At 63.6% G+C, this 56154-nt stretch carries 47 protein-coding genes, 1 other RNA gene, 1 pseudogene and 1 CRISPR repeat array; of the genes and pseudogenes, 8 read left to right on the top strand and 41 right to left on the bottom strand.

Translation table 11 applies throughout. The features are described 5' to 3' along the window. Positions 1–166 precede the first annotated feature (166 nt). Positions 167–1147, top strand: coding sequence for a Fic family protein (locus KIH78_RS09200; RefSeq protein ID WP_236034551.1), 981 nt, complete (start codon positions 167–169; stop codon positions 1145–1147). Positions 1148–1539: 392 nt separating this feature from the next. On the opposite strand, the gene ssrA is transcribed toward KIH78_RS09200, so the two are convergent. The 13 genes from ssrA to mraZ form a co-directional block, all read right to left on the bottom strand. Next, positions 1540–1936, bottom strand: a transfer-messenger RNA (tmRNA) gene (ssrA, locus tag KIH78_RS09195). A gap of 129 nt (positions 1937–2065) precedes the next feature. Then, complete coding sequence (locus KIH78_RS09190) at positions 2066–3094, bottom strand: cell division protein FtsQ/DivIB (RefSeq protein WP_219132111.1); 1029 nt, start codon at positions 3092–3094, stop codon at positions 2066–2068. Continuing rightward, positions 3094–4665 (bottom strand): UDP-N-acetylmuramate--L-alanine ligase, encoded by a 1572-nt coding sequence (gene murC, locus KIH78_RS09185; protein WP_236034550.1) that lies wholly within the window; start codon positions 4663–4665, stop codon positions 3094–3096. The genes KIH78_RS09190 and murC overlap by 1 nt, the downstream gene beginning before the upstream one ends. 114 nt (positions 4666–4779) lie before the next feature. Then, a complete protein-coding gene (locus KIH78_RS09180) occupies positions 4780–5937 on the bottom strand; it encodes a UDP-N-acetylglucosamine--N-acetylmuramyl-(pentapeptide) pyrophosphoryl-undecaprenol N-acetylglucosamine transferase (RefSeq protein WP_219132109.1) in 1158 nt (385 codons plus the stop codon). Positions 5938–5969: 32 nt separating this feature from the next. Beyond that, positions 5970–7235, bottom strand: coding sequence for a peptidoglycan glycosyltransferase FtsW (locus tag KIH78_RS09175; RefSeq protein ID WP_219132108.1), 1266 nt, complete (start codon positions 7233–7235; stop codon positions 5970–5972). Beyond that, a complete protein-coding gene (murD, locus tag KIH78_RS09170; protein WP_219132107.1) occupies positions 7222–8673 on the bottom strand; it encodes a UDP-N-acetylmuramoyl-L-alanine--D-glutamate ligase in 1452 nt (483 codons plus the stop codon). The genes KIH78_RS09175 and murD overlap by 14 nt, the downstream gene beginning before the upstream one ends. A gap of 95 nt (positions 8674–8768) precedes the next feature. Beyond that, a complete protein-coding gene (gene mraY, locus KIH78_RS09165) occupies positions 8769–9875 on the bottom strand; it encodes a phospho-N-acetylmuramoyl-pentapeptide-transferase (protein WP_214315312.1) in 1107 nt (368 codons plus the stop codon). Between the two features lie 82 nt (positions 9876–9957). Continuing rightward, a complete protein-coding gene (locus KIH78_RS09160; RefSeq protein ID WP_219132116.1) occupies positions 9958–11448 on the bottom strand; it encodes a UDP-N-acetylmuramoyl-tripeptide--D-alanyl-D-alanine ligase in 1491 nt (496 codons plus the stop codon). A 123-nt stretch (positions 11449–11571) separates the two neighbouring features. Next, positions 11572–12462, bottom strand: a complete 891-nt coding sequence (locus KIH78_RS09155; protein ID WP_219132106.1) for a UDP-N-acetylmuramyl peptide synthase — start codon at positions 12460–12462, stop codon at positions 11572–11574. Positions 12463–12483: 21 nt separating this feature from the next. Further along, the gene (locus tag KIH78_RS09150) at positions 12484–14292 is read right to left on the bottom strand and encodes a peptidoglycan D,D-transpeptidase FtsI family protein (RefSeq protein WP_219132105.1); all 1809 of its coding nucleotides are present in this window, start codon (positions 14290–14292) and stop codon (positions 12484–12486) included. Beyond that, positions 14289–14750 carry a cell division protein FtsL gene (gene ftsL, locus KIH78_RS09145; protein WP_219132104.1) on the bottom strand — a complete coding sequence of 154 codons (462 nt, stop codon included), beginning with the start codon at positions 14748–14750 and terminating at the stop codon, positions 14289–14291. Before ftsL ends, KIH78_RS09150 begins: the two co-directional genes overlap by 4 nt. Position 14751: 1 nt before the next feature. Further along, positions 14752–15789: a 16S rRNA (cytosine(1402)-N(4))-methyltransferase RsmH gene (rsmH, locus tag KIH78_RS09140; RefSeq protein ID WP_219132103.1), complete on the bottom strand. Its 1038-nt coding sequence runs from the start codon at positions 15787–15789 to the stop codon at positions 14752–14754. Then, positions 15789–16274 carry a division/cell wall cluster transcriptional repressor MraZ gene (mraZ, locus tag KIH78_RS09135; protein WP_214315404.1) on the bottom strand — a complete coding sequence of 162 codons (486 nt, stop codon included), beginning with the start codon at positions 16272–16274 and terminating at the stop codon, positions 15789–15791. Before mraZ ends, rsmH begins: the two co-directional genes overlap by 1 nt. Before the next feature lie 447 nt (positions 16275–16721). Between mraZ and KIH78_RS09130 the strand changes: the two genes are divergently transcribed. Then, complete coding sequence (locus KIH78_RS09130) at positions 16722–19001, top strand: HelD family protein (RefSeq protein WP_219132102.1); 2280 nt, start codon at positions 16722–16724, stop codon at positions 18999–19001. Positions 19002–19011: 10 nt separating this feature from the next. Then, positions 19012–20211, top strand: a complete 1200-nt coding sequence (gene serA / locus KIH78_RS09125) for a phosphoglycerate dehydrogenase (protein ID WP_214315331.1) — start codon at positions 19012–19014, stop codon at positions 20209–20211. 129 nt (positions 20212–20340) lie between these two features. Here serA and nrdR read toward each other — a convergent pair whose 3' ends face one another. Further along, on the bottom strand, positions 20341–20784 hold the full coding sequence (gene nrdR, locus KIH78_RS09120) for a transcriptional regulator NrdR (RefSeq protein WP_236034548.1): 444 nt from the start codon (positions 20782–20784) through the stop codon (positions 20341–20343). Between the two features lie 95 nt (positions 20785–20879). After that, positions 20880–21197: a LysM peptidoglycan-binding domain-containing protein gene (locus tag KIH78_RS09115; protein WP_420830150.1), complete on the bottom strand. Its 318-nt coding sequence runs from the start codon at positions 21195–21197 to the stop codon at positions 20880–20882. 152 nt (positions 21198–21349) lie between these two features. On the opposite strand from KIH78_RS09115, the gene lexA reads away from it, so the two are divergent. Further along, complete coding sequence (gene lexA, locus KIH78_RS09110; protein WP_219132101.1) at positions 21350–22123, top strand: transcriptional repressor LexA; 774 nt, start codon at positions 21350–21352, stop codon at positions 22121–22123. Positions 22124–22293: 170 nt separating this feature from the next. Here lexA and KIH78_RS09105 read toward each other — a convergent pair whose 3' ends face one another. Together KIH78_RS09105 and KIH78_RS09100 are read right to left on the bottom strand one after the other, a co-directional pair. Beyond that, entirely contained in the window at positions 22294–22539 is a 246-nt protein-coding gene (locus KIH78_RS09105) for a hypothetical protein (protein WP_338024136.1), read from the bottom strand. Continuing rightward, entirely contained in the window at positions 22536–23282 is a 747-nt protein-coding gene (locus tag KIH78_RS09100; RefSeq protein ID WP_219132100.1) for a putative ABC transporter permease, read from the bottom strand. Before KIH78_RS09100 ends, KIH78_RS09105 begins: the two co-directional genes overlap by 4 nt. Positions 23283–23476: 194 nt before the next feature. On the opposite strand from KIH78_RS09100, the gene KIH78_RS09095 reads away from it, so the two are divergent. Both KIH78_RS09095 and KIH78_RS09090 read left to right on the top strand, forming a co-directional pair. After that, positions 23477–24328, top strand: a complete 852-nt coding sequence (locus KIH78_RS09095; RefSeq protein WP_236034547.1) for an SDR family oxidoreductase — start codon at positions 23477–23479, stop codon at positions 24326–24328. 190 nt (positions 24329–24518) lie between these two features. Beyond that, positions 24519–25685, top strand: a complete 1167-nt coding sequence (locus KIH78_RS09090; RefSeq protein ID WP_219132098.1) for a zinc ribbon domain-containing protein — start codon at positions 24519–24521, stop codon at positions 25683–25685. A gap of 953 nt (positions 25686–26638) precedes the next feature. On the opposite strand, the gene KIH78_RS09085 is transcribed toward KIH78_RS09090, so the two are convergent. The 8 genes from KIH78_RS09085 to pssD all read right to left on the bottom strand — a co-directional run bounded on the left by KIH78_RS09085 (position 26639) and on the right by pssD (position 34603). Continuing rightward, positions 26639–27490 (bottom strand): ABC transporter ATP-binding protein, encoded by an 852-nt coding sequence (locus tag KIH78_RS09085; RefSeq protein WP_219132097.1) that lies wholly within the window; start codon positions 27488–27490, stop codon positions 26639–26641. A 106-nt stretch (positions 27491–27596) separates the two neighbouring features. Next, positions 27597–28847 (bottom strand): glycogen synthase, encoded by a 1251-nt coding sequence (gene glgA / locus KIH78_RS09080; RefSeq protein WP_214315350.1) that lies wholly within the window; start codon positions 28845–28847, stop codon positions 27597–27599. 178 nt (positions 28848–29025) lie between these two features. Then, positions 29026–29496 carry a tripartite tricarboxylate transporter TctB family protein gene (locus KIH78_RS09075; RefSeq protein WP_214315352.1) on the bottom strand — a complete coding sequence of 157 codons (471 nt, stop codon included), beginning with the start codon at positions 29494–29496 and terminating at the stop codon, positions 29026–29028. Between the two features lie 149 nt (positions 29497–29645). Next, a complete protein-coding gene (locus tag KIH78_RS09070; RefSeq protein WP_219132096.1) occupies positions 29646–31175 on the bottom strand; it encodes an MATE family efflux transporter in 1530 nt (509 codons plus the stop codon). A gap of 69 nt (positions 31176–31244) precedes the next feature. Further along, a complete protein-coding gene (locus KIH78_RS09065) occupies positions 31245–32411 on the bottom strand; it encodes a glycosyltransferase (protein ID WP_219132095.1) in 1167 nt (388 codons plus the stop codon). Then, positions 32411–33559 carry a glycosyltransferase gene (locus KIH78_RS09060; protein ID WP_219132094.1) on the bottom strand — a complete coding sequence of 383 codons (1149 nt, stop codon included), beginning with the start codon at positions 33557–33559 and terminating at the stop codon, positions 32411–32413. The genes KIH78_RS09065 and KIH78_RS09060 overlap by 1 nt, the downstream gene beginning before the upstream one ends. Positions 33560–33617: 58 nt before the next feature. Next, complete coding sequence (locus KIH78_RS09055; protein ID WP_219132093.1) at positions 33618–34127, bottom strand: glycosyltransferase; 510 nt, start codon at positions 34125–34127, stop codon at positions 33618–33620. Positions 34128–34138: 11 nt separating this feature from the next. After that, positions 34139–34603 (bottom strand): PssD/Cps14F family polysaccharide biosynthesis glycosyltransferase, encoded by a 465-nt coding sequence (pssD, locus tag KIH78_RS09050; RefSeq protein WP_219132092.1) that lies wholly within the window; start codon positions 34601–34603, stop codon positions 34139–34141. Between the two features lie 363 nt (positions 34604–34966). Between pssD and KIH78_RS09045 the strand changes: the two genes are divergently transcribed. Both KIH78_RS09045 and KIH78_RS09040 read left to right on the top strand, forming a co-directional pair. Further along, positions 34967–36391: a sugar transferase gene (locus tag KIH78_RS09045; RefSeq protein WP_219132091.1), complete on the top strand. Its 1425-nt coding sequence runs from the start codon at positions 34967–34969 to the stop codon at positions 36389–36391. 12 nt (positions 36392–36403) lie between these two features. Beyond that, positions 36404–37519, top strand: a complete 1116-nt coding sequence (locus KIH78_RS09040) for an LCP family protein (protein WP_236034545.1) — start codon at positions 36404–36406, stop codon at positions 37517–37519. A gap of 18 nt (positions 37520–37537) precedes the next feature. On the opposite strand, the gene KIH78_RS09035 is transcribed toward KIH78_RS09040, so the two are convergent. From KIH78_RS09035 to KIH78_RS08960, 16 genes and pseudogenes are all read right to left on the bottom strand, one after another. Continuing rightward, on the bottom strand, positions 37538–38686 hold the full coding sequence (locus tag KIH78_RS09035; protein ID WP_219132090.1) for a glycosyltransferase family 2 protein: 1149 nt from the start codon (positions 38684–38686) through the stop codon (positions 37538–37540). 68 nt (positions 38687–38754) lie between these two features. Next, complete coding sequence (locus tag KIH78_RS09030) at positions 38755–39579, bottom strand: glycosyltransferase family 32 protein (RefSeq protein WP_219132089.1); 825 nt, start codon at positions 39577–39579, stop codon at positions 38755–38757. A 3-nt stretch (positions 39580–39582) separates the two neighbouring features. Next, complete coding sequence (locus tag KIH78_RS09025; RefSeq protein ID WP_214315368.1) at positions 39583–41004, bottom strand: tyrosine-protein kinase domain-containing protein; 1422 nt, start codon at positions 41002–41004, stop codon at positions 39583–39585. Then, complete coding sequence (locus tag KIH78_RS09020) at positions 41001–42188, bottom strand: hypothetical protein (RefSeq protein ID WP_219132088.1); 1188 nt, start codon at positions 42186–42188, stop codon at positions 41001–41003. The genes KIH78_RS09025 and KIH78_RS09020 overlap by 4 nt, the downstream gene beginning before the upstream one ends. Positions 42189–42268: 80 nt before the next feature. Continuing rightward, entirely contained in the window at positions 42269–42622 is a 354-nt protein-coding gene (gene cas2e / locus KIH78_RS09015) for a type I-E CRISPR-associated endoribonuclease Cas2e (RefSeq protein WP_214315372.1), read from the bottom strand. Positions 42623–42643: 21 nt separating this feature from the next. Beyond that, positions 42644–43615, bottom strand: a complete 972-nt coding sequence (gene cas1e, locus KIH78_RS09010; RefSeq protein ID WP_214315374.1) for a type I-E CRISPR-associated endonuclease Cas1e — start codon at positions 43613–43615, stop codon at positions 42644–42646. Further along, positions 43612–44316, bottom strand: coding sequence for a type I-E CRISPR-associated protein Cas6/Cse3/CasE (gene cas6e, locus KIH78_RS09005; protein WP_214315376.1), 705 nt, complete (start codon positions 44314–44316; stop codon positions 43612–43614). The genes cas1e and cas6e overlap by 4 nt, the downstream gene beginning before the upstream one ends. A gap of 12 nt (positions 44317–44328) precedes the next feature. Next, positions 44329–45090, bottom strand: a complete 762-nt coding sequence (cas5e, locus tag KIH78_RS09000; RefSeq protein ID WP_214315378.1) for a type I-E CRISPR-associated protein Cas5/CasD — start codon at positions 45088–45090, stop codon at positions 44329–44331. A 2-nt stretch (positions 45091–45092) separates the two neighbouring features. Next, positions 45093–46229 (bottom strand): type I-E CRISPR-associated protein Cas7/Cse4/CasC, encoded by a 1137-nt coding sequence (gene cas7e, locus KIH78_RS08995; protein ID WP_214315383.1) that lies wholly within the window; start codon positions 46227–46229, stop codon positions 45093–45095. A 54-nt stretch (positions 46230–46283) separates the two neighbouring features. Continuing rightward, positions 46284–46922 carry a type I-E CRISPR-associated protein Cse2/CasB gene (gene casB / locus KIH78_RS08990; RefSeq protein WP_236034544.1) on the bottom strand — a complete coding sequence of 213 codons (639 nt, stop codon included), beginning with the start codon at positions 46920–46922 and terminating at the stop codon, positions 46284–46286. A 2-nt stretch (positions 46923–46924) separates the two neighbouring features. Further along, a complete protein-coding gene (gene casA, locus KIH78_RS08985) occupies positions 46925–48625 on the bottom strand; it encodes a type I-E CRISPR-associated protein Cse1/CasA (protein ID WP_219132087.1) in 1701 nt (566 codons plus the stop codon). 221 nt (positions 48626–48846) lie between these two features. Further along, on the bottom strand, positions 48847–52008 hold the full coding sequence (locus KIH78_RS08980) for a CRISPR-associated endonuclease Cas3'' (RefSeq protein ID WP_236034543.1): 3162 nt from the start codon (positions 52006–52008) through the stop codon (positions 48847–48849). Continuing rightward, a complete protein-coding gene (locus tag KIH78_RS08975) occupies positions 52005–53264 on the bottom strand; it encodes an SWIM zinc finger family protein (protein WP_219132086.1) in 1260 nt (419 codons plus the stop codon). The genes KIH78_RS08980 and KIH78_RS08975 overlap by 4 nt, the downstream gene beginning before the upstream one ends. A 173-nt stretch (positions 53265–53437) precedes the next feature. Next, a complete protein-coding gene (locus KIH78_RS08970) occupies positions 53438–53842 on the bottom strand; it encodes a helix-turn-helix domain-containing protein (protein WP_219132085.1) in 405 nt (134 codons plus the stop codon). A 92-nt stretch (positions 53843–53934) separates the two neighbouring features. Next, positions 53935–55137 (bottom strand): annotated as a pseudogene (locus tag KIH78_RS08965) (IS256 family transposase). A gap of 231 nt (positions 55138–55368) precedes the next feature. Beyond that, a CRISPR array of direct repeats spans positions 55369–55886; the repeat unit is 29 nt; unit sequence GGGATCATCCCCGCGTATGCGGGGAACAC. Between the two features lie 74 nt (positions 55887–55960). Continuing rightward, on the bottom strand, positions 55961–56154 hold a 194-nt coding region (locus tag KIH78_RS08960; protein ID WP_219132084.1), incomplete at its 5' end, for a hypothetical protein.

The raw sequence follows: 56154 nt of genomic DNA, 5'->3' as shown, positions 1-56154 counted from the left end.
GGAAACTAGTCCGGGCAGGACGGGCCGGTGTTCATTTCTCACCACACGCCGAAGTGGACTAAATCCTGCCGCTCACATGGAGACTTTCCACACGCTCACACGGCCCACTTTCTATTGAACAGACACAGCGCGCCGCGCCTATCTGTTCGACCTCATCGGTGCGGAGATGCAGAGCACCAACGGCATCGAGGGCGTACGCTCCACACGCAAGGAGATCAGCGAGGCGTTGGAGGCCGCCGTCGGCGACGGCCCGCACAAACGGTTCAGCGAGTTCGCCAAACTGTTCCTCGCGCTTGGGAGCGACGACCCGGCGCGCTACGCCATGCCCGGAACACTCGAGGACATCAGGGACATCTACGACCGTGTCATGGCCGGCGAGCTTGCCTCCGGGGACGAACCGGATGGCGACCTGTTCCGTAAAGGCCCCGTCTACATCGACGACCGGGCCACAGGACGCCGCATCCATACCGGCATCACGCCGGAATCGGAAATCAAGGTCGCGCTCACCCAATGGCTCGCGCTTTCCCGCAACAGGGACGTTCCACCGCTGATTCGTGCCGCCTTATGCCATTTCGCATTCGAGTACGTCCACCCGTTCTACGACGGCAACGGCAGGACCGGACGTTTCCTGTTCGCCCTGCAGCTGCGCCAGCATCTGAGCATTCCCACCGCAATCAGTCTCAGCCCGGTCATCTCCGACGGCAAGGACCGCTACTACAGGGCGTTCGAGGACGCGCAGCACCCGTTGAACCGACTGGATGCCAGCCTGTTCGTCTACCGGATGATGAAATTCGTCGCCGAAGCGCAGAAACACATCATCGACGACCTGTCCGAAAAACGACATAGGCTTGCACGCGCCCTCGACCGTCTCAACGACATCCAGGCCAAGAACGCCTGGACGAACGAAGAAGGCGACATCGTGGCCGTACTGATTCAGGAGGAGCTGTTCGGCGTCGACCCTCACATCGTCACCAGAAAGCAATTGGGTGAGGGACTCCGGATGGGGCGTAAACGCGTCACACAGGCCCTCGATGGCCTTGAAACCTCAGGCGTGGTCACACATCTGGGCGTGAGGCCGGCACGGTATTCCCTCGTGCGCGAAACGGCGAGCGCCCTGTTGCAGGATTCCGGCGAAGACAACGAATGAGGGCCGTCCCCGGCGCCTGCCTGCGAGCGCCGGGACTTTGTTTCGTGGGTTGGGTCAGTCGCTCCTGTCAGGGCATTCCAGGTTCGGGGGCACCGTCCGCGGGTAGTTCTCATCCTTTGCCGGTCGGTTCGTGCAGTTGTCGTTCGAATCGTTTGTTCCCGCGTTCGGTCTGCCTTGATTCCGCTTCGATGCTGATCTTGGCCCTCCTGAGCCATGCGCGGGTCCCGGCCTCGATTTGACATGGTTTTCCTACCACACCATTTACCACACATACCACCCTCCGAAGGGGTCCGTTATGGTCCGGAACAGCATGCCGGAGAACGCGGAGGACGCCTCGAAACGTTGGTATTCCAACGAAAAAACGCCGCCCCGTGTGGAGCGGCGTTTCATGTCCGTGGAGATGCGGGGAATCGAACCCCGGTCCGATGACCGTACCCTCAGTCTTCTACGTGCGTAGTCTGCTGGCCGTGCGGCAGTTTTTCTGCCCCCAACTGTGCCGCAGACAACCGTTGGCGAGCATATCCGCAGTCAAAGTCCCGGTGAGGCCCTGTGGCTCAGCCTCATCAGCAAGTCCTCTAAACGACGCTCAGCATCCTCCCGAAGACGAGGAGGAGTGAACGGAGCGGCTGCTCACTGGTTAATCCTGGCGCGAAGCTCAGGCAGCGAGAGCGAACTCAGTGCGGTTAGATTTAGCACTTATTCTTTTGCCGGGGGCATCCACGAGCGGACCCGGCGTTCTCGGCACGCTTCCCTGCGACGAACAGGTCACCGTCGAAACCGATCATCCCCATGTTGAATTATCAAACCCCGGCCTTTCGACCGGACTTTTCAGGATACGCCTCCAGTCGACTTATCGCAACCCGGCGCGCCATGGCCTCATCGGCCACCGCCTCATCACCACGTCACCGAATCACCACGTCACCGCAGCACGGGCCGCAACGGCGCGGAGACGTCCACCTGGGTCTTGTCACCGATCACGTTCGGGTCGGAGAGAATCTTGTCGACCACGGCCTTCTTGAGCTTCATGTCGGACGAGTCCCCCCAGACGATGACGTGCTTGCCGCCTTCAAGCTCGGTGGTGACCGAATCCTGCGTATCCGCCGTGACCTTGGTGATCTTCCCTCGCAGCGACTCGGGCAGGGAGTCAAGCACCTTCAACGTCTCCTTGACGGCCCGATTCTTCAGTCCCTTCTCCACGCTGGACACTTCGATGACCGGGATTCCGGTGGCCGAGGCCCCGGCCACGGAGTTGAGGACCCGCGCCTGGGAGTCCACGGCGGTCAGCGAATCGGAACCGGTCTCCTTGAGCATCGCGGCGGGACGCTGCGCCTTGATGGTGACGGCCAGTCCGTGCGGGTACTGTTTCGTGGCCTTGGCGCTGGTGACGCCGGGAATCGACCCCATGCTGTCCGTCATCTGCTGCGTGTTGACCAGCAGCAGCGATTTACCGGCCTGCTCGTCCACGATGGAGCGGATGTCGGTTTCGCTCACCCATTCGTTGGCGCCCTGGACCGTGACCTGCGAGGAATCGAGCCGAAGCACCGGCGACAGCAACAGCAGCCAGCCCAATCCCGTCACGGCGGCGACCGCGAGGACTATGGCGAGGATGCGCAGCGCCATCACACGGACGGTGGCGTGTTTGCGTTCACGGGCTCGTGCGGTGAAATCCACGATCTTGGGGCGTGTGACGAGCCCCAGCGCCCCGGAGTTCTCCTTGAGCGTCTTGGCGACGAGGTCTTCGCTGCGCAGCCGTCTGGCGTCGACGAACGCGCCCGGCTGCGTCTTGGAGTCCGCTACTCCCCTGCCGCCGTTCCCGTCACGCCCGCGCGTGCCGGATACGGTTCTGCGGGGCCTGCGCTCCGGCACGCCGCCGTCACGTCGCGGCTTGGAGGATCCGTCTGCGGACCCGGCTCCGGCCCCGCCGGAGCTGACGACCCGTCCCGCCATCAATCGCAGCTTTCGCGGTGCGCCTCGAGCGCGTGGAGAATCACCTCGTCCATGTCGGTGATGTCGCCGGCGCCCACGGTGAACACGACGTCGCCGTGGTGCGCGCGCATCGCCATCATGCGCGCGGCGAGTTCCATGTCGTCGACGGCGCGGAATTCCACGCCGGTCATGCCCTGCGCCTCACGCACGATGGTGAGCGGGCCGACGCCCGGGAAGTCGGCCTGCTTCTCGCGTGCGGGGAAGATGCCGGTGACGATCACGTCGTCGGCCTTGGACAGCGCCTGGGCGAATTCGCGGGCGAAGAACTTGGTGCGGCTGAACAGGTGCGGCTGGAACAACACGCGGATGGTGCTGTCCGGGTAGCGGCGGCGCGCCGCGTCGAGCAGCGCGGCGATTTCGGTGGGATGGTGCGCGTAGTCGTCGACGACGGTGACCTGCTTGACGACGCCCTTGACCTGGAACCGGCGTACCGCGCCGCGGAATCCGGCGGCGGCGTGCGCCGCCGTGACGGGCTCGACCCCCAGCAGGATCGCGGCGCTGATTGCGCCGGCGGCGTTGTGAGCGTTGTGCAGGCCGGGCACGCCGAGGCTCACCGGCAGTTCGAGGTCCCCGCTTCCGGTGACGGCGTCCGGCAGGTGGAGCATGAACCGTTCCACGCCGGTTCCGGCCGTCTCCTGCTCCGATTCGATACGCACGTACGAGGCCCCGTTGAGGTCGCCCAGTTCCTGTTCGGTCGGCGTGCCGTAGGCGATGGCCTTCTTGGCGACATCCGGTTCGAGCGCGCGGAGCACGGCGAGGCCGTTCGGTTCGTCCACGCAGACGATGACGTGTCCGGTGACGTGTCCGGCGTGTTCGACGAATGCGGCGCGGTAGTGCGCCTCGTCCCCGTAATGGTCGAGGTGGTCCGCCTCGCAGTTGGTGATGATGGTCAGTTCGGGACGGTATTTCTCGAAGCTGCCGTCCGATTCGTCCGCTTCGGCGATGAGGGCGTCGCCCTGGCCGACGTGTCCGCCGTCGATGGCCTTGCCGTCGGCGCCTTGGATGGATCCGCCGATCGCGAAGCTCGGGTCGAGTCCGGCCGAGGTGAGGATGTGCGAGAGCAGGGAACTCGTGGTGGTCTTGCCGTGCGCTCCCGCCACGGTGACCGCCCGGCGGCCGTGCATGAGCAGGGCGAGGATGTCGCTGCGGTGTACGATGCGGGCGCCGCGAGCGTGCGCTGCCACGATCTCCGGATTGTCCGGCTTGATGGCGCTGGAGTAGACGACCGTGTCCGCGTCGGCCACGTTCTCGGCCCGCTGCCCGTATGCCACGGGGATGCCGAGCGTTTCGAGACGGTCCGTCTTGGCGCTGTGGGCGCGGTCGGAGCCGCCGACCTTCACTCCGCGCTGGTGCAGCATTTCGGCGAGCACGCTCATGCCTGCGCCGCCGATGCCGATGAAGTGCGTGACGCCCAGCGAATCGGTGGTCTCCTCCGGGCCGAATGCGGCCTTGGTGGGGTCGAGGATGATGGACGAGGTGCTGTCTTGGGTCACGGAACGCTCTCCTTGTGGGATGGTCAGACTGGTTTTCATTATGCCGCATGTCATGACACGGCCGCCGCATGCGGCCGGGTGACGGTCATGTGTGACGACCGTCGTCGCACGTCCGTGCGATGTCCGGGGTGGGCGGCGTGGGATGCGGCGGGTTCAGGCGAGGTCGAGGATGCGGCGCGCCATGGTGTCGGCGGCGTCGCGGATGCCGTACCTCCATGCGTTGGCGCCCATGGTCTCCAGCCGCTCATGGTCGTCGAGCAGCGCGGGGATCTCCTCGCGCACCCAGACTGGCGTCAGGTCGCGATCGGCCACCATGACGCCGCCTTCCGCCTCGACGACGGGTTGGGCGTTGAACCGCTGTTCGCCGTTGCCGATGGGCAGCGGCACGTAGACGGCGGGCAGGCCCAGTGCGGTGAGTTCGGCCACCGTGCCGGCGCCGGACCGGCAGATGATGAGGTCGGCGCAGGCGAATGCCAGGTCGATGCGTTCGAGGTATTCGGCGATGTGGTAGTCCCCTTCGCCGGCATGGTCGGCGCCGAGTCCGGCGACGTGTCCATCGCCCGCGTTCACGCCGACGAGTTCCCGGACTTCGTCGGCCTTGCCTTTGCCGGTGAGGTGGATGACCTGCGCCGTGGCGAGGATGTCTCCCGATGCGGCGGCGACGGCCCGGTTGATGCTGGCGGCGCCGAGGGAGCCGCCGGTGACGAGCACGAGCGGACGGTCCGCGTCCACGCCGAGTTCGGCGGCCGCCTTGCGGCGTGCCGCGGACCGGTCGGCGGTGAGGTCGTCGACGAGCGAGGCGATGGCGGGACGCAGCGGCAGGCCCACGCGTTCGATGGAACCGCCCTTCGCCGGCTTGAGGCCGGTGCCGTCGTAGACGGTGCCGATGAATTCGGCCCATCGGCTGCCGAGTTTGTTCGCCATGCCCGCACGCGCGTTCTGCTCGTGGATGACGATGGGGATGCCCATCTTGTGAGCGGTGGCGTACACGGGCGCGGAGGCGTAGCCGCCGAAGCCCGCCACGACGTCCGCCTTCCGCTCTTCGAGGATGCTCCTCACCTTGCGGGTCTCGGCCGCCCATTTCGCGGGGAACCGGAGCATGTACAGGTTGGGACGGCGCGGGAACGGCACCTTCTCGATGGTGTCGAGTTCGAAGCCGGCGGCCGGGACGAGGTCCTTCTCCAGCCCAACCGCGGTGCCGACCACCGTCACCTGGGTTTCCGGATCGACCCTGCCGATCGCATCGGCCACGGAGAGCAACGGGTTGACGTGTCCGGCGGTGCCGCCGCCGGCGAGGACGATATGCTTCATGGTGTACGAGCATAGTCGCCCCCTCGCCTGTTCTACAGGCGTGACACGTCGGCTTTGATCTCGGGTTGCTGGCGCAGCAGTCCCAATGCCACGCCGGATATGGCCAGGCACATGATCATCGAGGAGCCGCCGGCGGACACGAACGGCATCGGCACGCCGAAGACGGGGAACAGTCCGACCACCACGCCGATGTTCACGAGCGCCTGCCCCACGATCCAGACGGCGATGCACACGAGGACCATGGCGCTGTAGCGGTCCTTGAGCTGCAGCGCGCTGAAGATGAGGCACCATCCGAGGATCACGAAGATGGCGATCACCATCACGCACCCGATGAACCCGGTCTCCTCGCCGATGATGGCGAAGATGAAATCGTTGTGCGCTGCGGGCAGGTAGTTCCATTTCTCACGCGAGTTGCCGAGGCCGACGCCGAAGACGCCGCCGGAGGCGATGGCGTATTTGGCGTGCGTGGACTGGTAGCAGATGTTCTGCGCGTCGGCGGCGGAGCACGTAGTGTATGCGGCGAGCACGCGTTCGCGACGGTTCGGGCTGGAGGCGATGAGCGCCACCACGGCCACTCCCATCACGAAGGCCCCAATGGCCATCCACACGCCCGGGAATCCGGCGATGAGGAAGGCCACCGCACCGATGAACACGACGATCATGGCGGTGCCGAGGTCCTTGCCGCCGAGGATGAGCAGCAGGCATAGGCCATAGACGCCGACGACGCCCAGATACGCCTTGAGCTGTCCCTTGAGGTCCTTCGCCTTGCGGTAGTTCGCCCTAGCCGCGATCAGCGCGGACGGCAGCCAGATGCATAGCGCGAATTTGACGAATTCGGCGGGCTGGACGGTGAAGCCGAACAGGCGGATCCAGCCGTTGTTGCCGTACTGGCCCACGCCCAGGGACGTGAAGGTGAGCATCTGGATGCACATGGCCGCACAGACCAGGAAGAAGCCGCACCTGCGGTAGATCGTCACGGGCACCAGCGCGCAGACGAATCCGGCCACAAGACCTATCAGGCAGAAGAGCAGCTGGCTCATGGACTCCATGAACGGCGATTTGCCTGATGAGGCGGCGGATACCGCGGAGCTGGAGAACACCATGATCACGCCGAACACGCTCAACCCGAGCACGGCCATGCGGAATCCGTGGTAGCACCACAGAGGGTTGAGCAGGCTGCGCCAGCCGGTCACCGCGGCGGCGGGATCACGCCTGTCCGGGGCGGATGCGCGTCCGGGACGTTCCGGGCGATCGGACCGGTTCCGGTCCGCGCGTCGATGACGGTCAGCGTCCGCCATGCGCCTGCACCCACCGCTTCGCCGCCGCGGCGAAGCGGTCGCCGCGGTCCGCGTAGGAGACAAACTGGTCCATGGAGGCGCATGCCGGTGCCATGAGCACCACGTCGCCGGGCTTCGCGAATTCGCCGGCGGCCTGCACCGCACGTTCCATGACGTCGTCGTTCGGTTCGGGGTCGATGACGGTGAGCGGAATGTCGGGTGCGGACGCGGCGAAGGCGTCCAGCATGGGACGCTGGTCCTTGCCGATGATCACCGCGGCCTTGATGATGTCCTTGCGGTCCGCCACGAGGTGTTCGAACCGGCTGCCCTTGGCGAGGCCTCCTGCGATCCAGACGACCGAACCGGGGGCGAAGCTGGAGAGCGAGGCGTTGGCGGCGTGCGCGTTGGTGGCCTTCGAATCGTCGACGAAGCGGATGGCGTCGGCCGGTCCCTCACCGGGCAGGGTGGCGACGGTGGCGATGCGGTGTCCGCCGGGCTTGAACGCCTTCAATGCCGCGACGGCCTTCTCGCGGTCGGCGCCGAAGCCGAGCACCAGCGCGAGCGCAGTGAGCGAGTCCGCCAGCAGATGCGGGTAGATGGTGCCGTCCGGCTCGGCCAGATGCGAGAAGTCGAGGACGCGCGCCAGGCGGATCGGCTCACCGACCCTGCCTCCGGCGACGCCGCTCCGGTCCACGATCCATCCGTCGTCCACGCCGATCTGTCCGGCCTTCGGCTCGTGGAGCGTGAATCCGACCTTCAGGCAGCCGGGGGCGGGCTCCGCCTCCATCGCCTTGCGGGTCACGAGGGCGTCGTCCGCGTTGTAGACGAGCGCGCGTTTGACGCCGTGGTACACCTTGGCCTTGTCCGCGGCATAGTTCTCGCGTCCGCCGTGCCAGTCGAGGTGGTCGTCGGCGATGTTGGTGATGGCAGCGCAGTCGAGTTCCAGCGAGTCGGTGAAGTGCAGCTGGAACGAGCTCAGTTCGACGCACAGCACATCATGGGCGGGGTTGGTGGCGCAGCGGGACAGCGACATGGCCATGTTGCCGGAGGCGATGTTGCCTGCGGTGGGGGCGTCATAGCCGCATGCGCCGAGCATCTCGGAGGTCATCTCCGTGGTGGAGGTCTTGCCGTTGGTGCCGGTGATGCCGATCCATGCGGCCGGCTTGCCGGTGCGGGCCGAGTCGACGCGCAGCCGCCAGGCGAACTCCACTTCGCTCATCACCGGGATGCCGCGGCGCTGCGCCTCCAGGATGAACGGGGTGCGCGGGTTGAACACGGGGGACGACATGACGTAGTCCACGCCGTCCCAATCCACCTTGTCGAAGGAATCGAGGTCGGCGTCGGGCTTGCGCTCGTCCACACCGATCACGTGCGCGCCGAGCTCCCTGAGCACTTCCGCCAGCGACGTGCCGGATACGCCGAGTCCTGCGATGACCACGGTCTTGCCATTGATGTCCATAATGACCCCCTAATCGTTCCAGCGGCATTATTCCAGCCGAATGTGCATGAATGTTACGGCCGCCCGCGTCGCGGACGGCCGTATGCGGTTCCCCGTCAGCTGAACAGCAGACCGGAGCGTGTGGCCCAGTCGCCGTAGAACACGACGAGGCTGGTGAGGACGAACATGAGCTCGATCATCCAGAAGCGCACCACGACCTTGGATTCCTGCCATCCGCACAGTTCGAAGTGGTGGTGGATGGGCGCCATCTTGAACACGCGCTTGTGCGTGGCCTTGAAGTAGCCGACCTGGATGACGTCGCTCATCGCCTCGATGACGTACAGGCCGCCGAGGATGACGGCGAGGAACTCAGTGTGCGTGGCGATGGACAGCGCGGCGAACAGGCCGCCCAGGGCCAGGGAGCCGGTGTCGCCCATGAAGATGGAGGCGGGGTTGGTGTTGTACCACAGGAACCCGAAGCATGCCACTGCGGCGCAGATCGCGATGATGGTCAGGTCGAGCGGGTCGGAGACCGCGTAGGCGTAGCCGGAGTGGCCGGCGCCCTTGAGATGGTAGCTTTCCCAGAACGCGATGACGCCATAGCCGGTGAACGCGATCATGGAGGAGCCCGCGGCGAGGCCGTCGAGGCCGTCGGTGAGGTTGACCGCGTTGGTCCATGCGGCCATGAGGAAGTTCACCCAGACGACGAACAGGACGATGGCCACGAGGCGTCCCGCGAATTCGAAGCTGAGGAACGGGGTCTCGATGAAGCTCATGCCGGCCTGGGCGCTGGGGAACCCGCTTTTGGTGGGGATGACGAGCGCGAGCACCGCGTAGACGGTGGCGAGGATGAATTGGCCGATGAACTTGCCGCGCACGGTCAGTCCCTCGTTCTGCTTCTTACGCACCTTGGCGAAGTCGTCGATGAAGCCGAGCACGCCCATGGAGAGCATGGCGAACAGCACGAGGACGGCGGACCAGGAGGGCACGTCGCCGATGCGCAGGTACCGGTAGAGCGCGGACGCGCACCAGCCGAGCAGGATGGCCAGGTTGATGACCACGCCGCCGAGCGTGGGCGTGCCGCGCTTGATCTGATGCGACTTGGGGCCGTCCTGGCGGATGTACTGGCCGTAGTGCAGCTTATGCACCAGCCTGATGAGCATCGGCGTGCCGACGATCGTGACGAACAACGACACCAGCATTCCTATGATGAGCGCAATCACTTGGCGTGTTCCTTTTCCCTCTTGTTCCTATGACGGGCGGCCATGGTCGGCCGTCCGCCGCGTCCGTCCGCGTCTTCCGCGGTCAGGCCCGGTCCGGCGTCCAGCGTTCGGCCAGCGCACTGAGGCCGGAGGCGTGGGAGCCCTTGAGCAGCACGACGGTGTCCGCATGGTCGCGGGCGATGCGCTTGACGAGCTCGTCCGCCTGGCCTGCGTCGTGGACCCAGTCTACCGGCAGGTCACCGCCGGCCGCCTCGATGGCGCCGTGGGCGATGGATTCGGCCAGCGCGTCGAAACGCGCGTCCGTGGCGCTGCCGACGGCGATGATGTGGTCGAGGCCGAGACCGGCCGCGTAGGCTCCGATGCCGCGGTGGAGGCCTTCCTCGTCGCCGCCGAGTTCCAGCATGGCGCCGAGCACGGCGATCCTGTGGGGGGTGCGCCCGTCCTGCGTGCCGAACCGTGCGAGGCCGTCGAGCCCGGCCCGCATCGAATCGGGGTTCGCGTTGAACGAGTCGTCGATGAGCGTGAAGGTCGCGCCATCGTGTTCGACGGAGGACACGGCCATGCGGTGGGGGCTGATGCGGCGCTGTTCGCCGAGGACGCGGGCGATGTCCGCGAGCGGCATGCCGAGCAGCCGGGCGACGCTGGCGGCGGCCAGCGCGTTCATCACATTGTGCGCGCCGGGGATGCCGAGCGTCACCGGCGCACGGTCGCCGTCGTCGGCGACGAGCGTGAACGACGGACGGTCGAGGCCGTCGACGGTGAGGTCGGTCGCGTGCAGCGCGTCACGGTCCGCGTTGGCTGCGTCGACGCCGAAGTACAGGACCTTGCCCGGGGCGATGCCCGCCATGGCGGCCACGTGCGCGTCGTCCGCGTTGAGCACGGCGACGCCACCGGGGACGAGTCCCTGCACAATCTCCGACTTGGCCTGGGCGATGCGCTCCACGGACCCGAATTCGCCCAGATGGGCCACGCCCACCTTGAGCACGATGGCGATGTCCGGCGGGGCGATGGTGGTCAGCCTCGCGATTTCGCCCACGTGGTTGGCGCCCATTTCGGCCACGAAGTAGCGGGTGTTCTCCCCCACGGTCAACGCGGTGAGGGGCAGGCCGATTTCGTTGTTGAACGATCCCACGGGCGCCACGGTCTCGTCCATGGAGGACAGCAGCGCCTTGAGCAGGTCCTTGGTGGTGGTCTTGCCGACGGAGCCGGTCAGGCCGATCAGCGTGAACGGCTTGCCGCCGTCCGCCTCGACCTCGCGACGGCGGCGGATGTTGTGGCGCGCCAGCGCGCCGAGCGCATCCACGGTGTCCGGCACGACGATCTGCGCGATGTCCGCCCCGGCCACCTCATGGTCCACGATCGCCGCGACGGCTCCGGATTCGCCGACGCGGCCCACGAAGCCGTGGCCGTCGACGCGTTCTCCCTTGATGGCCACGAAGACCGTGCCCTCGCCCACCTGGCGGGAGTCGCTGACCGTGTGGACCGCCACCGGCCCTTCGGGCACGCCCGCGGCGGGGCCGACGAGCCGTCCCTCCACCGCCTGCGCGATCTCCTGGATGGTCATCGGCATCATCGTATGCTTCACAATCCTCTCCTCGTTGTTCGTTCGGCGGATCCCGCCGTATCATGCCGCCGCGTGTCCGCGGCGTACGTCCATCATCCCGGCCGTGTCCCGGCCGCCTCCGCTATTCCGGGTCTATTCCAGGTCGCCCACGACGCGCAGCGTGCTCCGGATGCTGCTGCGCCGCACTCCGGCCGCCAGCATCATGGCGATGGCCAGCGACAGGCGCCGCTCCTCCCCCGCGTCGTCGTTGCTCGGGGTGAGCCGGGCCAGGGTGTCGGATTCCTCGGTGCGGGTGGTCACCTTCATCTGCTCGTCCGCGAGGAACCCGTATTCCGCCTGCATCCGTTCGATGATGGCCTTGTCCGCGTTCACCGGCGCGGGTGCGGAGGAGCCGAGCACGTCGACGTTCACGGATTCGAGCGCATGCGGCGAGACGGTCAGGTCGTCGAGGGCGACGACGACCGCCGCAGCGCCGTCCTCGGCGCATATGGCGAGCGTCCGCTGCACGTCGAGCACGCCGAGCGGGTATTCGAGGTCGAGTTTGCGGTCCAGCGAGTACGAGCCGTTCACGCTGATGACGCCTTCGGGGTTGCCGATCATGTGCAGGAGGCGCGCGAGCTTGTGCACCACGGCGACGTTCTCCTGGGGGTTGCCGGCGCTGACGGCGAAAACGATCAGCGTGTTGCCCGGGTTGCCCGCCATCTGCGCCGCCAATCCTCCGAGCTGCGCGTCCGTGGGTTCGGCGAACAGCAGCGGCATATCCGGCTCATCCGGGAGCAGGGCGCGGCTGCTGTGCGGCACGATGGCGGCGTACGCCCCGTTGCGCCGCACCTGGCGCAGCTGCTCCACGTCGACGTCGTCCCGCGAGTAGTACAAGGCCCCCGGCACCACGGAGGACGGGTCGTCCGCCAGCGAGGTGACCGTGACGTCCGTGGCGAACGGCGGCACCAGGCTCCATCCGTAGTGTTCGACGATGTGCCCGAGCGTCATGCGCTGCATGATGGACTCGTTCACTGCGCTCATAGTCACCCTTTCGTCGTGCGTTTACCAATCCACTGCAATAGCATCCGTACGCGGCTTGGAATTCGCCACCTCGTACTTCTGCATAAGGAATTCACCGATCTGTCCGAACAGCTTACCCGACGTGATGCCGCCGTAGGTGCCGTCCGGATCCTGCATCACCACGGTGATCACATACTGGGGGTCGTCCGCGGGCAGGAATCCGGAGAAGCCGGCAACGATCGAGGTCAGGCGCCCGTCCGCGCCCGCCACTTCGGCGGTGCCGGACTTGGCGGCCACACGGTAGCCGTCCACGCCGGCGGTGGACTTGTAGTCCTCGCCGACGGTCTCCATCGCGTTGGCGATGTCGGAGGCGACGTTCGCGTCGATGACGCGGTCCGCCTTGTCGTTCGTCATGTCGGCGACGTGTCCGTCGGCGTCGGTCACGGACTTGACGATCGTCTGCCCGCGGTTGACGCCGTTGTTGGCGATGACGCTGACCATGCGGCTCAGCTGCAGGGCGTTGACCGTGTAGCCCTGTCCGAAGAGCACGGTGTCCTTGGTGCGTCCGTCCCATGATTCGGGGGTACCGAGCACGCCGTTGGTCTCGCCGGGCAGGTCCAGCCCGGTGGACTGTCCGACGCCGAACTTGGTAAGCATGTCGTAGCGCTGCTGGGAGCTGACGTTCTGCGCGGCCATGACCATGCCCACGTTCGAGGAGTTGCTCAGGATGCCGGCGAGCGTCCAATGCTCGTCGCCGTGGGAGTGCGAGTCGTGGAACTTCTGTCCGTCCTTCTCGTACTCGTAGGGCACGGTGAATTTGTCGGTGATCTTGTGCGCCCCGTTCTGGAGGATGGCGGCCAGCGCCGGAATCTTGCCGATGGAGCCGGGCTCGAACGTCTGGGTGACGGCCCGGGAGGCGTTGAGCTTCGCGGCGTCGGATCCGGCCTGGATGTCGTCGCTGTCCTCGAGCGCGAGGATCTCGCCGGTGCGGCAGTTCTCCACGATGGCGATGCCCCACTTGGCGTGGAAGGAGGAGACGTCCTCGGTGAGCACCTTCTTGACGTACCAGTCCACGTCGGAGTCGATGGTGAGGGTCACGTCCTTGCCGTCGACCGCGTCCTTGGACGCGGTGACGGTGCCCGGGATGACCTCGCCGCCGTTGCCGCGCTGGTACACGGTGTAGCCGTCGGTGCCGCTGAGCGTGCCGTTCAGGGTCTGTTCGAGACCGGCCACGCCCTCGCCCTTGTCGTTGACGCCGCCGAGCAGCGCGCCGATGAGCGTGTTCTCCGCGTAGACGCGTTCGCTGCTGAGTTCGCCGTAGACGATGCCGGCGAGACCGAGCTTGTCGATCCGGCGTTTGACCTGCGGGGTCACGCCGCGCTTGATGACGAGGTACTTGCCGGTGCCGTTGAGGCTGGCGCCGAGCTCCTGCGCGTTGAGTCCGAGGATCGGGGCGAGCAGGCGCGCGACTGCCGCGGCGCCGGTGGCGCCGACGGGCTTGCCGTCGATCTGATGGCAGTATCCGAGCGACTTGGCCTGCTGCGACCCGCATGCCACGGGGGTGAACGCGGTGGCGGCGTCCGGCACGCCGATGATGTCGTAGCGTTCCACGCTTTGCGCGAGCACGGTGCCGTTGGCGTCGAGGATGCGCCCGCGGTTGGCTCGTATCGTGACCTTCGACGTGCGCGAGTTGGTGGCGGCCTGCGCGGTGGCGCGGCCTTCGAGCAGCTGCACGGAGGCGAGCTTCACGAGGCATGAGGCGGCCACGAGCGCGAGCACGGCGCCGATGACGACGCACCGCCTGGTGAAGGAGTCGAACCTGGAGAGGGCTCGTTTGAGGGTGGCGATCATTGCTGTCCGCCTTCCGCGGGTTCGGTGTACCCGTCGAGGTCGATGGAAACGGAGCTGGACTGCGGGACCATGCCCATGTCGCTCGCCTTCTGGGGCAGCGAGGCCTGGAGCTTGTCGAGTTTCGCCTGGTCGTCCTGCACGTCCTGGGTGAGCTTGCCGATGGAGGATTCCAGCGACGAGATCTCGAAGGCGTTGCTCACCATCTGGGTGCGCAGCATGAGCGCGGCGACCAGGCTGGAGGCGAGGAACACCACCGCGATGACGATGTGCACCGTGGGGGCGCTGCGGTTGCGGATCCATTCCATGATCCGCCCGAATCCCTCGGCGAGGGTCGCGCCGTCCTGCCGTCCGCCGTTGACGACGCGCAGCTCGGGCCTGGAGGCGGGCTTGTCCGCGGGTTCGGGTCTGCGTGAGGGCGAGCTGTTGTTCGAACGTACCGTGCGGGCCGTTGCTGCCATGTCAGTTCCTTCCTGCGGTCGATGTGCGTGCCGATGCGGCGCGGAACGATTCGACGTACCGCTTCGGCAGTGGTCTGGTCAGCTCCACGGCGCGCAGCCGTACGGAAGCCGATCGTGGGTTGGTTGCGATCTCGTCCTTCCCCGCTTTGAGCGCGCCGCGCGTGAGCTCCTTGAAGAACGGGCGCGCGTCCGGCGGGATGACGGGCATGTCCGGGGGCACGTCTGCCTTGAGGCCCTGTGCCATGAACGTCTTGACGGTCTTGTCCTCCAGCGAGTGGTACGACTCGACGACGATGCGGCCGTGGCCGTTGAGGCGGAGCGCTATCTGGGGCAGGGTGCCGGCGAGCTTGTCGAGTTCGCCGTTCACTTCGATGCGCAGCGCCTGGAAGACGCGTTTGGCGGGGTTGCCGGCCGGCCGGTGCGCCTTGGGGACGGTCTCGTCGACGAGTTCGGACAGCTGCGCCGAGGTGTGCAGCGGATGTTCGGCCCGGCGGCGGCAGATCTCGCGTGCGATCTGCCGTGCGAAGCGTTCCTCGCCGTAGGTGCGGAAGATCCGCGTGAGGTCGCGTTCGTCGTATTCGGCGAGGATGCGTTCCGCCGTGAGCGTCTGTCCGACGTCCATGCGCATGTCGAGCGGCGCGTCGTGCGAGTAGGAGAAGCCGCGTTCCGTCTCGTCGATCTGCAGGCTGGACAGGCCGAGGTCCATGAACGCCGCGTCGACGCGTCCCAGACCGTGTGCGTCGAGCGCTTCGGTGAATTCGTCGAAGGCGGCGTGGACGGGGATGAACCGGTCGGCGAGGCCTTCGCGGGTCATGCGTTCGGTGGCGAGGCCGAGCGCCTCGGCGTCGCGGTCGATGCCGACGAGGCGCGCGTTCGGCGCGGCTTTGAGGAATGCGGTGGCATGACCGGCCAGTCCGAGCGTGCAGTCGACGATGACCGGTGACCGCAGGCCGTCGAGCCCTCCGGTCACCAGACGCACGCATTCCTCCAGCAGCACCGGCTGGTGAATCGCACCCAGGTCCCTTGTGCTCGCGTCCATCAGAAATCCACCTCCGGTAGTACGTCGTTCGCGATGTCGGCGTAATGCTGTTCCTTCTCGGCCAGGTACGCCTCCCAGGCCTCACGGTTCCAGATCTCGGCCCTTGTGCCCACGCCGATCACGACGATGTCGCTGCCGAGGTTCGCGTAGTCGCGCAGCATCTGGGGCACCAGCACGCGTCCCTGCTTGTCCGGTTCCTGGTCCACGGCTCCGGAGAGGAAGACGCGCAGGTATTCACGGGCGGCCTTGTTGCCCATGGACGTGCGCTGGATCTGCATGGCGATGCGTCTGAACTCCATGACGGGCAGGAGGTACACGCACCGTTCCTGGCCGCGCGCCATGACGAGCCCGTCGCCGAGCTGCCCGCGCATCTTGGCCGGCAGAGCCATGCGTCCCTTGGCGTCGATCTTCGGCGTGTAGGTGCCGAGGAGCAGCGGCGGCAGCGCCATGGCCTGCTGCGGCATCGGCTGCTGCATGCCCGCCATGGGGTTCGCCCCCTGCGGCACGCCCATCGGGTACTGTCCCTGCGCCATGGCGGCCCCGCCGGGCACGCCCATGGCCCCGGCGTTGCCGTACGCCGCGGAGCCGTCGCCGCCGGCCCCCATGGGCCAGGTGGGGGCGAAACCGTTGGAATCATTGACTTGGCCGGTCATCCGCCCCACCTCCTTAACGCCGCCTTGGGGACACCACGACCACACTGCTTCCCCACTTTACCCCACAGCTCCCCATTTTCCCCCACCGGACCACACATTTTCCTCTTTTTCACGTCGGAAACCCCACGAGGAGGGATGCCGGACGGGGCCGCCGGGCTGTCTGAAGCGAGTTCACGAGGTGTTCACCGGGTCTGCGGGACGACGCGGAGCGTCGTTCGGGGCTGGGAGTACATTGGAATGCCTGAGTTTTTCGTGAAGACACAAGGGGAAACGGACAATATGTCGAGTTACGCCTCGCAACTTGAGGAGGAGCAGCGCGCCGTCACGCGCGCCTACGACCGTCTGGACGCGTTGCGCGCCGAGGCCCGCCAACGTCTGGACGCGGTGCGCGCGGCCGGCTCGCATGGATCGCCCACGCAACGCACCGAACGGGACTCCTTCGCCACCATGTACGAGGACCGCCTCACCCAGCTGCGGGCGGTGGAGGACCGTCTGGTGTTCGGCAGGCTCGACGACAACACGGGCGGAAGACGCTACATCGGACGCATCGGCCTGTCGGACACGAACCACGAGTCCATGCTCACGGACTGGCGTGCGAAGGCCGCACGTCCCTTCTACGAGGCCACGCCGTCGCATCACGGCGACATCGTGATGCGTCGCCACATCACCCTCAGCTTCCGCGACGTCGTCGCGGTGGAGGACGAGGTGCTCGACGTGCATTCCGATCAGGTGGGCGAGGCCTCGGAATCCGGCACGCTCACCGGCGAGGGAGCCCTGCTCGCCTCGCTGAGCAGCCGCCGCACCGGCAAGATGACCGACATCGTCGCCACCATCCAGGCGGAGCAGGACCATATCATCCGCTCCCCGCTGAACCGCGCGGTGGTGGTTCAGGGCGGCCCCGGCACCGGCAAGACCGCAGTGGCGCTCCACCGCGCCGCCTACCTCCTGTACACGCACAGGCGCACGCTGGAACGCTCCGGCGTGCTGGTCGTCGGCCCGAGCTCCACGTTCCTCCACTACATCGATCAGGTGCTCCCCTCGCTCGGCGAGACCGGCGTGGTGTCCCGCACCATCGCCGACCTCATCCCGGGCGTGAACGCGACGGCCGTGGACACCCCGTACGTCGCCCAGCTCAAGGGCGACCGGCGCATGGCCAACGCCATCCGCAACGCGGTGGCCGCACGCGAACGCGTGCCCGACCGGCTGCCCACGGTGCAGATCAGCGGCATCCCGGTGCCGATGCTCGCCACGGACATCGAGCAGGCGATCGCGGACGCGCGTCGGACCCGCAATCCGCACAACAAGGCCCGTGAGACGTTCGTCAAATCGATGATCTCGGCCATGCGCATCCGCTACACGGAGCAGCTGGACTACACGCCCGACCAGGACGAGATCAACCGCGCCGTCTCCCTGCTGCGCATGAACGACCAGGTGCGCGTGGCGCTGAACCTCGCCTGGCTGCCGATGAACGGCGCCTGGCTGCTCGACGACATGTTCTCCAAGCCCGCCAAGCTGCGCCGCTACGCGCCGTGGCTGGACGAACAGGAGATCGCCGCGCTGACGCGCCCGCACGGCGCCCCGCTCACCCGTTCCGACGTCCCGCTGCTCGACGAGGCGCTGGAGCTGCTGGGCGACGACCCGAAGGTCGCGGCGCGGCGCAGGCGCGAGGAGGCCAAGCAGTCCGAGGAACTGCGGTTCGCGCAGGACACGCTCGCCCAGAACGGCATCGGCACCGGCCTGGTCACCTCGCAGATGCTCGTGGACCAGATGAACGGGTTCGACGTCGAGGCCACCGCGCAGCGCGCGGGCAGCGACCGCGAATGGGTGTACGGCCATATCGTGGTCGACGAGGCGCAGGAGCTCACCGCCATGGACTGGCGCATGCTCATGCGCCGCTGCCCGTCCCGCTCCTTCACCATCGTGGGGGACGTGGCGCAGACGAGCGCGCTGGGAGGCACCCGTTCCTGGGCCAGGACGATGGACCGTCTCTTCGGCCATGGCCGCTGGGACCTCAACGAGCTGACCATCGACTACCGCAACCCGCAGGAGGTGTCCGACCTCGCCGGCCGGTTCGCCTCCGCGCAGGGGCTGTACATCTCCACGGTGCATGCGGTGCGCACCATCCCGGATTCGGTGTCCCGGACCACCGTGCCTTCGGCGGAGGATCTGGCCGACGCCGTCGGCCGCGAGGCCGCCGCGCTGACGAAGGAGTTCGTGGCGCAGGACGGCACGGGACGCGTGGCCGTGATCGCGCCGCATCGTCTCATCGAGGGGCTGCGCGCCTCGGTGCGCGGCTGGATCGCGCGCACGCTCGGCGAGGACGAGGCGACGCGTCTCGCCGAGCAGGACCCGTGGGACCGTCAGATCGACGTGTGCGACACGGAGACGGTGAAGGGTCTGGAATACGACGCGGTGGTACTGGTGGAGCCGGGGCTCATCGACCAGGAGGCGCCGAGCCGCCTGGTGGCGGCGGCCGACCTGTATGTGGCGATGACTAGGCCCACGCAGCGTCTGGCCATCGTGCGGACCGCGGTGGACGAAAAGAATCTGGAACTCTAAGGTGGGTCATATGCCTAAAGCACTGTTATTGGAGAACATTCATCCCGACGCGGCCAAGTCGCTGCGCGACCACGGGTTCGAGGTCGAGACGGCGAAGGGCGCGCTGAACGAGGACGAGCTCATCGAGGCGCTCGAGGGCGTCGACCTGCTGGGCGTGCGGTCCAAGACGAGCGTGACCCGCCGTGTGATGGAGGCCCGCCCCACCCTGTCCGCCGTGGGATGCTTCTGCATCGGCACGAACCAGGTCGACCTGGACTTCGCCGGCCGTCAGGGCATCGCGGTGTTCAACGCCCCGTATTCGAACACGCGCTCCGTGGTGGAGCTGGTGATCTGCGACATCATCTGCCTGATGCGCCGCATCCCCGCGCACACGCATCATCTCAAGCACGGCGTGTGGGACAAGACGGCGACGGGCTCCCATGAGGTGCGCGGCAAGACGCTGGGCATCATCGGCTATGGCAACATCGGCTCCCAGCTGAGCGTGCTGGCGGAGGCGCTGGGCATGCGCGTGGTCTTCTACGATCTCGAGGAGAAGCTCGCCATGGGCAACGCCCGCCGCTGCGACACGCTGAACGAGCTGCTGGAGCAGTCCGACGCGGTCACGCTGCATGTGGACGGCCGCAAGGCGAACACCGGGTTCTTCGGCGAGGACCAGTTCTCCCACATGAAGCAGGACGCGATCTTCATCAACGCCTCGCGCGGCTTCGTGGCCGATCTGGGCGCCCTGAAGCAGCATCTCGATTCCGGTCACCTCTCCGGCGCCGCGGTGGACGTGTTCCCGGTGGAGCCGAAGAAGACGGGCGACCCGTTCGAGACGGCTCTGGCGGACGAGGACAACATGATCCTCACCCCGCATATCGGCGGTTCCACGCTGGAGGCGCAGAAGAACATCGGGCATTTCGTGTCCCAGCGTCTCGAGGACTACTGGGAGAAGGGTTCCACGTCGCTTTCGGTGAACCTGCCGCAGATCAATCTCGGCGCGAACCGTGGCGTGGCGCGCATCGCGCATCTGCATGCGAATCTGCCGGGCGTGCTGGCCCGCGTGAACCGCGTGCTGGGCGAGGAGAACATCAACATCGCCGCGCAGTCCCTGGGCACCGAAGGCGAACTGGGCTACGTGGTCACCGACGTCTCGCAGAAGCCCTCCCGCAGCGCGCTCGAGGCGCTGCGTTCCATCGAGGGGACGATCCGCATGCGCGTGATCTCCTGACGAGCCGTGCCGTCGCCGCGATCGTCGACAAGCGGCGTCGGCGTATGACATGACTGAGGCGCGTGTCTGCTTCCGCAGGCACGCGCCTCATCGTATTTCCGTCTGCGCCGCCGGGGCCGCCATGGACCGTCAGCGCTGTTTGAGCTCGTCGATGGCGTGTTGGAAATCGGACAGGTTCTCGAAGTTCTGGTAGACGCTGGCGAACCTGAGGTAGGCCACTTCGTCCAGGTCCCGCAACGGCTTGAGGATGGCCTTGCCCACCTCGTCCGAGGTCACCTGCGCCTGTCCGGTGGAGCGCAGGTCCTCCTCTACCTTTTGGCCGAGCTTCTTGAGTTGGTCCTCACGCACCGGTCTGCCCTGGCAGGCCTTGCGCACGCCGGAGATCACCTTGTCACGGTTGAAGGGCTCCAGGCTTCCGGACCGTTTCTCCACCAGCAACGTGGTGGTCTCCAATGTGGTGAAACGCTTCCCGCAGTGCAGGCACATGCGCCTGCGCCGGATGGAGTATCCGTCTTCGCTGACCCTTGTCTCGATGACCTTGGTCTCGGCATGATGGCAATAAGGACAATGCATGGCACCCACCATACCGTGTGGCGGCGCGTCGACGCCACCCGACGGGGTTTCGCCGGCGTCCCGCGCCGGCACGGCACCGGTGCACACCATGCCGTTCACTGCGCCGACTGCACCGGGACCACGATGCGCTGCCCGGCCTGCACGGAAGCGCTGTCCAGGTCGTTGAGCTCCATGAGCTCGTCCACCGTAGCGGACACGTCGCCGCCTTCGGGCGTGGCCATCTCCGCGTACGTCCACAGCGTCTGCCCCGGCTGGACCGTGTAGCTGGTCACCTCGGTGGGTGTCTGCGCGGACGAGGCGTGCGCGGGGAACAGCGCGCCGACGCCCACCCAGATGGCGAACCCGAACAGCAGCGCCAGCATCACCTTCGAAGCCAGCCTTCCGACGGTCCGTACAGCAGTCACATGACCCATGACCACCACATCCTTTCGAACATGTGTTCTATCGAACATCCGTGCTAAGTATTGCACATCCGTTCGAACGGCGCAACCCGCCGTGTCGAACATATGTTTGATTTCACCGCGCGTTCACGGTATGCTGGGCGCATCATGGAAAGGAGTGCGCCGTGAGCACGATACCGTTTGACCCCCAGGGCGCGAAGACGCCGGAGCACAGCCGTCTCACGGACAGACAGAGCCGGATTCTCGAGGCCATCCGCTCCTATCAGGCCGAACGCGGCTTCTCCCCCTCTTTCAGGGACATCGGCACGGCCGCCGGCCTGAAAAGCCCTTCCTCCGTCAAGCACCAGCTCCAGGTGCTGCAGGAAAAGGGATACATCCGCCTGAATGCGAACAAGGGGCGGGCCATCGAGATTCTTGACGACACCCAGCCGGCGTCGGTGGAACCGTCCCCCTCCCCCGCCGAGACCGCCGCCGCGCCCATCGCGGATGCCGCCTCCTCGAGCCGACCGAGCGGTGCGCGCATCTACCGCTTCCCCACCCCCAACCAGGATCTTTCGTTGGAGACCCGCGAGGTCCCGCTGGTGGGACGCATCGCCGCGGGCACGCCGATCACCGCCGAACAGCATGTGGACGACGTCATGCGTCTGCCCGAGCGGCTCACCGGGTCGGGCGGCACGCTGTTCATGCTCGAGGTGCATGGCGATTCCATGATCGACGCCGCCATCTGCGACGGTGACTTCGTGGTGGTGCGCCGGCAGGAGGACGCCGAGAACGGCGACATCGTGGCGGCGCTGCTGGACGGTGAGGCCACGGTGAAGACGTACCGCAAGGAGCATGGCCACCTGTGGCTCATGCCGCACAATCCCGCCTACTCCCCCATCGACGGCACGTACGCCACCATCATGGGCAGGGTCGTCACCGTCCTGCGCAAGCTGTAGACGAGTCAGGCGCGTGAACCACCACTCGTCATAGGTTTTCCACGTACTTGAAGACCACCCGATCGGAGTCGGGCGAATTCAATCGGATGCAATGGCACGTTGGGCAATCAAAGACACACTCAGGCGGCAAGGTCTTTTGCATTCACGGATTCGATTCAACTTTTTTGGCGTCAGCTCCCCTGACGGCTGATGCCGCCCTTGTGGCCGGTAGCCTTGAACGGCTTGACCCGCATGGCATGGCCGCCGTTCGCACCCGAGGCGCGCGCCGCGGAGACTCCGGTAGGTGCCGCCGCGGCCTCCGCGGTCTCATCGCGGAGACCACGCCCCCTCGATCCGCCTCCTTTGGCGGCGAGCGCCCTGGCCCACCGCTCGTCCATGGCGGCCTGCCGTTGCCCTTGCTTCGGTGTCTTCGTCACTTCGTTCCTTTCCTCATGTGCTCTCGTTGCCGTTCCAGCAGTTCGCGGACGCCCTTGACGATGTCCGGGTTACGCAGCGAGATCAATCCGGGGAAGATGCGCACCAGTCGGCGCTGCTGCCAGTTGAGGGAACGGGTGAGCATCTCGTCGGCCATGTCGATATGCGTGTCGATGGCTTCGATCTGTTCGAGCTTGCGCATCCTGATCTGTTCGCCCACGCGCGCGAGCCTCGAGTCGAAACTGTGCAGCCCCGCCAGAGTGATGGCCCAATCCGCCGCCGTCGCGACGCACAACACCGCGGCGACGACCAACACCACGAGTTCCGGCCACGATTCCACGATGGCCGTCATCCACGGCTGGACCACGAGCACCACCGCCGCCGCGCCGAACCCGAACGCCAGGAACCCATTGAGGTACACGCGGCCGTTGATGTTGAACGGCTTGCCCGTATAATCCCAGAACCGGACGTGGTAGAGCTTCTCGATGACCCACGACGACAGGTACTCCAACGTACAGGCGACCACGCCGCTGGCGAGGAACAAGGCGAGCGGATTGCGCACGTCATGCAGGAGCAGCAATACCAGCAACGCGCCGAACCCGTATATCGGACAGATTGGCCCGTTGAGCATGCCGCGGTCCTCGAAACGTCTGCGCAGCACCACGCTGAGCATCGTCTCCCATGCCCATCCCATGAACGAATACGCCGTCCAATACAGGAACCACTGCGCCATCGTAAGCGGCATCGTCACCTCGCTCCCTTCCGTCGCCGACGCATTCCACATCGGCATGGTCACCAGAATAGACGCGGCCGCACCACAATCGGAAAACGGCGACGCAGCCGCACACGAATCACGGCGCGGACGGACGCCGCGTATGATAGCCTCCCTGAGACGAGGACGGCGACGAAGCCGCCTCACCGAACAGAATGGAGGGCTCCATGACGGACGCCACGATCTTCGACCAGTACCCGCTCGACCAGTGGAAGGAACCGGACCATCGCATCATGGACCGGTTCTCACTGAAAGGCAAGAAAGGCTTCGTCACCGGCGGCGCCGGCGGCCTGGGCCGCAACGTGGCCGCCGCATGGGCCGAAGCAGGCGCCGACGTGGCGATCGTCGACCTGCCGCGCACCAAGGAGACGCTCGAACCGCTCGCCGCCGAACTGTCCGAACGCTACGACGTGAACGTCGTCCCGCTCTACTGCGACGTGTCGGACAAGGAGCAGGTCGACGCATTGAAGACGTCGCTCGTCGAAACGCTCGGCACGGTGGACGTCGCGTTCCTCAACGCCGGCGTGAACGTGCCCGGCGACGACGCGGACGAACCGTACGAAGTGTGGAAGAAGACCATCGACATCAACCTGACCGGCGCATACCTGACGGCGCAGATCGCGCAGCACATCATGCGCGAACACGGGCACGGCGGCTCCCTGGTGTTCACGTCGTCCTTGTCCGCACACAACGCGAACTTCATCGGCGGAGGTCCCTCGCCGGTCGCCGCGTACGGCGCGTCCAAGGCAGGCATCCACGAGTACGCGCGATACCTCGCCGCCGCGTTGGCGCCATACGGCATCCGCTCCAACACGGTCTCCCCCGGATACGTGTGGTCCGGCATCTTCGAGGGACGCATCGTGCCCGAAGCGCACGACATGATGGTCTCACCGGTGCCGATGCACCGGTTCGGCACCAACGAGGAGATCGCCACGGCCGTGCTCTTCCTCGCCAGCGACACCTCCTCGTACGTCACCGGCACCAACCTGCAGGTCGACGGCGGCTACTCCGTGTACTAGGCGACGCGAAACACGCAGCCCGCCTCCCCATTCACAGGCGGTGCGCGAGTCATCCCAGATGAACCGCGCACCGCCATCATCAAGTCTTGGCTACCGCATGACGATACAACGAAAGCCAATCCATGGACGGTCCTGAGAATCGGCCATCCCGCAACAAAACCACATGTGGCTTCGGCGCTATAGTAATCGCATGAGCATGATGATGTGTCCCGAATGCGGAACCGCCATATCCGAGCAAGCACGAACTTGTCCGTATTGCGGATTCTGTGGAGAGAATGCGGACCAGCCGATCAAAGGGCTGACATCACATGAAATCGCCGCCTCGCTCAACTACGACGTGATACACATAGAAGCAGAAGACGAAGAGTCCCCCGACACGGTTGAAATAATCGACACGATGGAAATCGTCGCCGACGATAAGCGGCGATTGCTGCACATACTCAACAGCTGGGAGCACGTGCAGATGTTGATGCCGGGCATGGTGCAGTTCCTGCAGCAGACATTCGTCAAAGGCGATGTACGGATGGTCGCGAAGATACCGCAACACTTCCAGAAGCTCGTCGATGAAGGCAAACTGCATTTCCAACAGGATCTGCAAGGGGAGACTCTGGCGGCGCTATATGACGGCAAAGGCCGGATTGTAAAGCAAGTCAGACTGGAATTGTCCGAACAGATTCCCGACCTGCTGCCGACAATGCAGCATCTCCAGACGCAAGCCGCCATATCGATGGTGCTCTCGGAAGTCAAGGACGTGAAAGCCGCGGTCCATGACCTCCACATCGAACAACAGAATGACCGTCTGGCCAAGGTGGATGCCGCATGGGCTATGTTCCAGCAGGCGCGCACGGTCACAGACAGGCGTCTGCGAGACCAACTGATGATGCACGCCATCATGCAGGCGAATGAAGCACGTAGCATCCTGACCCGGAACTTCGAGGAACAAATGCGCGCGATCGCGTACAACAAGCGACACAGGGGAAAGGATGTCAAAGCCGCCGACGCCTTGAACGCGCTCATGGGAATCACGGATACGATTCAGATAGCCGGCCGCGGGTATGCCTCTCTCGGGCAGACAGAAGCAAGCAATGAAGTATTGCGACAGTTCGGAGCGTTCATTCACGACAACGCCCTCGACGACGAGGATACGTTGATACGACTCAACGAGCATCTCAGTCTTGAGGCGAAAACCAAGAACAAGGAGAACCTGAGGCGTCTGAACCGTCTCTTGACGGGAATAGCACAGCCGCAGAGACCACAGCAGGCACTGACGGGCAAGCCCGCCGGCGTGGAAGCAATCGATAAGCCGATACGGCAGAAAGGCCACAGTGATGATGCTGAAGTGGAAGACCGGGACTGACACCGACAACGGCGACGTCTCGAACACGGGACAGCCGGAATCCTCCCCCGTGGAACGTCGACACTGCAAGGAGTGCAACGCGCCACTCGCGCGGGACAACAAAGGGAAATACTGCGAGAACTGCAAGGGCAATAGGGATGAGACACGGAACAAAGTCATCAGCGGTCTGGGCGTTTTCGCCGGCATAGCAGTGCCGACTGTCATCAAACTCGTAAAGAAGCACAGCAAATAGACCCGCACTCCCGCCGGCCCGTGGCCGGATGCCATGTGCTTCGGCCACGTAGTCCGGCGGACAATTCACCAGATAACCGGAAACCGAGCGGAATTACGGTTGTCCGGCGCACTTCTGCGCCGGACAACCTTCATCCGGTGGTATTAGGAGTTGCCCGGCGCGAGATGGCGTGCCGGATAACCCGATGGCAGTACATATGGGAGTTGATCGGTCACACGAAGGTGCCGTACAACGCGGCGAATCCCTCGATTCACGTTACCCGGCACGGACATTCCCGGAATCATCCCGAACCGCTCTGGAAATCACAGGAGAATCACGGTTGCACGGGCGATTTGCGTACCGGACAACGCCGGGAACCGTTCGAAGCGCGTTGTCCGGCGTCAACCCGTGCCGGACAACGCCGAATCGCCGTATATGGGGGTTACCCGGCAGAGCATCATGCCGGACAACACAAGAATCACTCCGAGACGTGTTGTCCGGCACAGAAATGTGCCGGACAACGGGTGAACAGCATCGAGACGGCCTATCCGGTCAAGCACCCGCACTGGACAGCATGATTCCACACCGCGTCACACACCATGCAGGTCATACCGCGACACGTGACGCATGACATCACACGCATCAACGCGGCATCGCGCACGGCGGCTCTTCATCACACGCACGTCACGCACATCACACGCACGTCACGCACATCACACGCACGTCACGCGCGGCACACACATCACACCGCGTAGGCGGCCCAGCGGCCGTGGGAATGCTCCACCTCGATGGGCATGCCGAACAGGCTGGAGAGGCGCTCGTCGGTGAGCCCCTGCTCGAGCGGACCGGTGTAGACGATGGTGCCGGCACCGGGATTGCCCATCGAATCGACGCCCTCCTCGGTGGCGTCCTCGGCGGGGATCGGCTTCCTGCCCATGATGGCGATGTGGTCAAATCCAGCGGGAATCTCCTCCAGACGGTGCGTGACGAGCACCACCGCGCGGTCGGAGCTTTCCTCGCCGATGCGGCTCAACGTGCGCATCACCTGTTCGCGGCCGCCCAGGTCGAGCCCGGTGGTCGGCTCGTCCATGATGAGCAGCTCCGGATCGCCCATGAGCGCGCGGGCGATGAGCACACGCGTACGTTCGCCCTCCGAAAGCCGCCACATCTCCTTGCCTTCGAGGTAGCCCACACGGAAGTCGTGCAGCAGGCCGCGGGCGCGCGCGTACTCCTCAGGCGTGTACGTGTCGCGCCAACGCCCGGTCACGGCGGAGAGGCCGGTGACGACCGCGTCGAGCGGATCCTCGAATTCGGGGAACTGCCTGCCCAGGTCGGCGGAGGCGAGGCCAATGCGCGTGCGCAGTTTGAACACGTCGTATTTGCCGAGCTGATGGCCCAGGATGAACACGCATCCTTCGGAGGGGAAGGTGCGCGTGGCGAGCATGCCGACGGCGGTGGATTTGCCGATGCCGTTCGGTCCGAACAGCACCCAACGCTCCCCCGCGCGGATGGTCAGGTTCACGTCGGTGATGATGACGCGGCGGTTGCGGCGGAATTCGACGTTCTCAAGCTGGAGCACGACGTCGTCGGCCATGGTCGTTTCCTTTCAGACGAACGCGTGCTCCCCGCATGTGCGGGAAGCACGCGTCATGGGTCGTTGGTCGTTATGGGTGACGGTTCGTCACCTGCTACTTGTTCTGTTACTTGCCCTGCTCGTCGAGCACGGACTGGTAGACCTTGACGGTCTCGTCGGCGATGGACTCCCAGCTGAACACGTCGCGGGCGCGCTCGTAGCCGGCCTGGCCCATCTTCTTGCGCAGTTCCGGATCGGCCATGATCCTGTTGATCGCGTCGGCCATGTCGTGCACGAACTTGTCCGGGTTCGTGGGCGTGCCGGTGCCGTCGTGCAGCTGGTCGATCGGGACGAGGAAGCCGGTCTCGCCGTCGACGACGACCTCGGGGATACCGCCGGTGGCGGAGGCGACGACGGGCAGTCCGCAGGCCATGGCCTCGAGGTTGACAATGCCGAGCGGCTCATAGATGCTCGGGCAGATGAACGCGTCGCAGCCGTGTTCGAGCGCGGACAGCTCGTTCTTCGGCAGCATCTCCTCGATCCAGATGATGTTGCCGCGCTTCTTGTCGAGTTCGGCGAAGGCGCCCTTGACCTCCTCCATGATCTCCGGGGTGTCGGGCGCGCCGGCGCACAGGACGATCTGGATGCCCGGGTCGACGAAGTGCAGCGCCTTGAGCAGGTACGGCAGGCCCTTCTGGCGGGTGATGCGTCCGACGAACAGCAGGGTGGGCTTGCTGCGGTCGATGTGGTAGCGGTCGAAGACGCCCCAGCCCGGATCGTCGTCCGCCGGGGTGGCGAACTCGGACATGGTGATGCCGTTGTACACGACGACGACCTTGTCCGGGTCGAGGTTCGGGTAGGCGGTGAGAATGTCGTTGCGCATGCCACCGGACACGGCGATGACGCGGTCCGCATGCTCGTAGGCGTCCTTCTCGGCCCAGGAGCTCAGGTTGTAGCCGCCGCCGAGCTGTTCGCGCTTCCACGGGCGGAACGGTTCGAGCGAGTGCGCGGTGATGACCAGCGGGGTGCCGTGCAGCATCTTGGCCATGTAGCCGGCGAGGCAGGCGTACCAGGTGTGCGCGTGGATGATGTCGGCGTCCACGTCGTTGGCGATCTGCAGGTCGACGCCGAAGGTCTTCAACGCGCCGTTGGCGTCCTTGAGTTCGGCCGGAGTGTCGTAGCCGACGACCTTGAGGGAGCCCTTCGCCTCCGCCGCGTTCGGGATGGCGGGCACGTCGGCTTCGGTACGCGGACCGTCGAACGCGCGCACGGTCACGTCGATGCGTTCGGCGAGGACCTTGGACAGCTGTTCGGCGTGGACGCCTGCGCCGCCGTAGACGTGCGGCGGGTATTCGCGGGTCAGAATGTCAACCTTCATTGGTTTCCTACCTCTCTTTCCGGACGGAAATTCAAGCAATACCCACTCTACGGCACGACATACGGAAAAACGCACAACCTTCGTCGTGCGTTTTCCGTGATTTGCGTGCGGGGTGCGTCACGTGGGCGACGCGACGCCGGTTCCGCCGGTTTTCCGTTTCCGCCGATCTCCGATTCCGTCAGACGGCGGTGCCGTTGGAGTCGAGGTTGGGGTTGTGCTTCGAATCGCCGGCGGTGAAGAACAGGCTCACCACGCCCACGATGAACACCGCGGACACGGTGGCGATGAGCCAGATGGGGCGCGCCGCGCTCGGCAGCCACATCACCACGAAGAACGCGATGATGGCGAGCGTGATGAGCGTCCAGCTGCCCACGCGGAACCATTGGCGCACCGAATGCGGCGCCTTGAACGCCTTGGGATCCTTGTAGTTCGGGTTCGTGGTCAGTGTGGTGTCGGTCTCCGCGATGCTGCCGCCGCTCGGCTTCCACGGCCCGAGGGACTCACCCTCCTGCAGCCTGCGGGAACGCTCCTGCAGCTGGTATTCGTCGATCATGCCGGCACGGCCACGCCCGCGCGTGGAATCGTACTGGGAGGGGATACCCCTGCGCGTCGCCTTCGCCTTGGCGCGACGTTCCGCTCGATTCGGCATTGGAACCACTCCTTCATCGTTCTGTCGATGCCGTCCCGGCCGTATCCGGGATGACTGCCCAATGGCACTGCGTGCTACTTTACCCCAGCATCGGCCCGCATCATGCAAGGAACTCCGCATTCGGGAACGATATCCGCCACCTTGCACCGTCAGACGGCGCGCCCCATCTTCGCGCGGATCAACGCAAACGCGTTCCGTCGTTCCTCCCGGTTCAGGACGATGAACAGGCACGCCGCTCCGGCCACCGTCGCGCAGACGGCGGCGGAGACGACCAGCGTGACCCAACTGTCCACGGGCAGCAGCGCCTTGTACAGCACGCACACCGCAATCATGGGAACCATGCACAGATAGGTCTTGCCGATGGCGACGGCGAGCTCGCGACGCCCGATGTCGATGCATGTCGTGGCATACCAAGGCATGATGACGGCGTTCTTGATGACGTCGATCACGCCCTGCACGACGATGATCGTCCAGATGCCCCATGAAGTGGTCGCCGCCAACGCCAGCACCACCACCACGTTGAGGATGCCGCTCGCCAGGAACACCAATGCGGGCACCTTGAGCCGGTTGGTGATGATGAACACGTTGTTGAGCAGCACGGACGTGCAGGACGGCATCATCACGACCAGCGACAGCGCGGCCATGTCCTGCAGGAACCCGGCGTCCTGCCCCGGCACCCAGATCTCGAAGAAGTTCGTGCCGAACACCAGCAGGTAGCCGATGGGCAGCATGTAGAGCAGTCCGGTCATCTTGATGGACATCAGCAGGAACGCGTTCATTTCCCGGTACCGCTGTTTGGCGTAGTACTGCATCGCCTGCGGCGCGAAGATGGAGGCGAGCAGAACGATGATGTTCAGGATGAAGTTCGGCATGGTCTTGGCGACCGAATACTCGCCCGTCACCCGCGCACCGACCAGCAGGTTCGCCAGATAGATGCCCAACGCGCACAACAGCACGTAGCTGAGCTCATTGACGGAGTTCCATGCTCCGCCGGCGACCAGTTCCCGTACCGCCCTGCCGCTGAACCGCGCCTTGCGCAGTCCGAGCTCCGGCGTCAGTCTTCTCGTGTAGTACAGGTTGGCGATGCAGTTGTAGACGGTGACCACCAGCATCGTGGCCGTCACGTAGTAGATCTTCGGTTCGAGCGACACGAACAACGCCACCAGGAGCCCGGCGCGGATCGCGTTGCCTTCGATGTTGCGCAGGGCGCTTTTGTCCAGACAGTTCCGCACGTAGTACACGCATCCGAACACCGACAGCACCAGACCGAGTTCGGTGGCCAGCACCGAAAACAGGAACGTCAGCTGCACATCGTGGATCAGATTCGCAGGCACGTCCATCAGCATCTGCGGAAACCATGAGAACAATGCCCCGGGGACCGCCAACGCCACGGCCAAGATGGAATCGGCGACCAGCACGGAGGCGAAGTACACGTTGGCCTTATGGAAGTCGCCGCGGTTGTATTCCAGACTGATGAAACGGCTGGCCACGGAATTCAGGGCCGCCGTGAAGATCCCCGAATAGCCGACGATGCTGTTGACGAGTGGGATGAAGCCGTAGGCGGTGATGCCGAGCGTATGGATGATGTACGGGGTCAGCACGAAGTTGACGCCGACCTGCACGGCGAAGGCCATGATCGTGGCGACGGCGTTGACCGCAAGCCTTCTCTTGTTATCCATGACGGCCCTTCCTCATGCAACCATCCGCAGCCCTCGGCACGGAATACCGGAACACGGCGATGATATCAATCATCGTGCGCGCGCATGCTCGAGGTAGAACCGTTCCATCTCCCGGGCAACGTCGGCCATGTCGAATCCGGCCGCGCGCAGCTGCTCCGAATGGTCGGTCCGCGGCGTCGAGACAATCATGCCGCGCAATTCGTCCGCCCATGCCTCGGCCCCGTCGTCCAAGTCCCGGAAACGGACGAGCTCGACGGTGTCCGCGGTGGCCGTCATGTTCGTGGAGGCGAGGCAGGGCAGTCCCGAGCATTGCGCCTCCTGCAGCACGATGGGGAATCCTTCGTACAGAGAGGGCAGCACGAACGCATCCATGGCCTGGTAATAGGGTGCTACGTCCTTGTGGTCGCCGAGCAGACGAACCCGATCGGCAAGACCACGCTCCGCCGCCCGTTGGACAATCTGATCATGCAGGTCCCCGTCGCCGACGACTACCAGCAGGGAATCCGAATGCCTCTGCTGGTATTCGGCGAATACGTCGACGAGGAAGAGCAGATTCTTCTGTTCCGCCAAGCGACCGCAATACCCGATTACCGTGGTGTCCGTACCTATGCCCAGCTCCGCGCGCACCTTCTCCCGCATCGACGCGTCGAATGCGAAATGCTCCGTGTCGATGCCGTTCCTGATCCACCGATAAGGTTTGCCGGGGAACATGAACTTCGCAGCCACATCCGAGCAGGCGAAGAAGTCGGTGACAGCAGTATTGATGTCATGATGTGCAATCGTATTTCGTATGACGGATTTCAGACGTTGCGTCAGCGGGCGCTCGGAGACAAAATCAAGCGTATCGCCATTATGCGAGTGAAGAATGCGCAACGGGATGTCGGCCTGTTTCGCGACTGCAAGCGGTGTCGCATAGGGATTATTGACGTGCATATGGACTCCTGCGATTTCGGGGGAGGACCGGTAAAATCCCAGCAGTGTTTTCCCTACGCCGAATGGCCGCTCCGACCTTGTGTACATCACACGATAAATGTGTCCTCCCAAAGAGAGAATCTCATCTTCAGCCGCAAGGGGAGGAGATGCATGATCGATGAGAAAATCGAATTGGACTTTCTCCCTATCGATATGACGGTAGAGGTTCATGATGAACGTCTCCGTGCCACCGTACACCGGTGACATGCCCCATTGCAGAATCCGAATCGGCGATGAATCCCGACGGTGTTCCTCTCCCGCCATCAGGCATCCTTTCCCTCAAGAAAATCGTAGAAGGAATCGGGCCATCGCGTCTGCTCGGAATCCTCCTCCCGCAATGCGCGCCGCATGTCGTACAACAATTCCGGATCCGCATGCAGCCGAGCGATCGCCAACGCGATGGACCGCGCATCCGATTCGCATAGCAGGCCAGTCACCCCGTCCCTGATCTGTTCGCGGAACGCCGGAATGTCGGCCGCCACCACCGGGGTGCCGAGGATTCTCGCCTCCTGCACCGCCAGTCCGAAGCCTTCGCTGCGCGAGGTCTGGACGTAGCAGTCAGCATTCGCCATATACGGATATGGGTTGGCGACCGCCCCTCGTAGCCTCATGCATCCTTCAAGATGTGCTTCGGCGATCATGCGATTGAGACGCTTACGTTGCTTCCCGTCGCCGAACACCAGCCATCGGAACGGCACACCCAGCCTGCGCAGCTCGGCGGCGGCTCTGACGGCGAGCACCACGTTCTTTTCCGGGGACAGCCGGGCGAGGGTCACGATGGCGAGACCATCGAAGTCCGCATCAACCTCGCGGGGAGACGCGATTGGCTCCCGGGCTTCCCCTCGGATGGCGTCGACGTCGACCGGATTGTACAGGACCTGCGTCTTGCCGGAGAATTCAGGATACCGGGTGTCCATCAGCTGCTTCGTGGACCGAGAAACACAGAATATACGGTCGAAACGGCTCATATAGGGACGGCTTTCAACCATCCACCCGAATTCGGCATCATGCACCCATGTCCCTTTTACCCGAGCGGGAATCACCGCGGCCACGGCGGTCTCAATGCACCCATACCCTTGAAAATCCAGCACGACGTCAAATGATGTCTCGGGAATCCCTATGAGACGCCTGACGACATAATCGTATGCAGGATTCGTTTCATCTCCGGACAATCGAATCAGCGTTCTCCGGATTACTTCCGATGCCCTTTTCGTTCTCAGATGAATCGTCTTCCATCCCAAATGGGCACGAATCGGGAACCCTCCGATGAAACGAGCCAATAGTCCACGCACACCAAAGCGAACCACATGGACGCCTTCAGGAATGATGTCCCGTAGAATCTTCCCACGATCCTGTCCGATTACGGTGACGTCATATCCCCTGTCTGCCAGGATCTTGAGGGCACGACTCATCGCGACTTCCGTGCCTCCCCTGCTGTCGCACCGTCCGCATACCGCAATGCGCAATGGTCTACTCATCAGAGACTCCAGCACCGGCGAGCAACCCGTCCATCTCCCGCGCGAACCGTTCGCAGAACCTCGCGTTCTCCGCGGGCAGATGGCCTGAGCCTTCCGCCGTCATCCTCCGGCTTCGCCCGATGCCGTCCGCCAGTTTCGCGACGTCGTTCACGACGACGATGTCGCCGAACCGCCGTTCGACCATCTCGGCGAATTCGACCTGATGGTCGTTGACATGTTCGCCGAGTTCCTGCCTTCTCGGCACCACCACCGGCACCGTGCCGGCATCCAGCGCCTGCAGGAAGCTGGACGGCCCGCCGTGCGTGATGCAGACGTCGGACTCCTGGAACATGCGCCGCATCTCCTCGCTGTCCAGGAAGGAAGCCCACCGGCAATGCTCAGGCTTGTACGTCGCATACCCCGTCTGGATGAACACGTCCTCGTCAATCCTTCCGGCCCCCTTCAATTCGTCGACGGCCCGAATCAGTCTGTCGAACGGCTGCTCATGGGTTCCAACAGTCACGAACATCATGGTCAGAACACGCTCCCCGCATAGATGCTTCCCGGATACACGTCCGTCATCTCGGGCCATTGCACGAAGATGCGGTCGGCCACGGGACGGACCAGCCGCCCGGTCAGCGTCGGCTTGTCGACACGGTCGAAGATCTCGATGAACGCGGTTCTCATGCCGAGCAGTTTGCCCACGTAGAAGAACGGCACCGCGACCGCCGCGCCGGTGGAGACAATCAGTCTGGGCCGTTCCTTCCGGAGCACCTTCCATGCCAGCCACGTATTGCGCAGCAGATTCGGGATGTTCCGGTTGGTCGGGTAGAAGCAGTGATAGACGCGTTCGCCTTCCAGAAGACTGTTCGCATCGGGTTTGTCGAACGTCACCCAGAAGCGTTGTCTGCCGCCCCACCACGGCTTGAGCCTGTACAGCTGCGCGAGATGCCCTCCGCTCGAACAGACCAGACACACTTTTGTTTCCGGATGTTCCACCGTGAACCTCCTCCTCATGGCGGTCACCGCTACGAAACAACGTAGGATGCCCATCTATCGGGCAGTGTATCAGCTACCCCCCCCCCGATGCAGTCACAGCCCATCATGTGCCGCAAATGTCCGAAAACACTGGAAAGAAACACCGTTTTCACAACGGTCGTACCGACTTTGCGACTCTCAGGCAACACACTGACGTGGGTATCGATTCCCCCTTATGGCTATGAAACGAGTATCATCGATTGAGACGAGAGATGGCGCGCATCACCTCTGTGTGAGGAAGGAACATGCAGGGTACGTAATGCGCCCGTCGCAGCAGGAGGAGTCATGCCGGCACAGCCAGCCGAGCCACAGCGGGATTGGACTGTGGCGGCCGCCGTATCCAGCACGTCCGATGCGATATGGACCGCCTGCTGTGCATACGGCGTTCTTATGGCAGCAACTGCCTTGGCCCCGGGCATGCATCCTCTTCCCAATCCGCATGCGGTCATCATCCATCCGCTGACGTGGGGGCTGGCATGGGCAGCCTGTGCATGGGGAAGCCATCTGTATTGCCGGCATGCCATCGGCCGGCGGGCCTCGACCCGGCGTGCTCTGACCGTCACCTGTGTCCGTTGTCTGATTGCGATGTGGGTGATCGGACACGTGCTGCCCTCAGGAATCCCGCCGCTGCTGGATCTGACGATCGCCGTCCTCGCCCTGACCGGCTGCGCGGCGGCACACGGCATCATGCGGCTGGTCATCGCACACGGTTCCCGTCATCATCATTTCACACGCAATGCGCTGATCATCGGCACGCCTGATTCGATCCAGAACACCATTGGACATGCCGGCTCCGGTATCGCACAGGGATGCACGCCGACGGCCGTCTGCATCATGCGGCCGAAGGGCGATGGCGACGGCGGCGTCGACGCCTCCGAAGATCGTGCAGCCGTCACGGCGCTGCCTATCGTTGCGGTCGACGCCATCCGCCGCGCCGACTACACGCCCGACTACGATCTCGCGATTCTGGCATCGGACCTGCAACCGACCGACCCGGACGTGCAGGGTCTGCTCGTCCGGTTGGAAGCCAACGGCGTGGACATCATCTGCCTGTCCGTCCCGGCCATGTTCGCGCATCACATCGCCATGGCGGACAATCTGGAACCGGGAGGAGACCTGAGGCTCAGACTCCCCCAGTACGAGCTGCCCCGCCGCGCGGCCAAACGCCTGTTCGACATCGTCATCGCCACGATCTGCCTCATTCCAGCCGCCCTCATCATCGGCGTGACCGCCCTCTTCATCCGTCACGAGGACCACGGCCCGGTCTTCTTCCGACAGCAGCGCATCGGGCTCAAAGGCCGCCCATTCAATATGCTCAAACTGCGCAGCATGCGCATGGACGCCGAGACGCTCAAACCCACGCTCCAGCAGAACGCATATGAGACCAATACGGCCTTGTTCAAGCTGAAAAACGATCCACGCCTGACGCGGACGGGCCGCATCATCCGGCGCCTGTCCATCGACGAGCTGCCGCAACTATGGAACGTACTCAAGGGCGACATGAGCATCGTAGGCCCCCGCCCGCCGCTGCCAGACGAATTCGCCTCCTACGACGATTGGTACGCGTTGCGCATGCTCGTCAAACCGGGACTCACTGGGCTATGGCAGGTTTCCGGACGCAGCGACCTCGATTTCAAGACCAGCGCCAACCTGGACGTGGCGTACGTACAGAACCACAGTCTCCTCGGAGACCTGTCGATCCTACTGCGCACGGCATGGTCCGTCATCGGCGGCAAGGGCGCATACTGAGGGAGGTGAATCATGGACAACGACATCATCGACGACGAACCACAGGACGACGACGCGACGCCCAGACACGCGGCGGCACGGCGACGCTCACGGAAACGGACCATCATACTCGTAGTCGCGGCGTTCCTGACCATTCTCGTCATCATTCCCGTAAGCCTCGCCGTCGGGTTCATGACGTATCTGAACACCACGATGAGCGTGTCTGACGAAACGCGCGCCGCCCTGTCGCAGCCCGGCAACACCACGGACGACGCGTCGCAACCGTTCTACAGCCTGCTGGTCGGCACCGACCGCCGGACCGACACGGAGAACGGGCGCAGCGACACGATGGTCCTCGCCCGGATCGACCCGGAAGGCGAAGGACGCATCGACCTCATCTCCATCCCCCGCGACATGATGATCGACCTCGACGGGCATACGGCCAAACTCAACGCCGCATACTCGATCGGCGGATCGGCCAAAATCATCAAGGAGGTCCGCGCTTTCACCGGCGTACCGATCACGCATTACGCCGAAGTCGACTTCGACAAGCTCGTCGAGGTCATCGACCTGTTGGACGGCGTCACCGTCGATGTACCGGAATCTTTCCAGGCGGGCAACAGCGGGGTCAGCCTCAATGCCGGAGAGCAGACCCTGACCGGAGAGCAGGCGCTCGGCTTCGCACGCGAACGCTACAACGTCTCCGGCGGCGACTACAGCCGCACCCAGGCGCAGCGGCTGATCATCACCGCCAACATCCGCCAGTCGCTCGACATGCCGGCCGACAAGCTCCTGAACATCATCCGCACCATGGCGCAGGGCGTGAACACGGACATGTCGGTCGCGGACATCGCGGCATTGGCCAACCGGTTCCGCGGCAAGTCGCCGGTCATCGGCAGCGCGTCTGTGCCCAGCTACGCGTTCACGGACCACGGCGTCAGCTACGTCGGCGTCGCATACGACGAATGGCGGACCATGATGCAGCGCGTCGACGCAGGGCTCGGCCCGAAGGACGACGGACAGACCATACCGGAACAACAGCTCAAGAACGAACAGCTGGGAGCCGCCGCGAACGCCACCAGCCCACGCGACTACCGGCAGATGATGGAACAATCCCTGAACAGCGGCAGCATCGTCGGCGACGAATAGACGCAGGAGGGTTGCCTGTCATGCCTGTTCCGGCCATGAACAGTCATGCGTCCAGCAGAACAGGCGATACCGCCCGAAATCATGGTCGCGCAAGGTTCGGAACAAATCGGCATAATACCCATCCACGCCCTGTAGAACCGCATCGGGAAAGTACTCCTCCAGCAGAGCGACTTCGTACTGGAACACCGCGGTCCGAACAGGTCTGGCGAACCCGATGGTACGGTTGAAGTTGCGCACCACCTGCATAAGGAACAAGTCAAGCAGCCGTCCCGAATCGAAATCGGCATTCAACGCCCGTAAGTCCCGCAGGCATTGGTTGGTGACGTACACGGTATCGAGGCTTTTCACTGACCGGAAATACGTGTGCGAGATGGAATGAGGATTGACACGGTATCGGTACACCGTCCGCGGGATGCAGTGCACGCTTCCCGCCAACGTGCAGACGATGAACGCGATCATGGTGTCCTCGAACCAATAGCCTTCGGGGAACTGAAGCGCGGCGAACAAATCGGCCCCATAGACTTTACCCCACGGGTATCCGTCCGACGAAAACCCCCTGTCCTTCCGAACCGTATCTCCAAGCCGCTCCCAATTCCCTTCCACGATATCCGCATGGGATCGCGCTGCTGCGTCAAGCAAGACATCAATCGCGCCGGAAGCCAATTCGTCATCGGAATCAAGGAACGTGATGTACCGCGCGTCCAGACGCCGAAGCCCGGTGTTCCGGGCACCGGAGAACCCCTTGTTCTCCTGGGTGATGACACGTATACGGCCTGGGTGGTCCAGTTCGAGGGAGCTGGCGATGTCTCCCGTCGCATCCGTGGAACCGTCGTCGACGATGTCGATGCGATATGAGTACTTGGTCCGTTGGTCCAGCACCGATTCGACGCATGCACGCAACGTCGCTTCGGCGTTGTATGCGGGCACGATGATCTGCAGGTCGAGGTCCGATTCCGTGTCACGGATGGCGGGCTGCTCACGAATGGCCGAAGTCCGCGGATCCACGCTCAGCGTCTCCAGCTTCTTCGAGCTCTCATGCAACGGCGGAATCGGCAGGATTCGCGAGATGCGCGGCATCATCCACCGGTAGATCGCACCGTTCAGATGGGTCGCCATGGCCGCTTTCCGCAGCAGTTTCCTCACCACCATGCCCGCGCCCAAACGCATCTTCCGTCTCCTTCCCGTCCCCTGCCGACGATGTCCGCGCAATCGGACAGTGTCGCACCCCGACAACACTACTTCCGCGACCGTCCCGCAAACCAGACTCGGACACGATTCAACGCCGCGCCCACACCGTCGCGTCGGACGGCACGCGTGAACACGGACGCATGGTACAGCAGTACACCGAACCTGCCGAACCGTCTTCGCAACGCCTGCTTGGACGCGTAGTCGCGTTTTTCCTCGTCCGTTTTCCACGACGCCGCGAAATGGTGGATGGACACGGTCCTGTCGGTCAAGTGAAGCTCCCCCGTTTCCGGGTCCATCGGCGACATGACCTCCGCCGGAAGCACCATGCAGTCCGCATCGTCGAGGACGCCTGCGGCCCCACGGTATCCGACCTTCCGCATGCCGCGCGTATTGCGGACCGGGCATGCGGTGAGGTTATACGCGCCCGTTGCAGTGAGGAATCGGGCGTCCCGGTATTCCTCCAGCATGGCCCTGACCGCGGGATGATGGGGCGTCGCGGCGAATCCCACGCCCGTGTTGACGCGCCCGGGACGTTCCTCGCAGACCACACACGTCATACCCGCCAACAACTGTTCCAACGGCGCCACCACCTCGACATCCGTGTCCAGGTACACGCCGCCCTCATGCTCGATGACCCACAGACGCACGTAATCGGACACGAACGCCCACCGCCCGGCCTCGTACGCCTCACGCACGTACGGCACCTGCGACACGTCGAAGTTCGATTCATCCCATCGACGAATCTCGAAATCGGGGCAGTACCGCCGCCAGCTGGCGATGCACGCCTCCGCCTCCTCGGGCAGCGGACCATGTCCGAACCAGCAGTAGTGGATGACCTTGGGGATCGTGGTCCCTTTCGCATCGGCGGTCATGGCCTACTTCTTCCTGCCGGCGCTTCTCCTGCCGGTCTTCTTCCGCTTGTCCGCGTTGTGATAGTAGTTGCCGTAATAGTGTCCCTGACGGTCGTGCCGTTCGGCGTAGTTCAGCACCGCGCCCAACGGCTTGACATCGGCCATCTCGAGCCCTTCGAGGGCTTCCGGCAGCTCCCTGCGGTCCTCCACGCCAAGCCCGACGAGCATGATCACATTCCCCTGCCCGCGCGCCAGCAATGCGGCGTCATTGCCCACCATGAGCGGGCAGGTGTCGACGATCACGTCATCGTAGAGGGACGCGACATGCTTGAGCAGGCTGCGCATACCATCGGAGTCGATGAGCATGTTCGGGTTCTCGGTCCTGCGGCCGGCCGGCAGCACGCTGTAGTTGGCTTTCCAATACTGCTGCACCGCGTCCTCGAACGAGGCCTGCGCGGTGAGCACGTGCGCGAGGCCCAGCGACCCCGTGATACCCAGACGGTCGGCGACGGACGGATGCCGCAGATCCGCATCGATGAGCAGCACGCGGCGACCGGCCTCCGCACAGGCGGCGGCGAGGTTGACGCTGAACGTCGTCTTCCCCTCCCCCGCCTGCACGGAAGTGACGACGAGCACGTTCCCCTTGTTGTCCGCCGACGCCGGCTTGGAGAACAGCAGGTTCGTGCGGATGCGGCGGATCTCGTCGGCCTCCATGCCACCGGGCCTGCCGATCACCGCGGCGGCATCGCCCGCATACCCCGGGCCCTTGGCGAGCTCGCCGAAGATCGGCATGTCCGGTACAAGGGCGGCGAAGTCCTTGCGGTCGTGGATGCGCACGTCGAGCAGCGAACGCAGGACGACCGCCGTGACCGCAAGCACGACGCCCGCGAGCATGCCCACCACACCGTATTTGACATGATTCGGTTTGGACGGTTTCGACGGCGGCAACGCCTCGTCCACGACGCTCAGGTTGATCGGGGACACGGCGTCGGTCTGGTCCCCATGCTCGTACAGACCGGAGGACACCTGATGCTGCAGCGACTGCGCGACGGCGTTGGCGAGTTCGGCGGACCGTTGCGCATTCCCGTCGGTGACGGTGATCGTCAGCAGCATCGTCCCCTCGGGGCGCTGCACGTCGATGCGCTCGCCCAGGGAAGCGACCGTGTCGTCGAGACCGTACCGGTTGATGACCGGCTTGAGCACGGCATTGGTCTTGACCAGATCCGGATAGCTGTCGATCTGGCTCGCGATGTAGCTGGCACCGTTGGTCAGGTCGGACGTCCCCTCCGACGACCCCTGATACATGGCGAACAGCTTCGCGGTGGCGGCGTACATCGGCGTCTGCGCGAACGACAATCCCACCGCGCCGACGGTCACGACGAGCGGGATTACGATCGCCATGACCAGATGGCGACGCAACGCATGCAGGAATGTAAGCACCGTCATATCAGACACCTTTCCTCCGGATCGGAACAACCTTGCACGTCTTGCACGTTCTGCACGTCCTGGGCGCCGTGGGAGCCCCGGATCAGGGGCAGCAGCGCGAACAGCGCGGGATTCGTCACCGCGCTCGGCAGGAAGCTCTCGCTCATCGCATACACGAACACGACGAACAGCAGGAACGTCATGTCCGTACGCCGCTGCCGGCCGTACCGCAGCAGCATCAGCCAGATGGCCCCGAACAGGAGCACGCTCAGGACCAAACCCTGACGGACCGCCATGTACACGACGCTGTTGTCGAACGCCACGTCCCGCACCGGACTGGACTGGCCGAACAAGCTGACGCCGTAGTTCGCCAACCACCAGTGGTCGTTGCGGATGCGGCCGGTCATCAGATGGTCGAGCGTGCCCAGCCAGCCCGAAGCCCCCCGATACAGGTAGCCGGTGCCCAGAAAGAAGAGCACGCACGCCGGCACGACGAAATGCGCGCACCGGTCGAAGACCGCCGCGAACCACGGCCAATACCGCAACAGGCCGGCAAGCAGCAGCATGCCCGACGTGACGGCCAATCCGGTGATGCTGCGCGTGAACACAAGATACAGCCCGGCATTGCCCATGAACATCAGCGACAGCGACGGCAGTGAGGAAGCCCGACGCCACAACACGCAGCTCAGGGCGAGCACCATGAAGAAGCACAGGTGGACGATGTTCGTCGAACCGCCGTTGATGCCGATACGGGTGACGAACCCACCCGCGGCGGCGGAATAATGGGTGGTACGGGTGACGTCGAACACCCCGGCCCAGCCGAACAGGGCCAGCACGGCCAACCCCGCACCTTTGGCGAGGCACGCGCACAGCAGCACCGGACGAATCTCCATGTCCCATGCCGCCAGAATCAGCAACACCGAAAGCAGCACCGTGAACTCGCCGGTCAGCATCATGTTCAGCAGCGCCACACCGACCAGCAGCAACGCGACAACGACGTCACGGACACCATACGCCCGGCATATCATGGCGTTTGCCAACAGGACGCAACCCAATGCGGTGATGAGGACATACGCTTCGTCGCCGCTGTTGTACCCCAACGCCTGTCCCAGACATTGGACCGCGAAGACGATGATGAGGAACGCGTCGGACAGCCGCATGGACAACGCCGCGGCGCGGGAGCGATCCGTCATCAGCCGCGACATGCCACTTCCTCCCGCGCCAATCACAAACCACCGACACTACGTTGTCATTGTCGCCCACGCTCCAGACATGGGGGCAACCCCTACCCGAATTTCCGTGCCGCACGCCATTTACTGGCATTGCTCCAGCCGTTTCTGCGTGCGCTTGCATCGGAACGCGCGCCAGTCTTGGGACGTTTGATGAGTTCCAGTCCGTCACAATCCTCGGGAGTCCAATCGGCACGGTGCACCCGAAAGGCGAAGTGCTGTTCGTTGCGCGCGGAATACACCATGATTGCACGCCCGTCACGAATCAGGTCGACAATCCGCGACCACAACCGGTCACGTACTTTCGCACTCACATGACCGACGAACACACCCGCCGATATCTCCAACAGCCATCGGGTCAGATCACCGCGCAGTCCGGCAGGGCACGCCGTCAACACTATTACGACCATTGCGACCGTCTCCTCGCAGCATCACCATTCGCCATCGTCCGTGAACTCATCGACCCCGTAGGAGACGCCGGCGGCCACTTCGCCGTCCTTACCATCCCACAAGCCCACATGGTCTTCTCCAAGTTCGTCATCGGAGGTGAGTCCTTCCACGAGCAAATCTCGGATGTCACGCACCATGCGTTTCATAATCGACAAATCGTAGACAGCATCCCTCATTCGCCGACGTGTGGCGGAGCCGATGTCGTCCGGCTGTGTCTCGGCCGTCTCGAACGCGACCGGAATGGACAGTTCCGCCTTGTACAGGTCCGCTACATCATAGACGAATGACCTTTCATGACCGACATGCACGAATCCCAGTCCGGGGGAACATCCAAGCGCGACGATTGCGGCATGGGCCAATCCATACAGACAGGTATGCGCCGCGGAGAGGGCCTTGTTGATCTCGCTTCCCGCTTCGAAATCGTCATGATCGTACGTCCGCTTGTCCCATGCCACACCGGTTCGCGCCGAGCATTCGCGGTATATGCGGCGGATACGTGCCCCCTCGCGCCCACGTAGCTGTTGCATGGTCAGTCGGCTGACGTCCTCGTCGGGAAAGCGCATCTGGTACATTCTCCGCGCCACTGCAAGTCTCGATCGCGTATTCGACACCATTCGCGCTTGCTGCTGCAATAACGCGGAGGAGTGGGTCAGGGGCTTGCCGAACGCATACATGCGTACTCCGCGTTCCCCCACCCAAATCACGGTGGCACCGTTCTCCCCGATTACCGTCATCGCCTGATGGGTGACCGATGCCCCCGGTCCCAGCATTAGTACGCTCAACGTCGCCGCGGGGACATGCATCGTCCCCGTCTCGTCGGTGACGGTGACGGCGTTGTCCGCCCGGTTGATCACGCAGTGCTCGAAGTACGCGAATGAGAGACGGTCCTCGGCACGGACGAGTTCGCCGAGTTCGGGAGGAGGAGCGCCGGGAATCCGTCGTCTGCCGATCATGTCTCCGGCTCCCGGATGGGGGCCACAGTCAGTAGGCCGCATCCGAATCCCTTCGCCCGGCCGACGCCGTGACAGAGTGCATGACGGAACAGGTCTGCGTCGGTTACTACGAGTCTGCCGTCGAACAATACGGTGGTCAGGGTCACCGTCTGGTTTTCGCGCGTGAAACGTTCCCGATGTCGTTGCCTGACAATCACCGAAGGATCGCCGTTGTCGTCGGAAAGAAGGGCGAACCCATGCGTCTCCGCACGGGAAACCAGCCAGTCGCGCTGCTGGCTGACGGTGACATGGCCTTGGAGTTTGCCGACGATGTCTTCACCGTTCGCCTTGGGTTTGCGGCCTTTGTCGACGCGGGCCCTGCGCACCGGATTCGCACGCAGCCGGAACTGCCAGTGCTGTCCGACCGCGATGCGCGACAGCAGCGGCGTGTAGTCCTTGCTCTCCCACTGCACATGCATCGGCCATCCGGCCTGTTCGACGATATGCGTGAGATCGGGGGCTTCCGGGCTGACCACGTACAGCCAGATGCTGTGGTCCTGAGTCAGGTTGTCCAACCGCCACAGGATGCGGCCTTCCTCGCCGTCGCGGACCGCATCGGGAGGGAATGCGCTCTCTACCGCGGCATGGGTGCGGTACGGCGATGCAATCAGCTGTCTCGCACCTTCTCTGGCCATGTTCAATGGCACACGTGAAATGAACATGATGATGAGCTCCTATGCGAAATTCATGGGGTCGTCGGCACCGGTGGCGTCAAAGGTCGGCGGAATGCCGGGCGCATTTCGTTTCGCCGTCTCCCGACCGCCTCCCTCGGTTCCAGGATTGCCGATCCGGTAGCGGTGGACCGCCCGTCCCGCATATCGCCGATCCGTCTGACTGAACGTCACCGGCAGGTCGGCCTGCGTCGCAGACGGTTCGTCCTCGGACGCGTCGCACACGATTTCCAGCGTCTGGTCCGGGTACCGGCGTCGGTACCATGCCGAGGCATGCCACGGCTCCCGTTCCAGCGCCTGACGGACATCGTCATACTCATCGTGGATGCCCAAGGTGACTGGGAACGCGGGCGGGCAGGACCGCCGGCCCAGATACAGCGGCCATCGGGGCGACCGCAGCGCCTGGTCGAGCGATTCGAGCGCGGATCGCTCCGCACCCAGTGCGACCAGGAACCGCGCATCGGCCAGATAGTACCGGTAGGTCAACGGCATGGTCTTCTCGTATTCGTGGGTATTGCGTTTCCGGGTCAAGGATTTCTCCGTCTGGAAATCCGTTATGATCCGCCCGCGTTGCTCGACGCGTACGCCGAACGACAGTCCCAGCAGATCCTCAATCGGGTCCTCACGGACACGTCCCTGCGCGCAGGCCAGCAGTCCGATTACCCCGCTTTTCGTCGGCTCGGTGCGGGTCTCCCTGCGCACGAACCGTGATGAATCGCCCCAGGACTGCAATGGCCCCGCGAGTTGCAACAGCAATACGCTCATGGTCACTCCCGGCCGGACAGCGCCTGCGTCAGGGCTTCCTTCAGTTCGGATCGCAGTACGGGGAATGTCACGTGCACACTCACCTCGTCCAGTTCGGCGACCGGTTCGTCCGTGGTGATGTTCCACGACTGCACCGGCTGCTCGCCGTAGGCGTCCTGCACGAGCTTGAGCTTGCGGCCGAGTCGTACGGCGGCCTGACGGGAGATCGACGATCCGGCCTCGCCTCGTACAGGGTCCTCAAATGCGTCCACGACGTTGATCGGCTGGGTGTCCCGCAGCGTCACCACGCAGGTTCCCGGCAACGTACGGTTGGCGAAAGCGTTCTGCTTGCCGGTCGGCATGGAGCGGATGAACGCCTCGACGAACGCCGCGGAGCCTTCGACGGTGGCCGTCACGTCCCGCAGCTGCTCGTACAGCGAGTCGATGTCCAACGTCGCGTACCGGTACAGCGTGGACGAGTTAAATCCGACGGTGTCGATCATGGCGGCGCCGGCATTGTCGTCCGAGGCGCAGTCATCGACGGCGGTGAAGTAATCGTATTCGGGGGTGATCGTGTCCACGGAGATCGCGTGGGCGACTTGCGCCGAGGCGTCGGTGTTGAGGTCGGGGGCGTCAGCGAGCATACGACCGAACAGGGCGATGTCGACGGCTTGGACGCCGTGGAACACCCCGCCTACCTCCTTCTTCATCGTGGCGGACGGTTTGCCTGATACGTCGATTCCGGAATCATGCCATCCAATCGCCACGTCGGCCAGCTGCCCGATCTCACGGTACGCGATGAAAATCAGATATCCCGTGGCCAAGGTGCCCTTGTCCTTGCCCGCACGATCCGATTCTTTGACATCAACGCCGGTCGCAGCCAACGCACATTTCGCCAACGTCTCCGCGTCATCGACGAGATCGGGCCTCTTGGCGACGATCGCGTCGCGGATCAGCGAGACCGCGCCCTTGGTGCGTACGCCGAGCCGGCTGGAATCCAGCAGGTCCTTGAACATTTCACGCATGGCGCGCTTCCACGCCTGCGACGAGACACGTGAGCGCAGCGTACCGCCGTAATGCGCGGTCTTCGGACTGCCAGTGTCGTCGCGGTTGATGTTGCTCGGCGGCACGTTCTGCAGGTCGTACAAGTCGATGAACATGATGTCCTTCTTTCGAGTGTTTTCGTTCGGTTTTCGAGAGCTTTAATCGACGATTCAAGCGTCGTGGCGTGTAGTTGACGTACCGGTGCCGGAGTAGTAGTCCATGCTCCAACGCTGGAATACCTCGCTGCGGGCTTCCGGGAATTGGATCTGATAGAGGTCCTGGGCCAGGGAGCGGTAATCAAGCGTGATCGCCCCGTCACCGAGCGCCCGCATCAGCATGATCAGCGCACGCACGCTGCGCACCACGCCGTTGAAATCCGGCGCCGCTTCGGCGGCGGCCAGACGACGCCGGACGCCTTTCGCATGTTCCATGTCCGGGTCGATGAGGCGACATGCGCGGCCGAAGGTCATGCGGGTCTTGTCTGCGCCCCCTGCGTCCTGTGCGACTCCATGACGTCTGGACTGCTGATGACACGCATACAGTTCCATCGTGGTCCTCGCTGCACGGAGCGCGGCGGGGTCCTCCTCTCCGGAAGGCAACGATTGTCCCCAGCCTTCGAACAAATCCGAACCAATCGTCATCCATGCCGGTGCCCCCCCATCGAGGTCACGGCGTAGCCTGGCGAGTGCGGCACGGGATTCCGGCGTCCCTCCATCCCGCTTGGTGTACTCGTTCTGAAGCTTGAAGATTCTGCGATTGACGAAGTACCCCAGTTTCCCCGCCATGTCACGGGAGAAGTATCGTCTCATCGTCATGCTCCTTTCTTGTCCACGGCGGCATCTGCGGACAGTCTTCCCAAGGTCTTGTTCAGACCACCAAGGAACAGCAGCCGCGCACGAGCGGCGGTCATCATGCCCATGCGGCCTGCGTCATGCTCGTCGAACGCCGATACGCTGCTGTCGGACAGGTAATCGCTTCCGATGACGAGCAGCATGCGGTGCACGTCGTCGAGCCATTCGTCACGGTAGATTTCATAATCTTTGTCCGGGGTGAATCCGACCAGCCGATCGCGGAACAGTCCGTCGAGACGCGCATAGGCATCTTCCCGGACACGCTCCGAAGCCGCTTGCGAACGCCCTCCGGCCATACGGTCTCCGGCTGCCGACCGCAAGTTATGCACGTAGTTCGCCAGCATGACGTCCACGGCTTCACGTGTCTTGCCGATGACATGCACGGCAGCGCCGATCGCCGCGTAATCCTTGCGGGAGAAGGCCAACGGCAACTGCAGTACGTCATCAATCCCGGTCTCATAGACGCTGCTCTGGGTGCCATAGGTCATGCCCTGAGCATGGATGGAGAACACCGACAGCAAGTGGACACCTTCATCCAGGCAGCCTTCGCGTTGCAGCTCCTCGACCCATCGGACGACGCCGGGACGCAAATCCGCCTTACCCACCGCGACCATAGAAGCCAGACCACGCCAAAGCGCCTTACCCGCATCATGGGTGACCGGCATGAGCGGCGGGGAGGACAGGCCGAGTTTCTTCTGCTGCGGCACACTGAGTCGCCAAGCCGTCATCTTCTCGCACTCGTCTGTGTTGTATGGCGCGATGACGTCACCGTAGCAGTTCACGATGCCGACGATACGGCTGCCGGCTTTATTCGGCACCAGCCGCAGCCTCCGGGACTGGAACGTCAACGCATCCACCGGACCGGTGAAGGATGTGCGCACCGTGATATCGGGGCCTGAGGACTCGTCGAACTCCCATGGAGCCACATCATCCTCATTGCCGAACATCTTCACCATATTGTTGTTGGTATCGTACAGGCACCAGTTCAGCATCAGCGTGTGGAACAGGTTGTCGCCCTCGACCATTACCGGCCCCAGGACGCCCATCCATCCGGTGCCCGCCATGCCTTTGGGCGCGTACACCTTCCCTTTATTGACATGCGTATTGCCAGCCACCGGCGTCTTGATGCCTGCGGTGTCATATGCCTGCAGGAACACGAGCCAACGAGCCGCTTGGGCGAGGCCGATGGACTCCAATGAGTCGGGCGACCGCATGGAGAACAGGAACTTGTCCGGCTTCGGCACGTCCGCAATCATCTCGCTGATGGGGTCATACGCTTTTTTGCCGTTGTACGTCAAATCGGGAACCTGATAGAACGGACGCTCCGGGTCAAGAAGGTAAAACCGGTCATGGAACTCACCGAAGTAGTCTTGGAGAGGACCCATATCGAATGTCCCGTTCCCCCACAATCCGCTCCATAAATCCCTCATCCGCCTTCGGTCGGCTTCCGGATCACAGTACGCGCAATACAGAATCGCCAGCAGCAAACGTTCCAACGGCACGGTCTGCTGCGGGAGATCCCCGGAAATCGAACGGATACGTGGGGCATCACGGAAAACGTCACGTATGGAAAGCTCCCTGACGCTACCGTCCACGAACACACACGGCATCCAAGGTTCATCAAGAAGGTTGAATCCTCTTACATGAGAATCGTCGGTCATGGTATTCCACCAATCCTTCCCGCCGTCTTCGATGACGACTCCTCGGGCTGGTTGCGACATGATTCAGAATAATCCATCCTCATATATATGTCAACGCGAAAGGGAGAGATAATGTAATAATGTAAAAACCCCATATCGATGAGGAACCACACATAATCTCGCCCATTCGCTGGGTCATCCCTCAACGGAGGGACACATCCATTCTCCCCGGCGGCAGCGACCTACCTACCTGTCTCACGTTCCACATATAACCCGGCACGACGGTCATACCGGACAACATAACCATTCAGCAAAGTTCTGAGGCCACCATCCGCTTCTTCCTCGAGAAAAACGGCGAGCTTCCCCGCGAGCCATGGCGAATCCCTCCACACCATCGTTTCGTCAACGCACCCGAGCTCCAACTCCTTGATGAGCCCGTCGATGCCTTTACCTCCGTATCCGCTCATTGCGATCGGCAGGCGCACGGAGCACTGGGAGATAAGCAGAGCCAAACGATCGTCCGGAACCGAATTCGTCGGCACTTCTGCACCGGGTTCGATGCCATGGCGCGCATCCCCCACCCACGGCAGCAAACGGATGGAATCGTCGCGGCGGCGCAGCAGCATGACCTCGACCGTCTCCTGCGTGTCGCGCACCGCACGCTGCCCTTTGTCGTCATCGGTATCATCGATCGCCGTGGTTTTGAACCAGTCGACAAGGGTTTCCTCCTCACCAATCATGCTCCGCAACGACTTGATGCGATAATGCCGCGCGCGTTCGCGCTTCTTCTCCTGTCTGTCCGTACGCGAGGCGACGGCCTTCGCATACGACTCACGCCATGTCTTGGGAATCGTCTCTTCCGCATGCTCGCGGTACGCCATTCGCACGGTGGACGCGATGTCCTTGGGCAGGGATGCCTCCATCGATGCACCTGGAACATCCAATCCCAGCACTCCTAACGTTTCCAATAACGAGGCCTCCTCGTAAACGGTCTGTACGCCGCCATCGAATCGAGGGATGCCCGCATCCCATTCGGCGATGCCGCGGATATGGCAGGATGCGGCACGAAGCGGTATGGGCCTATCCTGTTGACCGGCGCCTCGCACGTGGCGGTGCACACGTCCCAGCCGCTGCATGAGCAGGTCGACCGGAGCGATGTCGGTGATCAGCGCGTCGAAATCGATGTCCAACGATTGTTCAAGCACCTGCGTGCCGACGACGATCAGCCTTTCGGGACGTCGCCCGTTCGCCAATGTGCTTCGCGGCCCAAGCAATTCACGTAGCTCACGCTCGTTGTCCATACGGTCCATGTCCATGAACCTGGCATGCGTCAAACGAATCCGATCATTACCGTATCGTTCGGACAGCAACGCCTCCACGTGCTGCGCGCGAGGAACCGTATCACAGATGACTCCGATGCAGCCGCCATCCCGCAGCAATCCATCGAGCAGCACCGTCAGGGAGTCATCATCATCCGACATCAACCGGCACGTCACGCGCAGCGTTCGGCCGGACGGTTCGACGGCTCGCATCCGCAACCGGTCGCCGGATGAATAGGTGATCAACGGATACGCCTCGTCGCAGGTCGTACCGGAACCAGATGCCACGACAACCGACGAGCCACCGTCCACCGCATTGGCTCTCGAAGCAACGGCACCAAATCGACTACGCGAACGCCGCCTGTACCGGGCCGAACGTTTGACTCCTCCATCCTGTGTCGGGGAAGGAGCGTTCGCCCGTTCTCCGCTCTCCCTCCCACGCAGATAGGCCTCCGCCATCTCCTTGCGCTGCCGCTCCGGCAGCGTGGCGGACAACAGAATGACCGGCGTACGGAACCCTCCCAACCATTCGAGGATGCGCTTCAGATACTCCTGCATGTACGCGTCATAGGCGTGGCATTCGTCGATGACGACCACCTTGTTGGCAAGCGCCAGTTGTCTCAACACAACGTGCTTCATCTGCAGGGCACCCATGAGCACCTGGTCGACGGTGCAGACCAGGAAGTTGGCGAGTACGCCTTTCTTGCGTCCCCACATCCACTCGGACACGACCGTTTCGGGGGATGAAACGCCATGCCGCGCCTCCATGTCTATAGATGACCAGGCTGACGCCATATTCCGCGAAGCGACGATGATGCCGCGGAATTCCTCATTGAGCTGTGCCTTCCCGTGCGCGAGCCACACGGTCTTCCCATCCGTCCCGGGTTCCATCGGGAGGGCGTCGATCCATGAGTGTGCTCTGCCGAACATGGCGTCGGTGGTCGCCATGGTGGGCAGTGCGATGCATACGCCTCCGCAACCGGATCGTTGCGCGAGCAGTTCCGCCGCAGCGAACGCCGCCTCGGTCTTCCCCTCGCCCATCGGCGCCTCGATAATCATCAGTCCGGGGTCGTCGGCTCGTGCGGCGACCGTCACGGCCTCGCGCTGCACCGGTCTTGGAGAGGCCTCCTGCGGCAGGGAGAACCGGCTCCGGAACCATTCGTCCAACACGGAATCATCCATGTGCAAGTCGTTGGTGATGGGATGCCACGGCGCGCACAGACGCAGAGTACGCCACGCCCGATCCGCACGACGACGCAGACCTTCCCAAGAACGCACGTCATCATCCTGGTCCTCGCTAAAACCACTCAGTGTGCCCGGAACGGCAATCAGGGGAAACATACCTTCATCACTATTGCTCGCCATCCAGTCGGCCATAATCACCGCCCCCGTCAGCAATGCCTCGGACGACGCCTCCAAGCGTCGTTCTCCCAATCGGACCATGTCGTCAGGAGACAAACCGACGCGTCGAATCACGAATTCCAGCAGCTCACGCTGTACTGGTTCCCACCGGTCCTTCGCGGCATCGTCCCATCCCATACGGATTGGTTCCCCACATCGGGCCTCTTTCAGCTGATGACTGTCAGGCGGAGTGCCATGATGACCGCCGACCACGCTGCCGTACGATCTCGCGACGTCCGACGACCACCCGTATGCTGTGGTCAGATGTCGTTCGAGGATGGCCTGTCCGGCAATCGGATGGGATGGATGGTTCGGGTCGGAAAAGTCACGAATCGGTAATCCCGCTCGCTCCGGCAACCAAGCCAACGATGAAGGCAAGCCGTCACCCAACAAGTCGAACCGAATCGGTTTGGATTGGAAAAGCGGCGTAGCCTTTCCAATGTCATGAACACCTGCCAGAAGCAAATACACTCGACAGGCCAATGATTCGTCGGCGACATCACGAATGAGAACGGCCTTGGTACCGTCCGGAATCCAATGGTCCCAGAGCCTCTCGGCCATACCGATCGAATCGGCCATATGCACATACAACGGCAGCCAACGACTGCCATCGAGCCGGTCCGTCTTGCCCCACAACAGGCGTGCGCCATCAGACAGGGACAGTTCGTCATCGTCCATCGTCATGCCATCGCTCCTTTCAGCGCAGCGTGCCTCAATCGTTCCAGCGCGTCCCAATTACCAAGCCGTCGGGCGAGTGCCACCGACAGCTCCGTCCAACCGCAAGGCGATGAGTCGATCGGGCATGAATCCACCTGCGAGCCTCGACTCGTCGCCGGATATCGGGCCGCCACCTCCCATGCTCGATCGAGAGAATCCTCCAGTAGGAATCTCGTCGCTGCAAGCCACGCCATCGCCTCATCGTCCATATGGTCCGACTCGAATTCCGCCGCCCTCGCATACTCTCCTGCCAGCAACAGATCGTCATGTCTGAGCCGGCACATATACGAGTGCAAACGCGACGAGCGCCGGGACACGGCCGCATCGTTCATGGCATGTTCCCATCCATCCAACGCCTCATCCGCGATCCGCCGTGTTCTTTGTCTCCTTGAAAAAGACAGCAGCGCGACCCCAAGCTTCTCCCCCAATATCTCCGGTTCCTCGCGGAGGAAACCCATGATGCCGGCTGCCATGGTCGCAAACGTCCCCACTCCGGAACGCTCATCGGCGACCGTTCTTTCCACGAGCAATCTCACCTTCCATGCCAAATGCTCCAGACTCCTCTCAAGGCCTCCCTCTTCGAAGGCTCCCCCATCGCCTCCGACATATTCCAGGGAACTTCCCACGATGCGCATCACGAGAAACACGTTGGACAACGCCTGTCCGTAATCCTCAGCCGCCAGTGCATTGTCCAGAACGACGTCCGCACCTTCGAACGCATCGCCGACATCACGACGCGCACCGTCCGATTCCAGAAACGATTGGATGAACGACTCCGTCATACGCCCGGCCTGCGATCCGGACAGGACCGGAAACCGCGGTCCGCCCATACACGTGGTGACAGCCGCCATTCCCGCGCATTCCCCGACGACTGCCTCATCCCATACCAGCAGCGGACCATGGGCGCCATACCATGAGGCCAGACGGGAACGAATCTCATCGTAGACGTCCACACGTATAGAGCACGGTTCATCCAACCATGTTCCCAGCGCCACATCCGCTCCACCTTGCGGGGGCGCAAGCGACGCATCGTCATTATCCGCGGAGCCGCCGATGGCGAGCATCACCGCTGCGGAGTGCTTGCAACGCTTGCCTTTCGCCGCAAACGGACAACTGCACGAGACCATGCATCGCATGGAAGCATCATCGATACGCACCAATACGTCATAGAGACTTCCACCCTCGACCTCCCCATGGAACAGGCCGTGAGTGATTGCGCCCACGGACCGAACCCGACCTTCATGAAAGTACGCTTCTCCTCGGGAGAAAACATTCGGAGCAAACAACGGGGAGACAACATCGGCGTTCATGGATTCACCATACCCCGCAATCGTCTACACCGACGAAAGACACGCACGTTCCATCTCGATGGGATTGGCCATCCGTTGCCTCAAAGTCATCTCGTTCGGAATGGAATATATTCGTCGGGAGTGTCGTACATGCCGATCTCCTCCGCGGCATCCCGCATATTCTCCAATGCACTCCTGCGCCGGCGCTCGGACTCCCGCTTGAACCTGAGTACGTCGTCGGCCATGACCGTCCGCTGCCCGGTGCGGCTGTCTCTCTTGAACGGGATCACCCCGGAATCCAGAATACAGCCGACGGTCTTCGGAGAGACACGGAGCAACCGTGCCATCTCAGCAGTGGTCATCATCCGACAATCCGACGAAGCATGAGCAATGACGTCTCGGAACAAACGCACCTGTTCCTCATCGAGCTCATAAGCAGAACCATCCACTTCCACGAAATACACCCTGCCCGGCACCAGCCGATTGGCTGTCGTCCGTGTTGCCGTCACCATAGTTTTCTCCTTCAGATGATGGTCCGGAATGCCGTGAAACGGTCAGACAAGGGACTGTCTCTTTAAGTGTGTAACTGACGGTTTTTCATTTGTCAGTTTCTGTCATCCGGCCAGCGGTCGGCGAAGGCGATGGCGAACGCGTTGAGCGCGGGTTTCCACCGTGCAGTCCATCGTACCTGGCCCTTGCCTGTCAGGTCCAATGACCTGACGGTCAGATACAGGCACTTCGGGGCGGCACGTTCATCGGGGGAAGTGGCCGCGCGCCCTGATGGAACGACGGAACCGGGCGTTGAGGCTCTCGATCGCATTCGTCGAGCAGATCACCCGCCTGATTTCGACGTCGCAGTCGAGGAGCGGCACGAACCTGTCCCACGCGTCCATCCACAGGCCCCGGATCGCGGGATACTTCTCGGCTCACCTGACGAGCATCTCGTCGCTCGCGGCAACGGCGGCGGTCTCGCTGACGGCCGTACAGACGGGCTTCAGGTCGTCGCCGATGGCGCTCCAGTCGCCTTTGGACACATACTGGTACGTGTTTCAGATGGATGATGCAGGTCTGCACGACCGCGCGGGCCAGACCACGCCGACCGCGTCGGACAGCCCCTTCAGTCCGTCGCAGATCAGGAAGAACACGTCCTCGACGCCACGGTTCTTCAGTTCCGTGAGCACCGTGAGCCAGTGCCGGGCGCCCTCGGCAGCAGGCGAGCCCCAGATGCCCAGCACGTCCCGGTCGCCATCCAGGTCCACGCCGATGGCCGCGTAGAACGCGCGGTTGGCGACCTGGCCGTCACGCACCTTGACATGGATAGCATCGACGAACACGGCCGCGTACACCCGGTCCAGGGGCGCGTCGACCACTCGCTCATCTGGTAGACGACTTTCTCGGTGACCCGGCTAATCGTCTCCTTGGAGACCGAGGCGCCGTAGATCTGGCTGAAGTGGACGCTGATCTCCCCTGTGGTGAGCCCCTTTACGCACAGTGAGAGCACCACCTCGCCCACGTCGTTCAGACGCCGCTGGCGCTTTTTGACGATGACGGGCGCGAACGAGCCGTCCCGGTCACGCGGCACCTCGATGGTGACGGGACCGACCGCGTCGGCCACGACGGTCTTCGAGGTGGTGCCGTTGCGCGTGTTCGACGCCCTACCCTCCGCGCTTTTCTCGTGTCTGGCCCGGCCGACGCGCTCGGTCATCTCCTCGTCCAGAGCGGTCTCGAGCACGGTCCTGGTGAACTGTCTGAGCAGCCCATCGGGTCCGGTCAGGTCGAGGCCCTGCTCCTTGGCCTTACGGATCATCTCCAGCGCGAGCTCGCGCTCGACCGGGGACGTCTTCGGCGCCCTGCGTTTCCTTGGTTTATTCGTGGCTTCCTTGCCGACGGCCGTCGTCGTTGTCATGGTTTCCATTGTCTCAGTCGGCATGCTCATCACAGGCCCTTTCCCACCGGTCTCACGACCAGCGATCAAAGCCAGTTACACACTTTCCGGGACAGTCCCCGCCATGGACTTCACCGGCACCTGGTACGGACAGGAATCATCCCCGCGTATGCGGGGAACACCAGCGGACCCGGTACGAGTCGCGGCCGGTGTGGGGATCATCCCCGCGTATGCGGGGAACACAAGTGGTCGAGGTTGTATGAGTCGTCGCTGGTGGGATCATCCCCGCGTATGCGGGGAACACCAGACACGACGCACCAAGGGGGCCGGCAGCGTGGGATCATCTCCGCGTATGCGGGGAACACATCGTTGAAACCGCTCACCATCCACCCGAACCGGGATCATCCCCGCGTATGCGGGGAACACACGTTCGCGTAGAATTTCGCGGCCGGGTACCGGGGATCATCCCCGCGTATGCGGGGAACACGATTGCAAGACTTATTAGCATGATGCCCCCCTAGGGATCATCCCCGCGTATGCGGGGAACACGGAAAGCGGAGGCAGATACAACGTATACATCCGGGATCATCCCCGCGTATGCGGGGAACACATGGTCGTCGCCGCGTTCAGCATCTGCGCGCTGGGATCATCCCCGCGTATGCGGGGAACACTATTGTTTTGCACCCGTTGACGATGGTGGACGGGGATCATCCCCGCGTATGTGTATTGCTTCAATGTTTGTTCGTCAGGTTGAGCGGTGTTTTTCCGCAGTGTGGGCTGATGGTTTGGGGGCGGTGACGTTTTGTTGGACTTCGTTGTCTGTATGGTCGTTCAGCACGTTATCGCAGGTGTTCAGGCGACGAGCCCGAGCTCGACGCGTTTGTCCATGATGCTCATGCCGTATTCGGTCTTGATGCGCTTGTCCCTGTACCAGACCAT

The organism is Bifidobacterium saguinibicoloris (assembly GCF_019331725.1).
In the GTDB taxonomy this organism is placed as follows: Bacteria; Actinomycetota; Actinomycetes; order Actinomycetales; family Bifidobacteriaceae; genus Bifidobacterium; species Bifidobacterium saguinibicoloris.
The sequence above is the reverse complement of the archived record's forward strand: the minus strand, read 5'-3'. Positions and strand labels throughout refer to the sequence as shown.

Bases quoted from the DNA above. Each gene is read 5' to 3' on its own strand.
- KIH78_RS09200 (WP_236034551.1), top strand. From the start codon at position 167: ATGCAGAGCACCAACGGCATCGAGGGCGTACGCTCCACACGCAAGGAG.
- KIH78_RS09190 (WP_219132111.1), bottom strand. From the start codon at position 3,094: ATGGCGGGACGGGTCGTCAGCTCCGGCGGGGCCGGAGCCGGGTCCGCA.
- murC (WP_236034550.1), bottom strand. From the start codon at position 4,665: ATGAAAACCAGTCTGACCATCCCACAAGGAGAGCGTTCCGTGACCCAA.
- KIH78_RS09180 (WP_219132109.1), bottom strand. From the start codon at position 5,937: ATGAAGCATATCGTCCTCGCCGGCGGCGGCACCGCCGGACACGTCAAC.
- KIH78_RS09175 (WP_219132108.1), bottom strand. From the start codon at position 7,235: ATGGCGGACGCTGACCGTCATCGACGCGCGGACCGGAACCGGTCCGAT.
- murD (WP_219132107.1), bottom strand. From the start codon at position 8,673: ATGGACATCAATGGCAAGACCGTGGTCATCGCAGGACTCGGCGTATCC.
- KIH78_RS09160 (WP_219132116.1), bottom strand. From the start codon at position 11,448: ATGATGCCGATGACCATCCAGGAGATCGCGCAGGCGGTGGAGGGACGG.
- KIH78_RS09155 (WP_219132106.1), bottom strand. From the start codon at position 12,462: ATGAGCGCAGTGAACGAGTCCATCATGCAGCGCATGACGCTCGGGCAC.
- KIH78_RS09150 (WP_219132105.1), bottom strand. From the start codon at position 14,292: ATGATCGCCACCCTCAAACGAGCCCTCTCCAGGTTCGACTCCTTCACC.
- ftsL (WP_219132104.1), bottom strand. From the start codon at position 14,750: ATGGCAGCAACGGCCCGCACGGTACGTTCGAACAACAGCTCGCCCTCA.
- rsmH (WP_219132103.1), bottom strand. From the start codon at position 15,789: ATGGACGCGAGCACAAGGGACCTGGGTGCGATTCACCAGCCGGTGCTG.
- mraZ (WP_214315404.1), bottom strand. From the start codon at position 16,274: ATGGCGGGCATGCAGCAGCCGATGCCGCAGCAGGCCATGGCGCTGCCG.
- KIH78_RS09130 (WP_219132102.1), top strand. From the start codon at position 16,722: ATGTCGAGTTACGCCTCGCAACTTGAGGAGGAGCAGCGCGCCGTCACG.
- serA (WP_214315331.1), top strand. From the start codon at position 19,012: ATGCCTAAAGCACTGTTATTGGAGAACATTCATCCCGACGCGGCCAAG.
- nrdR (WP_236034548.1), bottom strand. From the start codon at position 20,784: ATGCATTGTCCTTATTGCCATCATGCCGAGACCAAGGTCATCGAGACA.
- KIH78_RS09115 (WP_420830150.1), bottom strand. From the start codon at position 21,197: ATGGGTCATGTGACTGCTGTACGGACCGTCGGAAGGCTGGCTTCGAAG.
- KIH78_RS09100 (WP_219132100.1), bottom strand. From the start codon at position 23,282: ATGCCGCTTACGATGGCGCAGTGGTTCCTGTATTGGACGGCGTATTCG.
- KIH78_RS09095 (WP_236034547.1), top strand. From the start codon at position 23,477: ATGACGGACGCCACGATCTTCGACCAGTACCCGCTCGACCAGTGGAAG.
- KIH78_RS09090 (WP_219132098.1), top strand. From the start codon at position 24,519: ATGAGCATGATGATGTGTCCCGAATGCGGAACCGCCATATCCGAGCAA.
- KIH78_RS09085 (WP_219132097.1), bottom strand. From the start codon at position 27,490: ATGGCCGACGACGTCGTGCTCCAGCTTGAGAACGTCGAATTCCGCCGC.
- glgA (WP_214315350.1), bottom strand. From the start codon at position 28,847: ATGAAGGTTGACATTCTGACCCGCGAATACCCGCCGCACGTCTACGGC.
- KIH78_RS09075 (WP_214315352.1), bottom strand. From the start codon at position 29,496: ATGCCGAATCGAGCGGAACGTCGCGCCAAGGCGAAGGCGACGCGCAGG.
- KIH78_RS09070 (WP_219132096.1), bottom strand. From the start codon at position 31,175: ATGGATAACAAGAGAAGGCTTGCGGTCAACGCCGTCGCCACGATCATG.
- KIH78_RS09065 (WP_219132095.1), bottom strand. From the start codon at position 32,411: ATGGCGGGAGAGGAACACCGTCGGGATTCATCGCCGATTCGGATTCTG.
- KIH78_RS09060 (WP_219132094.1), bottom strand. From the start codon at position 33,559: ATGAGTCGTGCCCTCAAGATCCTGGCAGACAGGGGATATGACGTCACC.
- KIH78_RS09040 (WP_236034545.1), top strand. From the start codon at position 36,404: ATGGACAACGACATCATCGACGACGAACCACAGGACGACGACGCGACG.
- KIH78_RS09035 (WP_219132090.1), bottom strand. From the start codon at position 38,686: ATGCGTTTGGGCGCGGGCATGGTGGTGAGGAAACTGCTGCGGAAAGCG.
- KIH78_RS09030 (WP_219132089.1), bottom strand. From the start codon at position 39,579: ATGACCGCCGATGCGAAAGGGACCACGATCCCCAAGGTCATCCACTAC.
- KIH78_RS09025 (WP_214315368.1), bottom strand. From the start codon at position 41,004: ATGACGGTGCTTACATTCCTGCATGCGTTGCGTCGCCATCTGGTCATG.
- KIH78_RS09020 (WP_219132088.1), bottom strand. From the start codon at position 42,188: ATGTCGCGGCTGATGACGGATCGCTCCCGCGCCGCGGCGTTGTCCATG.
- cas2e (WP_214315372.1), bottom strand. From the start codon at position 42,622: ATGGTCGTAATAGTGTTGACGGCGTGCCCTGCCGGACTGCGCGGTGAT.
- cas1e (WP_214315374.1), bottom strand. From the start codon at position 43,615: ATGATCGGCAGACGACGGATTCCCGGCGCTCCTCCTCCCGAACTCGGC.
- cas6e (WP_214315376.1), bottom strand. From the start codon at position 44,316: ATGTTCATTTCACGTGTGCCATTGAACATGGCCAGAGAAGGTGCGAGA.
- cas5e (WP_214315378.1), bottom strand. From the start codon at position 45,090: ATGAGCGTATTGCTGTTGCAACTCGCGGGGCCATTGCAGTCCTGGGGC.
- cas7e (WP_214315383.1), bottom strand. From the start codon at position 46,229: ATGTTCATCGACTTGTACGACCTGCAGAACGTGCCGCCGAGCAACATC.
- casB (WP_236034544.1), bottom strand. From the start codon at position 46,922: ATGAGACGATACTTCTCCCGTGACATGGCGGGGAAACTGGGGTACTTC.
- casA (WP_219132087.1), bottom strand. From the start codon at position 48,625: ATGACCGACGATTCTCATGTAAGAGGATTCAACCTTCTTGATGAACCT.
- KIH78_RS08980 (WP_236034543.1), bottom strand. From the start codon at position 52,008: ATGACGATGGACGATGACGAACTGTCCCTGTCTGATGGCGCACGCCTG.
- KIH78_RS08970 (WP_219132085.1), bottom strand. From the start codon at position 53,842: ATGGTGACGGCAACACGGACGACAGCCAATCGGCTGGTGCCGGGCAGG.